The 40,581-nt window shown below is 66.1% G+C and carries 28 protein-coding genes, 1 tRNA gene and 2 pseudogenes; 14 read left to right on the forward strand and 17 right to left on the reverse strand.

Annotated features, from left to right (window positions below):
• Positions 1-125: 125 nt before the first annotated feature.
• Positions 126-665: pseudogene (locus tag TSO221_RS31940) on the forward strand (recombinase family protein).
• 71 nt (positions 666-736) lie between these two features.
• On the opposite strand, the pseudogene TSO221_RS31945 reads toward TSO221_RS31940, so the two are convergent.
• Positions 737-1,150 (reverse strand): annotated as a pseudogene (locus TSO221_RS31945) (recombinase family protein); the annotation flags it as partial.
• Positions 1,151-1,660: 510 nt separating this feature from the next.
• On the opposite strand from TSO221_RS31945, the gene TSO221_RS31950 reads away from it, so the two are divergent.
• From TSO221_RS31950 to TSO221_RS31975, 6 genes are all read left to right on the forward strand, one after another.
• Positions 1,661-3,328: an N-6 DNA methylase gene (locus TSO221_RS31950; RefSeq protein WP_109122523.1), complete on the forward strand. Its 1,668-nt coding sequence runs from the start codon at positions 1,661-1,663 to the stop codon at positions 3,326-3,328.
• Between the two features lie 119 nt (positions 3,329-3,447).
• Positions 3,448-6,222 carry a hypothetical protein gene (locus tag TSO221_RS31955; RefSeq protein ID WP_158284272.1) on the forward strand — a complete coding sequence of 925 codons (2,775 nt, stop codon included), beginning with the start codon at positions 3,448-3,450 and terminating at the stop codon, positions 6,220-6,222.
• The gene (locus tag TSO221_RS31960) at positions 6,219-10,553 is read left to right on the forward strand and encodes a helicase-related protein (protein ID WP_109122525.1); all 4,335 of its coding nucleotides are present in this window, start codon (positions 6,219-6,221) and stop codon (positions 10,551-10,553) included. Before TSO221_RS31955 ends, TSO221_RS31960 begins: the two co-directional genes overlap by 4 nt.
• Positions 10,554-10,558: 5 nt before the next feature.
• On the forward strand, positions 10,559-12,823 hold the full coding sequence (locus TSO221_RS31965) for a hypothetical protein (protein ID WP_146208975.1): 2,265 nt from the start codon (positions 10,559-10,561) through the stop codon (positions 12,821-12,823).
• Positions 12,820-13,668: a hypothetical protein gene (locus TSO221_RS31970; protein WP_109122527.1), complete on the forward strand. Its 849-nt coding sequence runs from the start codon at positions 12,820-12,822 to the stop codon at positions 13,666-13,668. The genes TSO221_RS31965 and TSO221_RS31970 overlap by 4 nt, the downstream gene beginning before the upstream one ends.
• Before the next feature lie 77 nt (positions 13,669-13,745).
• Positions 13,746-14,852 carry an HNH endonuclease gene (locus TSO221_RS31975; protein WP_109122528.1) on the forward strand — a complete coding sequence of 369 codons (1,107 nt, stop codon included), beginning with the start codon at positions 13,746-13,748 and terminating at the stop codon, positions 14,850-14,852.
• A 285-nt stretch (positions 14,853-15,137) separates the two neighbouring features.
• On the opposite strand, the gene TSO221_RS31980 is transcribed toward TSO221_RS31975, so the two are convergent.
• The 3 genes from TSO221_RS31980 to recJ all read right to left on the reverse strand — a co-directional run bounded on the left by TSO221_RS31980 (position 15,138) and on the right by recJ (position 18,726).
• Positions 15,138-16,691 carry a DUF6538 domain-containing protein gene (locus TSO221_RS31980; RefSeq protein WP_348770300.1) on the reverse strand — a complete coding sequence of 518 codons (1,554 nt, stop codon included), beginning with the start codon at positions 16,689-16,691 and terminating at the stop codon, positions 15,138-15,140.
• Between the two features lie 91 nt (positions 16,692-16,782).
• Positions 16,783-16,858: transfer RNA gene (locus TSO221_RS31985), tRNA-Glu, on the reverse strand.
• A gap of 65 nt (positions 16,859-16,923) precedes the next feature.
• Positions 16,924-18,726 carry a single-stranded-DNA-specific exonuclease RecJ gene (gene recJ, locus TSO221_RS31990; protein ID WP_109122530.1) on the reverse strand — a complete coding sequence of 601 codons (1,803 nt, stop codon included), beginning with the start codon at positions 18,724-18,726 and terminating at the stop codon, positions 16,924-16,926.
• Between the two features lie 236 nt (positions 18,727-18,962).
• Here recJ and TSO221_RS31995 point away from each other — a divergent pair, with 236 nt between their 5' ends.
• From TSO221_RS31995 to TSO221_RS32020, 6 genes are all read left to right on the forward strand, one after another.
• A complete protein-coding gene (locus TSO221_RS31995; protein ID WP_109122547.1) occupies positions 18,963-19,496 on the forward strand; it encodes an RNA polymerase sigma factor in 534 nt (177 codons plus the stop codon).
• The gene (locus tag TSO221_RS32000; protein ID WP_109122531.1) at positions 19,496-19,933 is read left to right on the forward strand and encodes a hypothetical protein; all 438 of its coding nucleotides are present in this window, start codon (positions 19,496-19,498) and stop codon (positions 19,931-19,933) included. The genes TSO221_RS31995 and TSO221_RS32000 overlap by 1 nt, the downstream gene beginning before the upstream one ends.
• Entirely contained in the window at positions 19,930-20,412 is a 483-nt protein-coding gene (locus tag TSO221_RS32005; protein WP_109122532.1) for a periplasmic heavy metal sensor, read from the forward strand. The genes TSO221_RS32000 and TSO221_RS32005 overlap by 4 nt, the downstream gene beginning before the upstream one ends.
• 119 nt (positions 20,413-20,531) lie before the next feature.
• Positions 20,532-21,335, forward strand: coding sequence for a hypothetical protein (locus TSO221_RS36165; RefSeq protein WP_199229719.1), 804 nt, complete (start codon positions 20,532-20,534; stop codon positions 21,333-21,335).
• Between the two features lie 93 nt (positions 21,336-21,428).
• Positions 21,429-22,193 carry a hypothetical protein gene (locus tag TSO221_RS32015; protein WP_247878368.1) on the forward strand — a complete coding sequence of 255 codons (765 nt, stop codon included), beginning with the start codon at positions 21,429-21,431 and terminating at the stop codon, positions 22,191-22,193.
• Positions 22,194-22,330: 137 nt separating this feature from the next.
• Entirely contained in the window at positions 22,331-24,481 is a 2,151-nt protein-coding gene (locus tag TSO221_RS32020; protein ID WP_109122534.1) for a TonB-dependent siderophore receptor, read from the forward strand.
• Positions 24,482-24,632: 151 nt separating this feature from the next.
• Here the strand turns inward: TSO221_RS32020 and TSO221_RS32025 are convergent, their stop codons facing one another.
• From TSO221_RS32025 to TSO221_RS32050, 6 genes are all read right to left on the reverse strand, one after another.
• Positions 24,633-25,328: a hypothetical protein gene (locus TSO221_RS32025; RefSeq protein WP_109122535.1), complete on the reverse strand. Its 696-nt coding sequence runs from the start codon at positions 25,326-25,328 to the stop codon at positions 24,633-24,635.
• A gap of 3 nt (positions 25,329-25,331) precedes the next feature.
• Positions 25,332-27,278 carry a discoidin domain-containing protein gene (locus TSO221_RS32030; RefSeq protein WP_109122536.1) on the reverse strand — a complete coding sequence of 649 codons (1,947 nt, stop codon included), beginning with the start codon at positions 27,276-27,278 and terminating at the stop codon, positions 25,332-25,334.
• Positions 27,279-27,553: 275 nt separating this feature from the next.
• Positions 27,554-28,549: a class II fructose-bisphosphatase gene (gene glpX, locus TSO221_RS32035; RefSeq protein ID WP_247878369.1), complete on the reverse strand. Its 996-nt coding sequence runs from the start codon at positions 28,547-28,549 to the stop codon at positions 27,554-27,556.
• Between the two features lie 43 nt (positions 28,550-28,592).
• Complete coding sequence (locus TSO221_RS32040) at positions 28,593-29,885, reverse strand: homoserine dehydrogenase (protein WP_109122537.1); 1,293 nt, start codon at positions 29,883-29,885, stop codon at positions 28,593-28,595.
• Entirely contained in the window at positions 29,882-31,159 is a 1,278-nt protein-coding gene (locus TSO221_RS32045; RefSeq protein ID WP_109122538.1) for an LL-diaminopimelate aminotransferase, read from the reverse strand. Before TSO221_RS32045 ends, TSO221_RS32040 begins: the two co-directional genes overlap by 4 nt.
• Positions 31,160-31,381: 222 nt before the next feature.
• Positions 31,382-31,732, reverse strand: coding sequence for a hypothetical protein (locus TSO221_RS32050; protein ID WP_109122539.1), 351 nt, complete (start codon positions 31,730-31,732; stop codon positions 31,382-31,384).
• Between the two features lie 207 nt (positions 31,733-31,939).
• Between TSO221_RS32050 and phaC the strand changes: the two genes are divergently transcribed.
• Positions 31,940-33,745, forward strand: coding sequence for a class I poly(R)-hydroxyalkanoic acid synthase (gene phaC, locus TSO221_RS32055; RefSeq protein ID WP_109122540.1), 1,806 nt, complete (start codon positions 31,940-31,942; stop codon positions 33,743-33,745).
• Between the two features lie 211 nt (positions 33,746-33,956).
• Here phaC and TSO221_RS32060 read toward each other — a convergent pair whose 3' ends face one another.
• The 7 genes from TSO221_RS32060 to TSO221_RS32090 all read right to left on the reverse strand — a co-directional run bounded on the left by TSO221_RS32060 (position 33,957) and on the right by TSO221_RS32090 (position 40,356).
• Positions 33,957-34,529 carry an OmpA family protein gene (locus TSO221_RS32060; protein WP_247878370.1) on the reverse strand — a complete coding sequence of 191 codons (573 nt, stop codon included), beginning with the start codon at positions 34,527-34,529 and terminating at the stop codon, positions 33,957-33,959.
• A 236-nt stretch (positions 34,530-34,765) separates the two neighbouring features.
• On the reverse strand, positions 34,766-35,284 hold the full coding sequence (locus TSO221_RS32065) for a gamma carbonic anhydrase family protein (protein ID WP_109122541.1): 519 nt from the start codon (positions 35,282-35,284) through the stop codon (positions 34,766-34,768).
• A 13-nt stretch (positions 35,285-35,297) separates the two neighbouring features.
• The gene (gene argC, locus TSO221_RS32070) at positions 35,298-36,350 is read right to left on the reverse strand and encodes an N-acetyl-gamma-glutamyl-phosphate reductase (RefSeq protein WP_109122542.1); all 1,053 of its coding nucleotides are present in this window, start codon (positions 36,348-36,350) and stop codon (positions 35,298-35,300) included.
• A 92-nt stretch (positions 36,351-36,442) separates the two neighbouring features.
• The gene (gene rpsI, locus TSO221_RS32075) at positions 36,443-36,937 is read right to left on the reverse strand and encodes a 30S ribosomal protein S9 (protein WP_109122543.1); all 495 of its coding nucleotides are present in this window, start codon (positions 36,935-36,937) and stop codon (positions 36,443-36,445) included.
• A 4-nt stretch (positions 36,938-36,941) separates the two neighbouring features.
• On the reverse strand, positions 36,942-37,406 hold the full coding sequence (rplM, locus tag TSO221_RS32080) for a 50S ribosomal protein L13 (RefSeq protein ID WP_109122544.1): 465 nt from the start codon (positions 37,404-37,406) through the stop codon (positions 36,942-36,944).
• Positions 37,407-37,594: 188 nt separating this feature from the next.
• Positions 37,595-38,071: a PaaI family thioesterase gene (locus TSO221_RS32085; RefSeq protein WP_109122545.1), complete on the reverse strand. Its 477-nt coding sequence runs from the start codon at positions 38,069-38,071 to the stop codon at positions 37,595-37,597.
• A 26-nt stretch (positions 38,072-38,097) separates the two neighbouring features.
• Positions 38,098-40,356 carry a PAS domain-containing protein gene (locus TSO221_RS32090; protein WP_109122546.1) on the reverse strand — a complete coding sequence of 753 codons (2,259 nt, stop codon included), beginning with the start codon at positions 40,354-40,356 and terminating at the stop codon, positions 38,098-38,100.
• Positions 40,357-40,581 lie beyond the last annotated feature (225 nt).

Below are 40,581 nucleotides of genomic sequence, written 5' to 3' on the forward strand. Positions count from 1 at the left end.
CAGCCGCCGATCCTTGACTCCGCCAACCATCTGGGGATTTTTCGCCCGCCCGTTTTGGGGAAACTTCATCCGGCCTTTACACGGTGCACGAGATCGGGCCGGGCGGCCGCGCCGTGCGCGGCGGCATGGCCGTCGTGCCCGAGGAGGCCGACGTGGTGCGCCGCATCTTCCGGGAGTTCGCCGCCGGCCACTCGCCGCGCGCCATCGCCCAGCACCTGAACGACGACGGCATCCCTGGCCCGTCGGGCAAGCCGTGACGCGACACGACGATCCGCGGCAACCATCGCCGTGCCACCGGCATCCTGCGCAACCGCCTGTACATCGGGCTGCGGCAGTGGGGCAAGCTGGAGTACGTCCTCGATCCCGACAGCCGCAAGCGTGTGTCGCGGGTGACCGACCAGGCGCCAGTGACGGAACGCCCGGTGCCGGAGTTGCGCATCGTCGACCAGGAGCTGTGGGAGGCGGTGCAGGCGCGCCTGGACGGCATCCGCCAGAGCGGCACCGTGGCCAAGATCGTGGAGAGCGAATTCTGGAAGCGCCGGCGGCCGCTGCACGTGCTGACCGGCAAAGTGCTCTGCGGCAGCTGCGGCGGCGTCTTCACCAACGTCGGACGCGACTACTTAGAACCTATTCCGGTAGGGAGTATGCAGCGCCTGATCTGTTGACCCTCCAGTGCATTCCGGCACGGAGGGTCAACAGAGCAGGCGAAACCTGATCCCTACTGGAATAGGCTCTTATAGACCCCGTCCGCTTTGGCCCTGGCGATCCCCTCCATCTGCCGCTCCTTCCGCAGGTTTGTCTCGAACTCGGCGAACACACCCAGCATGTCGAGGAACGCCTTGCCAGCCGCGGTGCCAGTGTCGATGGGCTGTTGCAGAGCCCGAAGGGCGGCGCCCTTGGCCCTTAACGTGCGCACCACGTCCTGCAAATCGGCAATGGATCGGGCCAGTCGGTCGATCCGCGTGACCACCAACTCATCACCGGCCTGGATGAAATCCAACACGGTCTTCAGCTCCGTGCGGCCCGCGGTGCTGGTGCCGGTCACCTTCTCGGAGCGGATCACAGTGCAACCCGCCGCCTCCAAGGCGGCGAACTGGATGGAAAGGTCTTGGTCGGTCGAGCTGACGCGAGCGTAGCCGATCTTCGCCATGATGCGCCCCTGTGTCTCGGATGGGCTTAGACCCGCATCATAAGTCGTCTCGAAATCCAGAAAAAACCCAAATAAGACACGCTTGGCGTCTCATCAGTACGTATCGCATGGGTAAACCCTCTCAAGACGAAGTGGCGGCGCCCCTCCAAGTCAGGATGCGGGCCACAGCGCCCGCGCAGGGCGGGTGCCGGAGCCAAGCACCCAAGGCAGCATGTCGGTGTCCGCAGTGCACGAAGAAGGTGATGGGCTCTGGTATGCGTTGGCTTCAGCCAGCACCGTGAGCGCCGAAATTTTAGAAATTTGCGGGACTTTTTCGCAACGACAGATTACCCTGGCTCAAAAAGGATCACAAGCCAGGCATTGACTCGGATGGTGATGGGGGACACTCGTACAGATCCTGTATTGCTTCCAGCGCCATTCCCTCCCTCCTTGCGTGTCCCATCATCGTCGACCGAGAGAATCGGCCACACAGATGCGGCATATATTGCGGTGCTTGCAGAGGTTCTTTGAATGAGTCGGCAGGCGATCAATGAATTCCTGGCTCATGAATACGCGCGCTTGGCGGATTCTGTTGAAAGCCCAGAGCGGATTTGCCTGGAAATCTTCGAGACGATGGCTCGAAGAGAGTATGTGTCCTGTAGTAGGCGCGTTGATGCGGCCTTAAGCGGCCTAAATGCGGACCAGGTTGAATACATTGTTTCCTCGCTCTACACAAAGATCATTGGCAAAGACCGCCAAAGTGAACTAGCGGCATTTTTCACGCCGCCGTGGCTTGCCAAGACTTTGCTGGATGTTGCAGAAGAATGCGGTGCTGATTGGTCGCGGCATCGCGTTCTTGATCCCGCCTCCGGAGGAGCGGCATTCGTGTCTCCGCTCGCCAGTCGCATGGCCGGCCTTCCAACTTCTGTGCTGGTAGAGCGGCTGCGAGGCGTCGAAATCGATACTGGGCTGGCCGCCCTGTCTCAGGCCTTTTTGCGTCACCGTCTCGTGAACAGGTTCGGAGTCTCAGACACTGAAGCATCTGAATTGTCTACTCGGATCGTTACGTGCGCCGACGCTCTTGCGATGGAGGTCTGCGAACCTTTTGACGTGATCGTCGGCAATCCGCCCTACGGCAAACTGTCCCGCCGGCGGGCGAGTGCGCTCTATGAACGCCATGCCGACATCGTGAGCGGTGCGCTGAACCTTTACACGGTGTTCGTGCGCGAATCGCTGGAGCGATTGCGCCCAGGCGGCCTGCTGGCGTTTGTAATTCCTTCCGGCTTCCTCGGAGGGCCGTACTTTGCGCGGTTCCGGGAACGGGTGCTCGAACTTGCGTGGGTCGAGCGCATCGATCGCGTTCAGGAGCGGCATGGTGTGTTCGTCGACGTGCAGCAGGACACCTGTCTGCTCATCCTGCGCAAGAAGGGGGCTTCCCGCGCGAGGGGTGCTTTTCCCGCATCGGCATGGCTATCGGAAACCGAGGGGCGACGCGAAGGATGGGAGGTTGCCATTCCTGATGCCGGAAATGCGCCTTGGATCTTCCGCGAGCGGACGACTGGCTACCGGGCCAAGGGCGACGGACTAGGGCTGCCGGGGAGTGCCTCTTCCTCCAACCTGATAACCTGGGGATGGAAGGTGGGCGTCGGCGCGCACGTTCCCCATCGCGGTCCCGGTGAGCCACACGAACGGCTGCGGAAGGGGCGTTTCCCGTTGGTTTGGGAGAAATGCATCCGTCATGACGGGTCCTTCGATTTCGATGCCTTGCGGGGCAGTGGGAGGGCGGCATTCCTTGAAATTGCCGACAATGCAGCAGCCATCGTACGGACCCCATGCGTGCTCGTTCAGCGCACCAGCAACAGCAAACAGAAGCGACGGCTGTTCGCCGCTGCGGTACCGCAGGCGTTCCTAGAGCGGTACGGCGGCTTTGTCGGCGAGAACCACGTTGTCCAGGTGGTTCCCGGTCCGATGGCCCGCTTTGATCCGGCGGTGATCGCGGCTGTGCTGAACTCGGCTGCCGTGAATGCAACGTTTGCCGCGATGTCCGGATCAGTGAACGTCTCCGCGCGCCTGCTGGCGCAAACGCCGCTACCCGATCCAGATGCTTTCGAAGAAGCCCTGCGCCGCGGCTGCGACGTGGAAGACGCGTTGGAGGAAAGCACGGCGAGCGGACGCACCTTCGCCGGGAGCCACCTTTGAAGCGATCTCGAACACGGCACGCCAGAGCCGCGCGTAGTCGGGGTGCCGAAGGATCCAAATCCAGTGGCACACTACTACAGGAGAGGAAGCGAGCGCCGATGACGTCACAAGGATCGTCTTTGATCGATCGCGCCGTCGGTCCGACCACGCAGGGTGGAACGGCAACGTCGAAGCCATCCTCTTCGATGGGAGGGCCGGCGACGCGTTGCGACGTCTTGCTGACACCGCTGTTCATGCGCGCTGGCGCTCCCGACGAACGCCTTGGCATAGGGATTGCCACCAGGGACATGCTGGACGTCCTGGCGAGTACCGCTGGCAGGAACCTGGATACGGTTTTGATTTCCTGGCCTGACCGTCCACAGAGCCAGTTCGCTCTGCACTGCCTAGAAGCGTTGCGCCGCCAGTTGCAGATCCCTACCCGTGAGAAAGGTAACGGGGGTAGTGGGGCATGCACCGTGCCGACCTTGACTACTCTCTACTTTCCGGGGCGTCCGTCCGTCGGTGCGGTCACGCGCAATCTGCTATTAGACCGCGAGGTGGTCGCCGACATATCCCGCCGCCGGTTGACGAGCCATGCGGAGGCCGAGCGCCTGAGCGGTCGATCGTGGGACAATCCCGACACGGTTTCCTTGTACGCATGGGATCTGATGATGGTTCGTCTGCGCGACGCCATCCGTCCGCCGTCCCGCCGCCACGGAACTCGGCGGCAATCGGTTCCTGTATCGGTGCGTCACCCGAGACTGTCGGAGTTGTTCCCCATCTTCGAACCGGATGAAGCCGGTACTGACTACCCGACCGCGGAAGCCCGCCTGCTGCATCGCATGCGTAACTGGACGGCCCTGTTTGAGGAAGGGGTTCCGGCCGATCGCCTCGCAGAAATGGCTGCTGACCCGGTCTTCTGCCCGTTCCGTCTCTTCACCATTCCAGGCGAATCTCCCAAACGTTGGCTGCCGCTGCTCAGGACTGAGGCCCTTCGCAAGCGTCCCATTGATGTCGTGATGATCGATCTTACCCGTCGGGGGCGTGATGCGCTGGGCGTGGATTGGGGGAAGCGCCTCACGACGTTCCTCGACCATTTGGATGCAAATGTGGTCGTCGCACCGCCGACGCTGGTGATAACCGAGAGCCCCTTCGTCGCCAAGACGGCCCGCGAGATCGTTTCAAACCGTCTGCGCGCCCGGCGGCGCGGTGCGACGGCAGCGGAACGTAGTCCTGCCCGTCTGATCGGTGTGCTGACTGAGGATGGTGCTACGCTGGGAGGCAGCGAGTCGCAAAGCACGTCGCCGCTGCACCCGCTGAACGTCTCCGTGTATCTGAAAGACGTTTCATTGATGGCACTACGCGACATGACGCTGGGCGCCGTCCGCGAACTGCAAGAGTATGGAAGCGATGGCCTGCAGGCCTCCTCCCATGTCCGTCGCGCCTACGGCTTCGTCCGCCGAGCCGTTGGGCTGCCGTGCGGGCTGCGCGCCGCTCAGATGGTTCTACGCCGTGATCGGGCGAACGAGGAAGGCGAGATACCGGAGACGTTGGCGTCCCAGTACTTTGAGGCGAAGGTCCTAGCGGACCTCTCGGACGCTGCAGCGCGCGTCCCCGCTTTCGCTCAGCAGATTCTGGCATACGGCGAACTGATTCGGCGTTTCCTTGCCGATCTACAGACCAGCACGCCAATCAGCCGGACGCTGGACAAACTGCTGGAAGAACTAACGCGCAAGTCCACCAAATCAATCATAGTTCTGCCAAGCGCCGAAGCCGTCGAATTCCTTGAGGCGCGGCTGGCTGCCGATCGCAACGGACAGGACCTCAGCCTGCGCATGGAGGACAAGGTACAGATTGTGAGCCGGCACCTGCTGGGCGACGCTTTGCGCCAAGCCGCCCAACGGTCTTCAGGCGTCAAGCGGGTCGCTCTGGTGCAGCCGCGGCTGGAGGAAGTCCGCAAGGTGCTGTTGATGCCGGATACCGATGCAACGTTCCTCCTTCTGGACGATGCGGCCGGCATTGGTCTTGTCGCCGCCGACCTAGCGGGCATTACGGGCGTTCCCGGTCTTGAACGCGTTGCCGAGCGTGTCCGGAGCCTGCTGGACCAGATCTCGGATCGGCAGGATCAGTTGCCTGATCCATCCCTGGAGATTGATGTTCCTCTTCCAATTTCCCGAACGCTGGACTTCACGCGGGACGAGGGACAGCGGTACGACGGGCCGATCGTTGAATTGACCGTCAGCAGTAGTTTCAAGGTGCGCTACCGTCCGAACAGCGACGCCCTGCTGCTGACGGACGACGACCTCCAGCCGTTCCGCCGCTGTCATGCGTCCGAGGTGGAGGTCGGCAGCCGCATGCTGGTGCTGAGCCCACCGCTGATGGAGCGGTTACGCAAGACCTTCGCGCGTCGGGGCAATACCTCAGCGGTTCTGCGCCTCTACCATGACGAAGTTGCAAGCGCGCGAGAACGGATACCCGGCAGGAGCCGAACCGAGAAGGCGCGGCATGTGCTGAACATGCTCTTGCGGGCTGACGGCGCTCGGTTCACGGATTCTGACCTCGACAACGTGCGGCGTTGGCTGGCCGTCGACCCGACTGCCGACGACGGCGTACCGAACGCGCCTCGCGATCTAACCCGCTACCGCGCCTTCGCCAAAGCGATCGGCATCCAGCCGGCCCTCATCGATACGCTGTGGCGCGATGGCATCCACATCTCGCGGCGCTTCAATATCTCGGAAGGTCTGGGGTTCCATCGCCGTTACGTCCACTTCCTCATGGACCCGGATACCACGCTGGCGAAGGCTGCCGGCCAGGAAGAGGAACTTGCCGCCCTGTGGCGGGACGTTCTCGATGACGTGTCGCTCGTCGTCGGTTCCCGCATCATCGAGCCGAAGAAAGGGGGGATTAAATCATGACGCCGCCCGCCTACCCGAACCGCGATGAAGCCATCGAACTGAAAGAGGCCGTGGTCGACGCCCTACTCGGTCTCACTTACGCCCGCTGCGCCGGCGAGGCGGAATTCGGCGAAGTGATCTATGGTGCGCTGCCGAGCCGCAAACTGGTGACCGGCTTCCTGCTGCCGCGCTTCAACGCCGCTGGTGTTGACGACACCACGGACATCCGCATCGCTGCCCACGGCATGGATTTCCAGGTCGATCGCGCGCTGGCCAAGTTCCTCGTGCGACCCCGCCTTTCGGTCTACGTACGCCTCCTGCCAACCGCCGACGATCTGTTCAGCCCCGATGCGGCCCGCCGCTGGGACCTGCTGCCGCGCACGCGTCTCAAGCCGGAGATCGAGCGCGCCATTGTGCGGCGGATCCGCGAACGTATGACGGCGACGAAACCGGCCGAGCGCGAGGGGTCTGCGGCTTACCGGGAGCGACGCAACGCGATCACGGTGGACGTGATGTGCAACGAATTCAATATACGTCTACGGGACGCCAACGACGGCAACGGGGATGCGTCTCCTGCGGATGATGTGGCGGTCGGCGACGGCGCTCTCGACGACGGCATTGTTGAAGGCGGTGAGGCAAATGCTGGCGCGGCGCAGAGCACGGACGCTCAGGAGGAGGCACCGGCACAGGAGAACGGCATCGCTGAGCGCACCGCACGCCTGACCATCGGCGGCAGCGGGCATGTGATTCCCGACGACTTGGCCGTCGGCGAACCCACGCCGTTCAAGTGGAAGCGTCTGGAGATCGCGACCGAGCCCTTCGAGGCCGACCTGACGGACCCGAACTTCGGCAGCCACCTTGACGCTTACAACGAGCGCCTAGTCGGGTGGGTGACGGCCGCAATCGCGAACTGGACACAGACTGAGGAGGGCCGTCTGTGGGGGTGGCGGAAGGGGCTGCTGAAGCCGAGCGACTACCGTGACCAGACGTCTTGGAACGGCTGGCTCGACCAGGTACGCCGCCGCCTACCCAACCCGGATCCGCTCGACCTTAATCCGGGGCTGGTGCCGTTCCTCGACGTGGATGCGGCTCCAGATCCCTTTGATCCGGACCGCCTGAACGTGCGTGTGGCGCTGGAAAACCAGACCAGCCTTCCAGATCCACGCCAAGCCGTCGACCGAGAGTTCGGCCTTTTCCAAACCGGCGTGCAGGTTGCCCTACCACCGGGTGTTCTCCTGCAGATGTCGATGGAACGTGTCAAGCCGTCCTACCACCTCGCCGGCTACTTGAGCCAGCCCGCGATCGGTGTGAATGGCGGCGTGATTCACGATGTTCGGACCGGTGACGGACTGGAGGTGCTGGACAGCACCTGGATGCCACGCTGGGTCCAACCGCGCATCGTTCCTAACGACGTTCCTGGTGTCGTCGTCGACTACGAGACCCTTTCCACGGATGCCGAGACCGGCCTTGATGGCCTGGACGTTCTGGTGTCGGCCATGGAGGACTGGATCGATGGTCCCCAGGGGATCGTTCATCTCGATCCAACTGAGGGAATCCCGCCGGAGGATGCTGCGGCACGCGACCGTGAGCGCAACCGCCTTGACCGCGACCTGAGGGCATGGCGAGACGAATGTGCCGCCATCCGCAGAGGCGCCTTGCTCCTGCGACGGTCGCGGGCAGTGTACGTCACGGATCCGGCTGCCCCGAGGGCATTTCCATTCCGCGCTTGGCTGGCGCTGAACCGTACTTTCGCGAACGCCGGCCGCAGCAAGGGGCACACCACATGGCGTCTGTTCCAGATGGCATTTGTGGTGGCCCATATCCCCTGTTTGGCCTCGCGCATGCCGGAATTCCAGGGCCCGGATCCCGAATGGAACTTCTACCACCCGGAGCATGAGGGGCGGGCGACGCTTCTCTATTTTTCTACGGGCGGCGGCAAATCGGAAGCCTTCTTCGGCGTCCTGATCTTCGCCCTGTTCCTCGACCGCCTGCGCGGCAAGCGGCGCGGCATCACGGCGCTGATCCGCTACCCACTGCGGCTTCTGACCCTTCAGCAATCGCAGCGCCTAGCCCGCACGCTGACGCACGCCGAATTGGTCCGCCGGTCGATCCCGGATATTGCGGGAACCGACTGCGCGCCATTCGAGATCGGCTTCTGGGTTGGGTCAAGCAACACGCCGAATCGCACTATGTCCGGCAGTTCGGTGATCGATGACCTGCGATCCATCCCGCCGGTCACGGACACCCGCAGCGAGGCTGCGCTTCGTACCGTCCCCGGATACGTTGAGCGCTCGCTCGCCTACAACAAACTCCCGGTCTGCCCGTTTTGCGGCAGTCAGACCGTGCTCCGCCTGTTTCCGGCACAGGCCAACCGTCTTGGCATCGTCTGCACGAACGCGGACGATTGCGCATGGAATGCCGCGCACGCGGCACCCGAGGCGCTGCCGTTCCTCCTGGTCGATTCCGACATCTACCGGAGGGCTCCGGCGGTGCTCCTTGGCACCGTGGACAAGTTGGCGATGATCGGCAATCACCAGAGCACGATCAACAAGATCACGGGGATGTTCGGCCTAGCGCGCTGGTACGATCCGACGTCCGGGCTGCTGGAAAGTCCCGATGACCCAGACACCCTCAGGGAACCGCCGCCGCGCGGATTGCGCCGGGTGCGCCCTGCTTACGATGTGGATGCAGACGAGATCTTCCACGACCCGTTCCCGAGCATTTGCATCCAGGACGAGGGACATCTGCTAGAGGAGTCGCTCGGCACGTTCTCGGCGCTGTTCGAGACGACCCTAACGACTTGGTTCCGTTACTTGGCGGGCCTGCTGGGGAACCGGGTCGCGCGGGTGCCGGGATCGGGCGAACCGCGCATGCCGAAGATCATCGCAGCCTCGGCGACGGTGTCCGATGCCGATCGCCAGATCGGCACGCTGTACCAGAAGGAGGTGGCGCAGTTTCCCCATCCTGGTCCGCGCCTCTACCGATCCTTCTATGCCCGCCTAGCCACCCTCGGGGACCCGGCGCGGGCGGCATTGTCTTCACGCCTCCTCGACCAGGAGGTGCTGGCGCCATGGATGCGCGTTTACGTTTCCCTAATGACGAATGGACGGCCGCACACCACGACAACGGTCGCGGTTTTGGCGAGGTTCCATTTGTGCATCACGACGCTGCTGCGGGATCTCCTAGATCCGGTCAGGGCTCCAGCGGTCTATGCGCTTATGGAGCGCTTCCAGAGCGAGGGCTTGCTACGCGACCGTCACGTGGCCGCGTTGCGGGGAGCGCAGGCCCACGGACGCATGGACCTGCTGGCAGAACTCGTCGACCTGCACCGCATTGCCTTGACATATGTCACCAACAAGAAGGGTGGCGATCAGTTGCTGGCGGCGATGGTTGGGGAAGTGCAGGCGGTCCATCGCGAGGCGGACAGCCCGATCTACGCCCTGCTGACCGAACTCATTTCGGGCGGTGTCGATGCCGCGACCATTCAGGCTATCATGAAGCGGGCCGAGAACTCGCCTCCGGTTGGCACGCGTCCGCTTGATGAACTGCTGCGTGGCATCGTCGCCACCTCGGCGATTTCGCACGGCGTGGACGTGGAGCAGTTCAATAGCATGTTCTTCGCCGGATTGCCGTCGGACATCGCCGAGTACATCCAAGCCTCCTCGCGCGTCGGGCGCACTCATGTCGGCTTTTCGATGCTGATCCCGACGCCGCAGGCCCGGCGTGACCGCTATGTGGTCGAAGTGCACGCTGCCTTCCACCGCTTCCTAGAACGCATGATCGCCCCACCGGCAGTGGAACGCTGGGCCGATCGCGCCATCCAGCGCGTCATCCCCAGCCTGTTCCAGAACTGGCTCGTCGGCTGTCTCTACCAACGTTCCTTTAAGGAGAAGCCGGAGGGCTCAAAGCACTTAGCGCGCCGCTTCTACCGGATCGAGGCGATCGTCAACGAGATGGCCGAACTCGGACGGGACGAATTCGTTCGTCGCGCGGTGGCGCATATCGTGGACGCTATCGCGGTGGACGGCCCCCAGTGGCCGGCGGGCGACCCCGGCTACTACCGGAACATCGTTGCTCGCGAGGTGCAGAACATCGTCAACGAGGTCGACAGCGGGAACTTCAACCAAGCCGAACTGCACCGCTTCTGGAAGGCCAGCCAAGCCCTGCCGTTCGCACCGATGACGTCGCTGCGCGACGTGGACCAAGGCGGGTTGATTGTTCCGGCCAGGCGCTCCGCCCGCGCCAGGCCGATCTCCAGCGATGAAATCAACGACATCATGGCGTTCATCCGCAACGGCGGCGATTCGGGTTCTGACGCCTCCGAGATGGACGATGACGAGGGGAGGGAGTAGCGGAAATGGCCAAAGGTCCTTCCATGTCGCGCTCGCGCGGCCAGATCGCTTCGGTCTATGCGCCGGGTTCCTTCTTCACGTTCGAGGGCGGGCGCGGAGCCTGCGTGGCTGTTCCCGAAAGTGCCGAGCCCGCCGGGCTGCCCGCACTTACCGAGACACAAATCTTCGAACAGATCCGCGAGTACGCCACGGTCTGGGAGACGCGCGCTCGGCGGCGCTCTGCCGACCGTGGTGGGCCGGGGCCCGACGTACCAATCCGGCTGGCAGTCGACCGATCGCTGGTTGGTGTTGGCGGGCAACTCGACCTCAGTCGCGACCAATTCGTGTTCCTGGCACCGTCACTGATGGGCTATGTCCCTGAGCCGATGTCGTTCGTCTGCAAGACCTGTGGTCTTCTGGCGACGATCCCCGATGCATCCCAGTTCACCCGCCAGCGCGAGCAGATGTGCCAGGGCTGTCCTGAGCGCGCCCAAGGGAGGCCATGCTACGGCGGCTGGGAGCAGTTGGACGTTGTGTGGGTGCACTGGTCTGGCGGCTGGGACCCAATCACACCGGCGCGACGCATCGTTACCCGAGAAGGACTAAAGACCGACGATCGCTGCCAAGTCTGCGATAGTCGTCGTTATCGATTGGTGCGTGGTGGACCGCAGTTCTCAGATTGGTACTTCGAATGTACCAATCCGGCGTGCCGGACCAGACGCGAGATGATTCAACAGGATCACGACACTCTCAAGGAAATCGGTGCTGACGTGGTCGCGAGCGCCAATGGGCACGTCCGCAAAGAGGTCAACATGGAGCCGACGTCCTACCGCGCGTCGGTGGCCTACTACGTTCACGGCGACCGTCTCTTGGTGTTTACGGAGAACCGGTGGATCGACCTGCTGCGGGCAGAGCAGCAGACGAACCTCTATGGCTTCCTGCTTGAGCAGTTCAACTACCCGGTCCGCCCACTCAGCGATGCAGAGAAGGTTGAGATCCTGCGCCAGAAGGGGCGCGAGCATGAGTGGACTTCCTACCAATCCATCGCTCGGGCCGTCGCAGATCTTGAGGGCAAGCCCGGCATGGAGGCGACCGTGGAAGGGCTGCGGAACGCCATGCGCACAAATGAGGAAAACTGGGCGGAGGACTTCGACGTCGCGCGCGCTGATGTGCCACTGCTGCGCAACCAAGTCATCGGTCGTATCGACGCGGTCCGCTTTATCAAGCGGTACGATCCGATGCGTCTGGCGGTCGAGCACAAGACTTTGGAATTCGAGCGCATTCTCACCACCGCCACCGGGCGGGGCGGCCGACGCATCAGCACGCGCGTCGACGCCCCCGACGAGCATCTGCTCCCGGACGGAATGACGGCGCCGCAGGTCGAGATCATGAACCGCGAAACCCGGCGCCGGCTCGACGCGATCGGCATCGAGGATATGCGGCTCGTGAGGGAATTCGAGATCTGCGAATACTCCTTCGGGTTCACGAGGACGTCGCCTTACCCGACGACCGAACGGATGCAGATCGAAATGCCGGTCCGACTCAACCTGTTCCAGAAGGTGCAGACGCCGGGGCCGGGCGGCGCGCGGCATCCGATCTACGCACAGCGCCAGTCGAACGAGGCGTTCTACGTGCGCCTCAAAGAACCCCTGGTTTGCGATTGGTTGGAGCGCAATGACGTCGGCGTGGCTTTGGCGCCGGGGCAACGCCTGGGCGGTCCGCTCATCGAGCGGTTCATCCCTGAGAACTTCACCCGCTTCGTCGATGCCTACCGCAAAGAGGATAGCGTCCCGCGTGATCCCTACGCCTACGTGTTCAGCCTGCTGCACACGCTGTCACATGCGATGATCGAGGTGATGGCGGAACTGAGCGGCCTGGACCAGGGATCGTTTGGTGAACACCTGTTCGTACCCGACCTCGCATTCGTCGTGTACCGACGCGGCATGACCATGGACCTTGGCAACCTTTCGGCCATGTGGCGAAACTACTCGTCGGTCACGGTCGGCAACCAAGTGATTGAGACACTTGTTCACCCCTCAGCCCTACGTTGCGGTACCGGGTCGCTCTGTAACAAGCGCGGCGGAGCATGTCCGGATTGCATCATGATCCCCGAGACCTCGTGCCTGTGCGGCAACAACCTGCTGAGTCGCTCCTTCCTGGGTGGGCGTGGCGTTCCGCACTGGGACCAGGACAAGACGACGCTGGCCGGTTACTACGAAGTTGCCCAAGCCGCTCTTGCCGCCGCGAGTCCGGCCTGCGGTTTGCCACCGGGCGGGGGAATGGGGCTGTGACCGCCGCCACACCGCCCGGCCTGCTGACTGCGCTCGGAGCGAACCTGCGCATCGCCTGGCTTGCTGCCACGGTGGTTGCCAGCCGTCCGGGGCGCTTCCTCGACCTGGAGGACTTTCGCGCTGGCGGCGTCGCAGTTCCCCTGCAGGGCGCGCTTCCCGACGTCCTGGCCATTTTCGTCCGCTATGGTTGGGTTGCGGCGACCGGCCCCTGGCAGTGGCGGTCACTCGGCTCCATGCCGGCAGAACTGCCATTGCTGCTCCGCGGAGCCGCCGACATGGCCGCTTTGCCCCGGCATGACGACGAGCCCGCTGTTGTCTTGACGCGGCCGGGCAGGGAGTCAGCGCTCGTTCGGGCACTCGATCAGTCCGGCCCAGTCGTGGCTCGCCTCCACGACACCGACAACGTATTCGGCGACATTGCCCGGAAGGCGGAACGATTCTTCGGGGTTGCCATGCCGTTCGTAAACGAGGCGGGGGCCGCGTGGATCGCCGAACTCTTCGCACTCACGGCGGGTATGGATCCGATGAAGGCGGCCCGCCTGCTTGTCGTCCGAGACTGGCCCGTAGTGTCCATCCGGTTCGCCGCAGTCCTCCCTGGACTGAAAGCGCTCGGGGTCGAGATCGTCGACTACATGCTGCACGACGCAGACGGTTCCGGATTCGAGACGTTCCACGCGAAGATCGTGCTTGCCGATGAGGACTATGCCTACGTCGGCAGCGCCAACACCTGGACAGGACCACGCCCATCCATGGAGACCGGTGTACGCATTGGTGGGCGGGCTGCCCGCGACGTGGCTGTGGTCTTGCGAGCCATGCAGCGGGTCTCAAAACCAATCACCCCTTAATTCGGAACAGTATCCGAACGGTACTGACACCAGACTTCGAGAGGCTCTACAATCACCGCGCGAGAAATCTTGGGGGAATGATGCCGGGCATCCACGATCTCACCGTTGCGGACATCAGGAAGGTCTTGACGCGGTTCAGGACGATCGGCCGCAAGCGTTTCCTCGCTGAATACAAAGAGGCGAGGGCTGATGGGGCATCCAGCCACTTCGTGCTCTGGTCAGGTCGTCTCTACGACCTAAAGGCCGTGGTGTACGCGGCTTACTTCGAGCGCTTTAATACACCGCTACGCGAAAGCCCGCATTCGCGAGTAATGCAGGATGCATTGTTGTCGCTCGCCGACGGCTCCGTGCAGACCTACTACGTTCCGCACCTGAAGACCGTCCAGATTCCCGAGGGAGACAACGGCTTCCGTACCGTTCTTCCGAACGAGTTGGTCAATAAGGAACACTTCCATCGTGTTCGTGACTTCGGACATGGGACGGCAGAGACTGACGACCAGAACGTATTCCTGGAACGGTTGGATGAGATCGTCGTTGCCACAGGAAATCCGCGTGTGCCGTGGATCTTTCGCGAAGCGAGTGGCGGTATCCGTAAGATCGACAAGGGCCGCGCGAGGTTCACACTCAATGGCTGGCGTGCGTGGACCCCGCTCGAACTCGAAGCCGACGACTACCTGACGAGCATCGTTGTGGGAGAGGCGGAGGGATCGGCCCTAGAAACCGGCGACGCCGCAGCCGATGGGCTGGGAACAGTCGAGCGGCAGAAGGCAACAGGATTGCGGAGACCTGAACAGGAGCGCTTCCGCAACATGATGCTCACACACTACCGGAACAGATGCGCCGTAACTGGTGCTGCCACAAGGTCTGCCCTCGACGCGGCGCATATCCGAAGCCTCGAAGGTCAGGACGACAACGGCTCCGACAATGGAATTCTGCTGCGCACGGACGTCCACCGGCTGTTCGACCAACACATGATCACGTTGTCGGTCGATGGGCTATGGATCGAGGTGAGTCCATCCTTGATTGACCCCCATTACGCCTTCTTGAGCGGTGCGTCGGTGTCACGCCCTTTCATCGGAGCGCCCCCCTCGCGAGAAAAGATCGCTGAACGTCGTCGGCAGTTTCACAAGGCGGAGCGGAAGCGCAAAACTAGTGCAGCGAAACTCCTCCACTCACCCAAATAGGCATGCTTTTCCCGCACGCGCGGGGGTGAACGCTGCTCCTCAACCACGGGGGCGGGGGCGGTGATCAGTGACGACCTGTCGCAGGTGGTGAGCCCCACACAAAGGCACCACACAATTCACGCGGCTGCATTCGCTAAGTTATTGAGAAATCTTGATGAACTGACGAGAATGCCCCCTCACCTAGGGGGCGACGCACCTTCAGGATGAGGCAGGGCCATCCGGAATCAAAAGAGCAACCGGCCTGTCTTTCCAGGGGGATGGATGCCCGAGGCCGGTTCGACGCGATTATCGAAAAAGGTAAAGGTGCGTCAGGTCCACCGGCGATCTGACGCTCTCGGCCACAAGCCGGGCCTCGTCAGGAGCCAGATCGCGCCCATACCCGTCGCCGACGGCTTCGCCTTCGTGACCGAACACCTTGTTCATGATCTCGTCCCCCAACTTGGCAGCGCGGAGTTGCTGACGGAAGTTGTGACGTAGGCTGTAGGCGACAATTGCCGGATCATCCAGACCGATGTCGTCCATGTAGCGGTTGAGCCACTTCGACCAGTCTGCCGAGGCATTAGGCCCCTCGACCATCCCGCGCCCACGCCGCACCTGTTCGGCGGACCACCGCTCGATGCCGAGGCGCCGCAGTTCGGGCAGCACCGGCACCAGCCGGGCGCCAGCGCTCGTCTTGGTCGCGTGCCTAAAATCTAGGCATAACGTTCCGCCAACATCGGCCAGCGTGGACGGCATCGATGCGATCTCCTCGGTTCGCGCACCACTCAGAAGTGCGATCAGGAAAAACCAAAAGGGCTCATCCCGGTAGACTTCGCGACCGGGTGTCGAGCGGCGGGATCGAGTCTTGCAACCGACGAAGAGCGGTGAGTCGTAGAGCCGTGCCAGTTCCGCAGGCGTCAACGCTCGCCGTGCCGCGCGCCCGTCACGCTCTTCGCGAGTTTCGGAACGCGGTTGTACGCCGTCAGCCGGATTCGAGGGAATGAGCCCAGCACCTGCCGCCCAGCCGAAGAGCCCCTTCAGATGGCTCAGCATTTTGATGATGCTGGACCGCGCCATGTGTGTGCGACCGACCCTGTTGATGGGACGGTCCCGGAGGTGGTCCGCGAACGCCTTCATGTCGGCTTTCGTTACTTCTGCCAGGGGCTTCCGCCCGATCAACTGCTCACACTCCCGGAAAGCCTGCAGATGGCTCACCTTGGCCGATGCGCCGATGGACGGGCGGTCAGCGAAGAACCTATCGATGATGTCCGGCCACGGTTGCCCCGATTCCGCCGGCAGTGCCGGTACCACCGGTCCTGCGACCGTGGCCGGCGGTGCCGCTTCAAGGCGCGCCACGGCGTCCGCGAGGCGCCGATAGCGCGCATCATCCAGCACGATCCGGGCCGCCTCAGCGTCAGCGTCGCTGATCGCCGTTGCCGCCGCGCTCAGCCGCGCGCGCTCGGATTCGACGGCCATGGCCTCGACCCGCGTCGCCGCAACTTCCGATTGGGCCTCTGCGTTGAGCGTCTTCATCCGCCGCTGCAGCGCTGCCCTGACCTGCGGCGGCATCAGCGCGACGGCTTCGGGCGACACGTCGACGGTCCATACCTGCTCATCCAGCAGGGTGTTGAGATCGTCCAGGGTCGTGATCTGTAGCCGCTCCGTCACCGTCCGAATCTCCGCAAAAGCCCTCTGAATGGAGGATAGCCGTTCGCCGGCTATGACGCGCGCATCTTCCACGCGGCTCGTACCGAGCGTGCGGGTCACGTGTGTTTTGCCTAATACGGGGACGATTTCAGCCGGAACACGCGCGCGCACAAAGAATGCGCGCCGCCGCTGGATCACGAAAGAAGGTAACACGCTTGACCTCCGACGTGTGTATCACAGGCGTGCATCACACGGTTCGGAGCGGTCTGGATTTTCCTAGCAAGATCAATGACTTGCTGGGAAATGGCGTCCCCAAGGGGATTCGAACCCCTGTCGCCGCCGTGAAAGGGCGGTGTCCTAGGCCTCTAGACGATGGGGACCGCGTGGACGGGCAGAGAACTAACGGCCGACGGGCCGGAAATCAAGGAGAGAATTCACCTTTCCATCACACGCCCGACCCGCCCGGCCGCGCCGCGTCGTCGATCAGCAACTGCACGCCCTCTGCCCCGTTCCAGCGGTCCACCCGCAGCACGCCGGCCAAGTGCAGCGGTGCCCCCTGTGCGGTCAGCAGCGCCTTGCCCAGCTCGCTCTCCAGGCAGCGGAAGGCGATCGCCTTCAACCGCGCGCCGTCGCTCCCCGACAGGATGCAGCGCACGTGCGCCCCGCCCACCACGTCGGCGCGCACGATCCGCGCGTCGGCCAGCGCGAAGCGCGGCTCGGCGTTCCCGGTGCCGAACGGGCCCAGCTTGCACAGCGTCTCCACCAGCTGCGGCGTCGCCGCCCCCACCGCCAGGGCACCGTCCAGCTCCAGCGTCGGCACCAGCGGGACAGCCTGCACCTGCGCGGCGATCCGTGCGGTGAGGAACACCCGCAGTTCCGACAGCTTGTCGCCCGCCACCGTGAAGCCCGCCGCCATGCGGTGGCCGCCGCCGGCGATCAGCAGCCCCTCCTGCCGCGCCGCGATCACCGCCGCCCCAAGGTCCACCCCGCGCACCGAGCGGCCCGACGCCTTGCCGATCACCGTGCCGTCGTCGCGGGTCTCCAGCGCCACCACACAGGCCGGGCGGCTGTAGCGCTCCTTCAGGCGCGAGGCGACGATGCCGACCACGCCGGGGTGCCAGCCCTCGCCGGCCACGAACACCAGCTCCGCCTCCAGGTCGGCCAGCGCCTCGACGCGCGCGATGGCGTCCTGCAGCACCGCGGCCTCGATGGCGCGGCGCTCGCCGTTGTGTGAATCGAGGCGCTGGGCCAGCTGCATCGCCTCCACCGGATCGTCGGTGGACAGCAGCCGCGCCCCCAGGTCGGCCAAGCCGACGCGCCCGCCGGCGTTCACGCGCGGGCCGAGGACGTAGCCGGCGTGGTAGGCGTCCGGCCGCTCCTTCACCCCGGCGATGTCGGCCAGCGCCGCCAGCCCGGTGTTGGTGCGCCGCGCCATCACCTTCAGCCCCTGCGCCACCAGCGCGCGGTTCAGCCCGGTCAGCGGCACCACGTCGCACACCGTGCCCAGCGCCACCAGGTCCAGCCATTCCAGAAGGTCCGGCGGGTTGCGCCCCTCGTAGAAGCCGGCCTCGCGCAGCGCACGGTTCACCGCCACCACCGCCAGGAACGTCACCCCCGCCGCGCACAGCGTGCGGTACGCCCCGTCCTCGTCCAGCCGGTTGGGGTTGACCACCGCCACCGCCGGCGGCAGCCGCGGCTCCGCCGCGTGATGGTCGAGCACGACGACGTCCAGCCCCGCCGCCGCCGCCGCCTCCAGCGGCGCGAAGGAGGCGACGCCGCAGTCCACCGTGACCACCAGCCGCACCCCCTCGGCGTGCAGGCGCAGCAGCGCCGGGGCGTTGGGGCCGTAGCCCTCGGCGATGCGGTCGGGCACGTAGATGCGCGCCCCGACGCCCAGCGCGCGCAGGAAGCGCACCAGCACCGCCGCCGAGGTGGCGCCGTCCACGTCGTAGTCGCCGAACACCGCGATGCTCTCCCCCTGCATCACCGCGCGGGCGATGCGCGCCGCCGCCGCGTCCATGTCGCGGAACCGCGACGGGTCGGGCATCAGCGCCTTCAGGGTCGGGTTGAGGAAGCCGTCGCAGGTCTCCTCCGTCACGCCGCGCGCCGCCAGCACCCGCCCGACGATCTCCGGCAGACCGCGGCCCTGCGCCAGCGCCCAGGCCAGCCGCTCGTCGAAGGCGCGCGCCTGCCAGCGCTTGCCGGTGATCGAGGCGCGGACGTCGAGAAAGCAGGGGGTGTCGGTCATCGCGCTATGCTGCCATGGCGGGGGCGCAAGCCATAGCAGATGGGAGAGGTACCGGGCCAGTGGGATGGCTCGGCAAAAAATGCCGGGTGACGGCGCAGGAGTCGCTCGCCCCCTGCGTCTAACGGGTCGTAGTCGATGGCGATGGTCCGTGTAGGATGCGGCGGCATGAGGGTTGGTGACGGTTGGCGGCGGTGAGCAACGGCGAGCACGACGGGGAACCCAGCGACGAGGCCTTGATGGCCGATGTCGCGGCGGGCGACCGCGCGGCCTTCGCCACCCTGACCCGGCGGCACCTGAAGCGCAGCCTGGCGCTGGCGCAACGCGTCGTCGGCAACGCGCAGGACGCCGAGGAGGTGGTGCAGGACGCCTTCCTGGGCGTCTGGCGCCACGCCGAGGGCTGGCGCGGCGGGGAGGCGAGCTTCAGCACCTGGCTGTACCGCATCGTCGTCAACCGCAGCCTCGACTACCGCCGCCGCCGTGGCTTCGCGCCGCTGGAGGAGGCCGACGACCTGCCCGCCCCCGCGCCCGACGCCTACGCGGCGGTGGCGGAACGGCAGCTGGCCGCCTCGGTGGACACGGCGATCGCCGCCCTGCCCGACCGGCAGCGGGCGGCGCTGAGCCTCTGCTATTATCAGGAACTGACCTGCGCCGAGGCGGCGGAGGTCATGCAGGTGTCGGTGTCGGCCATGGAAAGTCTCTTGGTGAGGGCGCGCCGCGTGCTGCGCGCCAAACTGCAACCGCTGATCGGACCGTCCGGGGAGGAGTCGTGATGAACATCGACCGGTTCCGCCATCTGGCCGAGGCCTGCGGCGCCGAGATCGAGCGCTGGCCCGCTTCCGAACGCGCCGCCGCCCGCGCGCTCCTCGCCGCGTCGGAGGACGCGCAGCGCGCGCTCGGCCAAGCCCGCGTGCTCGACGCCTGGCTGGACCTCGCCGCCCCCGCGGTGAACGATGCCGACGCCGAACGCGTGCTGGCCGCCATCGAACGCCGCCTCGCCCCGCCGACCACCGCCTGGATCCCGGGTGCTGCCGGCAGCACCCGCCGTTCGGTCTGGTCGGCCGCCGGCTTCCTGGCGCTGATGGGGGTCTGCGGCTTCGTGCTCGGCCAGTTCGAACTCGTCACCCTGTGGCGGAGCACGGCGCCCCAGGAGTCCGGCTTCACCGCCCTCGTCGCCTCGTCCTCCCCTTCCCTCGCGTGGGACCAATGACTCGAACAACCCTCCGGCGCTGGATGCCGGTCGCGCTGATGCTCTCGCTGGCGGTGAACTTCTTCTTCGCCGGCCTGGCCGTCTCGCACGTCGGCCGCCCGCCGCCGCCACCGCACGGCCCGCCGGGGCCGGAGGGCTTCCTGCAGCGCCTCGCCGAGACGCTGCCGCCCGACGACGCCGTCATCCTGCGCCGGGCGCTGGACGCCAACCGCGCCACCATGCAGGCCGAGCACGACGTGCGCGAGTCCTTCCCGCAGCGGATCCGCGCCGCCCTGCTGGCCGAACCGTTCGACCCCAAGGCGCTGCTGGCGGTGTTCGAGACCACCGACCAGCAGGAGCGCGCGCTGCGCCAGCGTGTGCAGGCCTCGCTCGCCGAGGCCGCCGCCGCCATGTCGCCGGAGGGCCGCCGCCGCATGGCCGAGTTCCGCCCGCCACGCCACGGCCCGCCCGGCCCTCCTCCGGGTCCCGGCTTCCGATAAAATTTTAGATATATTTTCGAACTGACCGCGCAGGAGGTACGGGGGCGGCGCGTATCACCGAATGAGCGCCGCCCCGGGACGGACGGCGCAACCGTCCGCGGAGACCGCAGGAGTTCGCCATGTCCATATCCGACGTATCCTCGTCCAGCGTATCCCAAGTCTACCAGTACCAGAACCGCCGCCCGCCCGGCCCGGGCAAGGAGATCCGCGAGGGCATCGACACGCTGAAGAAGGCGCTCGAGTCCAACGACCTGGAGGCCGCGCAAAAGGCCTACGACTCGCTGTCCGAGACGGCCAGCAAGCGCCAGGGCAGCAGTTTCACCAGCAGCACCAGCTCGACCAGCGGCACCGGCAAGGATCCGCTGTCCACCATGCTGTCCGAGGTCGGCACGGCGCTGAAGACCGGCGACGTCAGCCAGGTGCAGCAGGCCTTCGCCGAGTTCGGCCCGCCGCAGGGTGGCGCCGGCGGCGCCGGCCGGGGCGGCCCGCCTCCGGGACCGCCGCCGGGCGGCCAGGGCCCGTCCGACGAGGTGAAGGACGCCATGGGTCAGCTCGCCCAGTCGCTGAGCTCCGGTGACCTGTCGAGCGCGCAGTCGGCCTACGAGACCCTCAGCTCGCTGTTCGAGGACGACAGCGACAGCAGTTCCAGCACGTCGTCATCGTCATCGTCGTCCAGCACCTCCTCCACGACGTCCACGTCGTCCACGTCGTCCACGTCGTCCACGTCGTCCACGTCGTCCACGTCGTCCACGTCGTCCACGTCGTCCACGTCGTCCACCGCCGTAACCTCGCCCGCCGACCGCTTCAAGGAGCTGCTGGGCGACCTCGGCTCCGCGTTGCAGACCGGCCACATGGCCAGCGCGCAAAGCCTGTTCGCGGCCATGGCGCCGCGCGGATCGCAGGGCATCGACATCATGGCGTGATGCTCCGGCGACGGCGGGCCCTTCGTGTTTTGAGAGGCCCCGAGGGGCCTGCCGCCTTCCTCTCCCCGACCACGCAAGCTTGGGGGTATGCGCGTGTTGTCTTCCGACACCCATCTGTTCGTCGCCACGCCCTGCTTCGGCGGCATGGTGACGACGCGCTACATGCAGTGCCTGATGGCGCTGTTCAACCACGGCCGCGACCACGGTTTCCTGGTGTCGGCCGAGTTCCTGAACCACGAATCGCTGATCACCCGCGGCCGCAACACGCTGCTGACGCGCTTCCTCGACACGCCGACGGCGACGCACCTGCTGTTCATCGACGCCGACATCGGCTTCAGCCCGGTGCAGGTCTGGCGGATGCTGGCCTTCGACCGCGACGTGGTGGCCGGCATGTACCCGCTGAAGCTGATCGAGTGGGACCGCCACGCGCTGGAGAACGTGCGCGCCGGCGAGGCGGCGCTGACCGCGCCGCAGCGCTACGTCGGCACCCCGTGCACCGGGGCGTCCCTGACGCGCGACGGCGCCTTCGTCACGGCGGAGTACGCCGGCACCGGCTTCATGATGATCCGGCGCGAGGCGGTGCTGCGCATGACCGCGGCCTACCCGCAGACGCGCTATCGCGCGGTGCACACCAGCGCCCGCCCGTCCACCAGCCCGAATCAGTTCGCCCTGTTCGACTGCATGATCGACCCGGACACCGGCGACTACCTCAGCGAGGACTACACCTTCTGCCACCGCTGGCGGGCGCTGGGCGGCGAGATCTGGCTCGACACCGAGGGCGAGCTGCTGCACATCGGCCCGTACGAGTTCTACGGCAACCCGGCCGCCCGCTTCGGCGAATCCGGCGCCGCGGCGTAGCACCCTCCTTAAGTCGCAATTGCGACGCATTTGCAAATAACTGTTGCCTTGCCCTGTCTCCAGCCGGTATGCGTCCGCACGCCATGCAAATGCTTATCAATCGCATGGTTTGGTCACGATACGGCGAGAGGCAGGATATGACGGGATTGATCAGCGGGATCGGGGCGTCTGGCGGGCGCACCCGGCGCGGAGGGTTGCTGCGGACGACGGCGCTGGCCGTGGTCTGCCTGTCCGGCGCGGCGGCGGCGGAGACGGCGCAGGCGCCGGTCGTGCTCGACCCGGTGAAGGTGGAGGACGCGACGCTGAAGGGCCGCGCGTCGGAGGGCTACGTCGCCAAGCGCACGACGACCGCAACCAAGACCGACACGCCGCTGCGCGACGTGCCGCAGTCGATCAGCGTGATCACCGCGCCGGCGATCAAGGACCAGGCGATGCAGGGCATGGCCGACGTGGTGCGCTACGTTCCCGGCATCACTGCGGCGCAGGGCGAGGGCAACCGCGACCAGTTGGTGATCCGCGGCCAGAGCACCACGGCCGACTTCTTCACCGACGGGGTGCGCGACGACGCGCAGTATTTCCGCGACCTCTACAACGTCGAGCGGGTCGAGGCGCTGAAGGGCCCGAACGCCATGATCTTCGGCCGCGGCGGCGGCGGCGGCGTGATCAACCGCGTGCTGAAGGAGGCCGACGGCCGCCCGGTGCACGAGATCGGCCTGCAGGGCGGCTCCTTCGGCAACAAGCGCGCCACCGCCGACTTCGGCCAAGCATTGACCGAGACCTTCGCGGCACGGCTCAACGGGGTGATCGAGAAGTCCGGCACCTACCGCGACTACGGCCGCATCGACCGCTGGGGCGTCAACCCGACGGTGACCTTCACGCCCACCGACCGCACCAAGCTGAAGCTGAGCTACGAGTACGTGCACGACGAGCGCACGGCGGACCGCGGCGTGCCGTCCTACCGCGGGGTGCCGCTGGACACCGACGTGAAGACCTTCTTCGGCAATCCGGAGCTGAGCGTCGCCGAGACCAACGTGCACACGGTGGACGCGCTGATCGAGCACGAGATCACCGACGCGCTGACCATCCGCAACCGCAGCCGCTTCGCCGACTACGACAAGTTCTACCAGAACGTCTTCCCCGGTGCGGTCAACGCGGCGGGCACCCAGGTGGCGCTGTCGGCCTACAACCACGCCATCCAGCGGCAGAACCTGCTCAACCAGACCGACCTGCTGTTCGACCTGACCACCGGGCCGGTGAAGCACAAGCTGCTGGCCGGCGTCGAGCTGGGCCGCCAGCGCACCGACCAGTTCCGCAACACCGGCTTCTTCCCCGGCAACGTCACCTCGTTCAACATCCCGCTGCGCACGCCGACGGTGTTCGTCCCGGTGGTCTGGCGCCAGTCGGCCACCGACGCCGACAGCCGCACGGTGGCCACGGTGGCGGCAGGCTACGTTCAGGACCAGATCGAGCTGACCGAGCAGATCCAGGTGATCGCCGGCCTGCGCTACGACCGCTTCAACGTGGACTACCACAACAACCGCAACGGCCAGAACCTGGAGCGCACCGACGGCCTGTGGTCGCCGCGCCTGGGCGTGGTGTTCAAGCCGGTCGAGCCGGTGTCGCTGTACGCCAGCTACAGCGTGTCGTACCTGCCGGGGTCGGGCGACCAGTTCACGACGCTGACCGGCGTGACGGCGGGCCTGGAGCCGGAGAAGTTCCGCAACCTGGAGGTCGGCGGCAAGTGGGACGTCCGGCCGAACCTGTCGCTGACGGCGGCGGTGTTCCAACTCGACCGCACCAACACCAGCGCTCCCGCCCCGAACAACCCGGCGCTGACCGTGCAGACCGGCAGCCAGCGCTCGCGCGGCTTCGAGGTGGGGGTGACCGGCAACATCACCGAGGCGTGGAGCGTGATGGGCGGCTACGCGTTGCAGAAGGCGGAGATCACCAGCCGCACGGCAAGCGCCTTCGCCGGCTCCGAGGTGGCGCTGGTGCCGCGGCACACGGTGTCGCTGTGGAACAAGTACCAGTTCACGAAGATGTTCGGCGCCGGTGTCGGCGTGATCCACCAGAGCAGCATGTATGCCGCCGCCGACAACGCGGTGACGCTGCCGGGCTTCACGCGCTTCGACGCCGCCGCCTACGCGCAGGTGACCGAGGGGGTGAAGCTGCAGCTGAACGTGCAGAACCTGTTCGACCGCAAGTACTACCCGACCTCGAACGGCAACAACAACATCACCCCGGGCGCGCCGCGCACCTTCCTGGTGTCGCTGACGAGCAGCTTCTGACGGAGGCGCGCGGGCAGGGAACGGGAAAGACCGATACGGTATTTCCAACGAACCAACACACCTCCATACCGTCATGCCCGGGCTTGTCCCGGGCATAACGATGAGGGGAGGTTCGCGCTTTTCAGTGCGTCAGCGCTTTCGCCCGACGATGCTATTCCGCCTTGTTGCTTTTGCGTTCCAGGACATATTTCCCGTTATCGTAGATTTGCATCGGCATGCGAAAAGCCGCATCGTCGGTCTTCTTCAAGACGGCGATGATGTAGCTGAAATTTGGGAAGTTTCCTTCATTTTCGTAACTGGCTATGGCCTTGAAATCGGTCAGATAGAAATGAACGGTCTCGTACGCGTTGGCCACCGCCAAACACTGAAAGAACAGTGGGCTGTACCGTAGAAATCCATGATTGACGTCGCCGGTGCAAGGAAGCGTGTGCATCATGAAGCCGCCCACCGCCGTCAGATCGTGCATCAGCCGAAAGGCGTTGTGCTGCCCGAGAAGATGCTCCGTGGTGCCGTGGTTGGTCACCAGGGTGAATTGCCCTTTGAAGTCATCGGGGCACGTCGCATCGTTCAGATCCCAGTCCAAAGTGTCCGCACGCCCGTCGAGATCGATGCAATGATACCGGAAGCCGAGGGCTTGGAACAAAGCGCGCGACGAGTCGCCATACTTGAAGCGTCCCTCCTCGTATGGAGCGACGCCGAACGCGTCAAACAGGCCCCTGTACAGGGACTGGTCCTGGCAATGAACATCCTGCGATCCCAGTTCGATGACCGACAAATCGTGCCCGTCGAACAGTTTGCCGAAGGCCATGTTGGCGATGATGCGCAGAGCCGGATTCGTTACACCCATGATTCAGCACCGGACATTCGATGATGCGGATTGCTCCGGGGATGCCTGATGAGCATTCCTGACGAGGTTGGCCACCCAATGCCCTGCGACCCATGACTCGAAGTCTTCCACACGATCCCACAGAGATTCCCGGAGGCTTTCCAGCATCATTTTCTTGTTCAGGATGCTGAAGACCGACTGGTCGTGGCGGTGTTTGACGAACGTCTCCGCCTCCTCGCCGTCACTGCTTGGGATATCCGTGGCAAAGACGGGGTCCTGCATGAGCCGCAGCCATTCGGCGGCGAATTCCCTCGTCTCATCGCACACCCTCCACACCGAAGCCGTCGCCGCGATCTGGTCGCTGTCGGCGATGTCCGGGGCGGTGGCGTTCATGGCACGCAACACCTGCCCTTTTGTCCATGCACGCTCGATACAGGGGAACCCCGGTGTGGTTGCGGAAGCGAAAACAAGCATCCTTGCGCCCGACGAACGCAGCGCGTCGATGGCTTCGCCCAGATCTTTCTGAAGGATTGAACCGCTGTCGCAATAGACGAGGAACTCGGCGTCCGTCGCCGCCAACATGGACGCGATGATATAAGGCTTCCACAGCCAGTACCCGCCGCCGGACGGGTGACGCAGGATCGGCGCGTTCTTCTCGACGAAATCGGTATCCAGAGTGTCGGGGCCGAAGCATACGAGGTCCGCCCGTTCTCCCGATCGGGCGAGCCAATTCTTCGCCCAGGCGATGTGGGCCTGCTGCAACGCCTGATGATGCCCGTCCGCCGTCGCGTAGTTCATGACCACCACACCGCCGGGACGGGTGACGGGAACGGCCTCACGCAGGCCGCTGGACCGCCGCCGGAGCACGCAGGTCAGCGAGTCGCCGCTGCGGTAGACGCCGCTCCGCGAGAGATCGACGGTTTGATCGAGGAATTTCATATCCTCGTCGCTCATGTACCCGGACGTCCATCCCTGCCCGGCGAGAGCCCGGCCGATCATCTGCAGCGTGCCGTTGCCGCCGCCCTCCTCCACGTCGTATCCCTCGCTGATCGAGGTGTGAAGATCCTCAACGACGAAGTATCCCCCGGGCTTTACCAGGCAGAACAGGCTCGCGAGCGTGTACTGCTGGTCGCGCATCAAATGGGATGCGTCGTCGATGATGATATCGAATGTCCCCTGGAGAAATTTCGCGCGGAATTGGTCGATGTACTCCCGCCGCGATTGATCCAGCGTGTGCAGGACGATGCGCGGATGCTGGCCGGCCGAGACCTCCCGAAGGAAGGCGTCCGCATCGGGAAAGACGTGGCCGTTCCCCTGGTGGCCGGTGAAATGATCGGCACCGTGGATGACGGCGTGCGGGAACCAGTCCCGCCACATCTTCAGGCTCGCGCCGAAGAAGACCCCGATCTCGAGCACTTTCGTGACGCGCAGCCTGATCGGCGAAAAGACCGCCTCGTAGATGTCGCAGAAGCCGTGCGGGACCTTGTCCGTTCCATATTTCCTGCCGAGGGCGGCCAGCGGCGCCGTCAGGAACGGGATCTCCTCGGCGTAGACCTCCACCTCGTCCAGATGCAGGACGGTCCGCCCCTGCAGTTGAAGGTGAACGAAGCGCGCCTTGTGCCCCGAACATTCCACAACGAGCGGCCTGCCGTCCTCGACCCCTCCGAAGGAGGCCTCACCAGCGTGAATCGACTCCCACGCCACGCCATCCGCGGACACCCGCACCATCAGGCTCCTGGCGCGCTCGGCCGATGCGGTTCCGGCAGCGCCGTGATTGTACACGACGATGGTCGTCAGGAAAAAAACCTGCCCGAGATCGGCTTGCCACCACGGATTGCTTTCGAGATCCGTCTGAAAACTGAAGCCGCCCGTCTTTTTGCCGTTCACGGCACCTGCCGCGTCATGGGGGCCCAAGGCCGGGCTCCAGGAACTCTGACTGGCGCGCTTGTTGATGGCGACGTTCACAGGCATCGTCTTTTGCTCCTGGCAACATCTCGAATTCTTGACGGCAAGGAAAAGGCGTCGGCCTGCTTTACGGACATCCTAGCCGATATGATGTTTGATCAATGCGCCTCTCAAGGTATCGGTCTTATTCCGTCCGCTGCAAGGTCGTTTTTGACGCTACGCGGCGTCGCCCGCGCGATGCGGCTGCGACGCGCCGGCCGACCAGGATCCAAGGGCCGCCGGCCCTTGGCGGAGGGAGCGCGAGGGAGGCGGCGCCTCCCTCGCATGACCCCACGGGCGCCTTACTTGGCGACGCCCGGCTTCTGCTTGAAGTTGTGGTGCGCCTCGATGTAGCGCACCGTGCCCGACTTCGAGCGCATGATCACCGAGTGGGTGATCGCCCCACCGGGGAAGCGGCGGACGCCGCGCAGCATGGCGCCGGTGGTGACGCCGGTAGCGGCGAACATCACGTTGCCGCTGGCCAGCTCGGTCAGGCTGTACTTCTTGGTCAGGTCCTTGACGCCCCAGCGGGCGGCGCGGGCCTTCTCGTCGTCGTTGCGGAACAGCAGCCGGCCCTGGAACTGGCCGCCGATGCAGCGCAGCGCCGCGGCGGCCAGCACGCCTTCCGGCGCACCGCCGGAGCCGACGTACATGTCCACGCCGGCGTCCGGCTGGCTGGTGGCGATCACGCCCGACACGTCACCGTCGGAGATCAGCATGATGCGCGCACCCGCCTCGCGGACGCGGGCGATCAGCTCGGCGTGGCGCGGGCGGTCGAGGATGCAGACCACCAACTCCTCCACCTCGGTGCCCTTGGCCCGGGCCAGCGCCTTGAGGTTGTTGGCCGGCGTCTCGTCCAGGTCGACCAGCCCCTCGGGCAGGCCGGCGCCGATGGCGATCTTGTCCATGTAGACGTCGGGGGCGTTGAGGAAGCCGCCCTCGTCGGCCATCGCCACCACGGCCAGCGCGTTCGGGCCGCCCTTGGCGGTGATGGTGGTGCCCTCCAGCGGGTCGAGTGCGATGTCGACCTTCGGGCCGCGGCCCTGGCCGGCACCGACCTTCTCGCCGATGTAGAGCATCGGCGCCTCGTCGCGCTCACCCTCGCCGATCACGACGGTGCCGTCGATGTAGAGGGTGTTGAGCGCCTGGCGCATGGCGTCGACGGCGGCCTGGTCGGCGAGCTTCTCGTCGCCGCGGCCCATCAGCAGCGACGCGGACAGCGCCGCCGCCTCGGTGACGCGCACGGCCTCGAGCGCCAGGTTCCGGTCCATGCCGGACAGGTCGACAGTTTGTGGCATGTTGGTCGTTCTCCCGAACTCTCGGTCTTGTTGTGTCGTGTTCTTAGAACTGCTCGATGCGGATCATGCGCGGCGGCTCCAGCACGGCCGCCTGCGCGGCGATCTGCGCCAGCGCCTTCTGCATGGACGCCTCGTTGGTGTCGTGGGTGGTGAGCACCACCGGCACCGCCTCGCCAGGCGACCGGCCGCGCTGCAGGAAGCTCTCCATCGACACGTTGTTGTCCCGCAGCACCGCCGCCACCTCCGCTATCACGCCGGGGCGGTCGACGACCATCAGGCGGACGTAGTACGCCCCCTGCCGGCCTTCCATCGGCGAGGGGTCGAGCGCCGCCAGCTGCGACGCCGGAACCCCGAAGGTCGGCGTGCTGCGCCCGCGCGCCACGTCCACCAGGTCGGCGACCACGGCCGACGCGGTCGGGCCGGCGCCGGCGCCGCGGCCGACCAGCCAGACGCGGTCGACGAAGTCGCCCTGCGCCACCACGGCGTTGAACACGCCGTCCACCGCGGCGATGGGGGCGTCCTTCGGCACCATGCAGGGGTGCACGCGCTGCTCGACGCCGTTGCGGGTCAGCCGCGCGATGCCCAGCAGCTTGATCCGGTAGCCCAGCTCCTCGGCGTACTTCAGGTCGACCGCCGAGACGTGGCGAATGCCCTCGATGTAGACGTTCTGGAAATCCACCGGCACACCGAATGCCACCGAGGTGAGGATCGCCAGCTTGTGCGCCGCGTCGATGCCGTCGATGTCGAAGCTCGGGTCCGCCTCGGCGTAGCCCAGCGCCTGCGCCTCGGCCAGCACGTCGGCGAACTCGCGGCCCGTGGTCCGCATCTCGGTGAGGATGTAGTTGCAGGTGCCGTTGAGGATGCCGTGCACCTCGCTCACCCGGTTGGCGGCGAGGCCCTCGCGCAGCGCCTTGATCACCGGGATGCCGCCGGCCACCGACGCCTCGAACGCCAGCGCCAGCCCGCGCCCCTCGGCGAGGCCGGCCAGCGCCGGGCCGTGGTTGGCGAGCAGCGCCTTGTTGGCGGTCACCACGGAGCGCCCCTGCTCCAGCGCCGTCTCGACGGTGGCCTTGGCCGGCCCGTCGGAGCCGCCGATCAGCTCGACCACCACGTCCACGTCGGGTGCCGCCGCCATGGCGACCGGATCCTCGAACCAGCGGACGTGGCTGAGATCAACGCCACGCTCCTTCGAGCGGTCGCGGGCGCTGACCGCCGTCACCTGGATGCGGCGGCCGCAGCGCTGCTCGATGAGCCCGCCGTGCTCGGCCAGCACCTTGAGTACACCGGCGCCGACCGTGCCCAGGCCGGCGACCGCGATCTTGAGGGGAGCCGTCACGGGAGACCTGCCTCTTTGTAAAGCTGCTTGCGCACCTCGGGGTCCTCGCTCGCGGCACCACCGGCGGCGTTGGAGCGGAAGAACTCCTTGATGTTGCGGGTGGCCTGGCGGATGCGGTGGACGTTCTCCACGAGGCCGAGGCGGACGTGGCCGTCGCCGTACTCGCCGAAGCCGATGCCCGGCGACACCGCCACCTTGGCCTCCTGCATCAGCAGCTTGGAGAACTCCAGCGAGCCCATGTGGGCGAACTGCGGCGGGATCGGCGCCCAGGCGAACATGGAGGCGGCCGGGCTCGGCACGGTCCAGCCGGCCTGCGCCAGCCCCTCGATCAGCACGTCGCGGCGCTGCTTGTACATCTGGCGGATCTGATCGACGCAGTCCTGCGGGCCGTTCAGCGCGTGCGCGGCGGCGACCTGGATCGGCGTGAAGGCGCCGTAGTCGAGGTACGACTTGATGCGCGCCAGCGCCGCGACGAGCTTTTTGTTGCCCGACGCGAAGCCGATGCGCCAGCCGGCCATGCTGTAGGTCTTGGACATCGAGGTGAACTCGATGGAGACCTCGCGCGCCTCCGGGATCTCCAGGATCGACGGCGGCGGCTCGCCCTCGAAATAGATCTCCGAATAGGCGAGGTCGGACAGGATGTAGATCTGGTGCTTGCGGCAGAACTCGACGATCGGCCGGTAGAAGTCCAGGCCGACCACCTGCGCCGTCGGGTTCGACGGGTAGTTCAGCACCAGCGCCAGCGGCTTCGGCACGGAATGCCGCGTCGCGCGCTCCAGCTGGTTCATGAAGGCGTCGAGGTCGGGCGACTTGCCGCCCTCGGTGCCCACCGGCAGGTGGCGGATCGAGGCGCCGGCCAGCACGAAGCCGAAGGGGTGGATCGGGTAGCTGGGGTTCGGCACCAGGATGGTGTCGCCGGGGCTGGTGATGGCGTTGGCGAGGTTGGCCAGGCCTTCCTTGGACCCGATGGTGACGATGGTCTCGGTCTCGGGGTCGAGGTCGACGTTGAAGCGCCGCTTGTAGTAGGCGGCGTGCGCCCGGCGCAGGCCGGGGATGCCGCGGGAGTTGGAGTAGCGGTGCGTCTTCGGGTTCTGGACGGTCTCGACCAGCTTATCGACGATGTGCTGCGGGGTGGGCTGGTCGGGATTGCCCATGCCGAGGTCGATGATGTCCTCGCCGGCGGCGCGGGCGCGCGCCTTCATGGCGTTGACTTCCGCGAAGACGTAGGGCGGCAGGCGCTTGATGCGGTGGAACTCTGACGAATCGCTGCTCATGGACGCTCCGAGACCTTCGCCGGCCGCGGGCTGGACCAGGAAAAGGCAAGCGGACCGGGACCACCTATCTACCGCCCCGCCCACGGATTAGCGAGGCAAATTTCGCACAGCCGCGTTGTGCAGGTTGCGTTTGGCAAGGGTGCGGTGCGGTGGAATGCGAGGGGCCCCGCCCCTCGCGCTCCCCGCCAAAGGCCGGGGGCCTTGGGGAACCAACTTCTGGACTCACCCCTTCGGCTTCGGCGGAACCGGCACCGGCTTGTACTTCTCCTCCAGCTCCTTCGCCGCGGCGCGCGCCTGGGCGCGCTCCTGCTCCAGCGCGGTCATGTCCTTCTGCCGCTGCTCGACGCTCGGCACGTCGGTCGGGCGCGGCGGCACCGTGGCCAGGTTCGGGTACGCCTTGTTCTCGCCGCTCATGCCGCGGATCGGCGTCGCCGCGTCGGGCGGCGGGCCGCCGCCGAACACCGATCCGACCAGGCCGGTGTCCAGCACCCGCTCGCCGCACCCGCCCAGCGCCAGCAGGGCCGCGAGGCCGCCAACCGCCATGAACCCCTTGCCCGCCCTGCTCTTCGCCATTCTGTTCACTCCACGAACCTGTCCTTTGGTTCGGCCTTGTCTTCGGCCAAAGGACATAAAATCTTCATACCGAAGGTGTATGAGTGCAAGATGCGTCCTTCGCGGATGCAGCAATCCCACACGATCCCCGTTTCAAATTCCGTACGGCACTGTATAAACCTCTGAACAGCGTCCCTGAAGCCGAAACGATACGATAAGGACTGCGCCATGGCCGACAACCAGGCCCCGGATGTGAAGCTCCCCGATCCCGTCGAGCTGTCGCGGGCGATGACCCGCATCGCCGAGCAGAGCCAGAAGCTGGTCACCGATTTCCTGGCCCGCCAGACCGCCGATGGCGGTGTCGGCGGCGTCGCCAATCCGGATCCGATGGGCGTCGGCAACGCCTTCCTGGAGATGACCAAGCGCATGATGGCCGATCCGGCCAAGCTGATGAAGGCGCAGATGACCCTGTGGCAGGATTACCTGACCCTGTGGCAGCGCACCACGCAGCGCCTGCTGGGCCAGGAGGCCGAGCCGGTCATCACCCCGGCCAAGGACGACCGCCGCTTCAAGGACTCGGCCTGGGACGAGAACACGCTGTTCGACTTCATCAAGCAGTCGTACCTGCTCAGCGCCCGCTGGATGCAGTCGACGGTCAACGACGTCCAGGGCCTGGACGACCACACCGCCAAGAAGGTCGATTTCTACACCCGCCAGTTCGTCGATGCGATGGCGCCCTCCAACTTCGTCATGACGAATCCGGAGGTGCTGCGCACCACCGTGGAGACCGGCGGCGAGAACCTGGTCAAGGGCCTGGAGCACCTGCTGAAGGACCTGGAGCGCGGCAAGGGTGAGTTGCGCATCTCGATGACCGACTACGACGCCTTCCAGGTCGGCAAGAACATCGCCTCGACCCCGGGCAAGGTGGTCTTCCAGACCGACCTGATGCAGCTGGTCCAGTACACGCCGACGACGCCGGACGTCGCCAAGCGTCCGCTGATGATCGTGCCGCCCTGGATCAACAAGTTCTACATCCTCGATCTGCGCGAGAAGAACAGCTTCGTGAAGTGGGCGGTGGACCAGGGCCACACCGTCTTCGTCCTGTCCTGGGTCAACCCGGACGAGAAGCTGGCGCAGAAGACCTTCGAAGACTACATGACCGAGGGCGTGCTGGCCGCGCTCGACGCCATCGAGAAGCAGACCGGCGAGAAGGACGTCAACGCCGTCGGCTACTGCCTGGGCGGCACCCTGCTCGGCTCGACGCTGGCCTACATGGCGGCCAAGAAGGACGACCGCATCAAGTCGGCGACCTTCTTCACCACCATGCTGGACTTCGCCGAGGCCGGCGAGCTCTCCGTCTTCATCGACGAGGAGCAGCTGAACTTCATCGAAGGCCAGATGGCCGAGAAGGGCTATCTGGACGGCGCCAAGATGGCGACCACCTTCAACATGCTGCGCGCCAACGACCTGATCTGGTCGTTCGTGGTGAACAACTACCTGCTCGGCAAGGACCCGTTCCCGTTCGACCTGCTGTACTGGAACAGCGACTCGACGCGCATGCCGGCGGCGATGCACAGCTTCTACCTGCGCTCGATGTACCAGAAGAACCTGCTGTGCCAGCCGGGCGGCGTGACGCTGAAGGGCGAGAAGATCGACCTGCGCAAGGTCAAGACCCCGGCCTTCTTCCTCTCCACCCGCGAGGACCACATCGCGCCGTGGAAGTCGACCTACCAGGGCACGCAGCTGTTCACCGGCCCGATCAAGTTCGTGCTGGCGGCGTCGGGCCACATTGCCGGCGTCGTCAACCCGCCGGCGGCCGAGAAGTACTGCTACTGGACGAACGAGAAGCTGCCGAAGGACTCCGAGGCTTGGCTGAAGGACTCCAAACAGAACCCCGGCTCCTGGTGGCCGGCCTGGCAGGAGTGGGTGACCGGCTTCGCCAACGGCAAGGTCCCGGCCCGCGACCCCGCCAAGGGCAAGCTGAAGGCCCTGGACGAGGCGCCGGGGTCGTACGTCAAGACCAAGGTGTCGTAAGTCTCTGCCTCCCCTCCCCCACCTCCGGTGGGGGCGCGGAACCGATGCCGAAGGCAACAAGCGCCGGAGGCGATTGTAGGTGAAGCGCGGCCGCCCGACTTGCGGGCGGCCGTGGTCAGGGTGGGGGCAACGCCCTTCACGAAAAGCGCCCAAAACAAAAGGCCCCGGGAAACTCCCGGGGCCTTTGTCTTTGCGGCGGACCGCAGGTGCCTTACGACGTCGGGGAGACGGTCGGCAGGACCTGGGCGCGGCGGTTCGACGGCTCGCGGACGTTGTCGCCGGTCTTGACCAGCAGCTCGGTCTCGCCCTTGCCCTCGGTGGTGATGGCGTTCGCCGGGATGCCCTTGGCGACCAGCGCGCGCTTCACCGACTCGGCGCGGCGCACCGAGAGCTTCTGGTTGTAGCTCGGCTTGCCCGAGGTGTCGGTGTGGCCGACGACGCGGACGCGGACGGCCTGGCCCTTGGCGGCGGTGACCATGTCGCTCAGGACGCGGTCGGCGGCCGGGGTGATGTTCGACTTATCCCAGTCGAAGAACACCAGGTACTCGCGCTGCAGACCGCCGACCGGGGTGGCCGTGGTCGTGGCGACGGTCGGCTTGCACTTGTAGCTGTCCTGATGGATGACGTAGCCGCCATCGGCCGTACGGGCCGCGACGTTGCCCCAGCCGATGACCGGGTTGCACCACTCCGTGGCCTCGGCCTGGGCCAGGGCCGGGGAGGCCATCAGGCCGCCGGCGACGATCATGGCCGGAACCGCGGCCAGACCCAAAGTAAACTTCATCATTGCTCCCCTCACTCTCTCGTTTCGAGAACGCATCCCGTGGTGGTGCATACCGTCCGGAATTCCGCCCGGTACACCGAGGTAAAACCAGTGCGCCTGGGCGGCGCTTCCCAAACACAGTAATGGAACAGGACGTTCCGTCCTATTCCTCCGGAAGCCCTAGCCGCCGCTGTTCAACACCGCGGAATGGCTGAGACACCGGCGCCACACTACACCGAACGGCAAGGGCCAAGCCAGCCTCAACCGTCCCGGTACTCTTTCGCAAGCTCGGAGTATTGCATCGCGGACACAGGGAAGTAGGCCAGTTCCGCCTCGGACAGCGCGCGCACCGGCCTCGCGGGGGCTCCGGCCCACAGCCAGCCGCTTTTCACGCGCTTTCCGGGGGTTACCAGGGCTCCCGCCGCCACCATGGCGCGCGACTCGACGACCGCGCCGTCCATCACGCAGGCCTTCATGCCGACGAAGCAGCCACTGTCCAGAGTGCAGGCGTGCAACAGTGCCATGTGCCCGACCGTGACATCGTCGCCGATGTAGGTCCCCTGCCCGCGGCGGGCGACGTGGATGATCGTGCCGTCCTGGATGTTGGTGCGCGCGCCGATTCGGATCTCGTTGACATCGCCGCGCAGCACGCAGCCGTACCAGATTCCACTCTCCGGCCCGATCACCACGTCACCGCTGACGACGGCCGTCTCGGCCACGAAGGCCGTCGGGTCGATCGTCGGCAGCACGTTGCGATAGGGTCGGATGAGCGCGGGCATGCGGGTCGGTTCCTTACGGGAACATCGGCGCTTGGTCGATGCCGGTGGTCTCGCCCAGGCCCAGCATGACGTTCATGTTCTGGATCGCCTGGCCCGAGGCCCCCTTCACCAGGTTGTCGATGACCGACACGATGATGGCGCCGCGCGGCGTGCGGTCAGCGAAGACGCCGATCAGCGCGTGGTTCGAGCCGCGCACGTGCCGCGTCGCCGGCGCGATGCCCGGCGCGGTCACGCCGACGAAGGCCTCGCCCTCGTACTTCTTCTTGAGAGTCTCGCGCAGGTCGTCGGCGTTGACGCCCTCGGCCATGCGGACATAGATCGTGCTCATCATGCCGCGGTTCATCGGCACGAGGTGCGGCGTGAATGACACGGTGACCGGCCGGCCGGCGGCGAGCCGCAGTTCCTGCTCGATCTCCGGCATGTGCCGGTGGTAGCCGACGCCGTAGGCGTTGAAGCCCTCGGACACCTCGGTGAAGAGGTTCTGCTGCTTGGCGTCGCGCCCGGCGCCCGACACCCCGGACTTGGCGTCGATAACGATCCCGCCCGGCTCGATCATCTCATCGAGCAGCAACGGCGCCAGCGGCAGCAACGAGGACGTCGGGTAGCAGCCGGGGTTGGCGACGACGCGCGCCTTGCGCACACCCTGCCGGTTCAGCTCGGTCAGGCCGTAGGCGACCTCCTTCTGCAACTCGACCGCCCGGTGCTCGTGGCCGTACCACTCGGCGTAACTGTGCGGGTCGGTCAGGCGGAAGTCGGCGGACAGGTCCACCACCTTGATCCCGTTGGGGATGCCGGCGACGATCTCCTGCGTGGTGCCGTGCGGCAGGGCGCAGAACACGACGTCGAGTTGGTCCCAGTTGACCTGCTCGATCTTCACCAGATCCGGCAGCGTGTAGTGCTGGAGGTGCGGGAACACCTCGGCCATCGGCTTGCCGGCCTGCCGCTCGGCGGTCAGCGCGCGGATCTCCGCCGCCGGGTGGCGCAGCAGCATGCGCACGAGGTCCGCGCCGGTGTAGCCGCTGGCGCCGAGGATGCCGATCCGGACGGGGGTGACGGTGGTGGCCATGGTGGTTCCCTGTCGTGTGGAGAGGAGCACAAACAGAAAGGGGGCGTCCCGCAGGACGCCCCCTTCTGTACCATAAACGCGGGGTCGCGGGCTTAACGCTTCGAGAACTGGAAGCTGCGGCGCGCCTTCGCGCGGCCGTACTTCTTGCGCTCGACGACGCGGGCGTCGCGGGTCAGGAAGCCGGCGGCCTTCAGCGGCGGGCGCAGGCCCGGCTCGAAGTAGGTCAGCGCCTTCGAGATGCCGTGACGGACCGCGCCGGCCTGGCCGGACAGGCCGCCGCCGGTCACGGTGACCAGCACGTCGAACTGGCCGGCGCGGTCGGTCACGCCGAACGGCTGGGCGATCATCATGCGCAGCACCGGACGGGCGAAGTAGACCTCCTGGTCGCGGCCGTTCACGGTGATCTTGCCGGAGCCCGGCTTGATCCACACGCGGGCGACGGCGTCCTTGCGCTTGCCGGTGGCGTAGGCACGGCCGAACTGGTCGAGCTTCGGCTGCGCGACCTCGGCGGAGGCGCCGGCCGGGGCGGCGGTGCCCGAGCCCTGCAGATCCTTCAGGCTGGAGAGGGTGGTGGTGACCTGAGCCATAGGATTACGCGCTCCGCTTGTTCTTCGGGTTCAGGGCGCCGACGTCGAGGACGGCCGGCTGCTGCGCCTCGTGCGGGTGGACAGCGCCCTTGTAGACCTTGAGGTGGGACATCTGCTTGCGGCCGAGCGGGCCGCGCGGGATCATGCGCTCCACGGCCTTCTCGATGACCCGCTCCGGGTACTTGCCGTCGAGGATCTGGCCCTTGGAACGGCCCTTGATGCCGCCCGGATAGCCGGTGTGCCAGTAGAAGATGTCGTCCTTGCGCTTGTTGCCGGTCAGCTTCACCTTCTCGGCGTTGATGACCACGATGTGGTCGCCACCGTCCATGTGAGGGGTGTAGGTCGGCTTGTGCTTGCCGCGCAGCATGTTCGCCAGGATGCTGGCGAGCCGGCCGAGCACCAGCCCGTCGGCGTCGACGACGTACCACTTCTTCTCGATGGTCGCCGGCGTCAGATTGAAGGTCTTCATCGCCACACTCGTTGAGTGAATCGTGGATCGGCAGGCCGCCGAATCCCGCGGCGCCGAAGCGGCCGGTTTTGTACGGGTTTCACACCCGCGCGTCAACGCAAAAAATATCGGCCGATATCAATGGCTTAACGTCGCGGTAATTACATACCGCAGACCAAAAGCCATTGATATCGCTTCACTTTTCCGCACTAGGCGTTATCTCGGTATCCAGATACCGCGAGCGTGACCGGGTCGTGCGGCGGGATGGAATAGGTGCCGGTGGCGTGCGCCACGGGCTCCTCCGAGCCGTCGTCGGAGAACAGCAGCACCTCGCCGTAGGCCAGCCGCTTGCCGAGCTTCAGCAGACGCCCCTCGGCGATCATCCCGACGGGCGGCGGACGCTTGAGGAAGTTGATGGTCATGCTGGTGGTGACGGCCAGTTCGACCCGGCCGATGGCGCTGAGCACCGCGGCGTACAGCGCCACATCGGCCAACCCGAACATCGCCGGCCCCATGACGGTCCCACCAGGGCGGACGAAGTCGGTCTTGTAGGGCATGCGCATGCGCACGCGGCCGGCGACCAGCTCGTCGATGCTGATGCCGAAGTTGCCGACCAGCGGCACGCCTTCACGGATCAGCTCCTCCAGTTCGGGAATCGGGATAACGGTGGGGGCGGGCTTGGTCATGCGGGGCTCTCGGTCGGCGGAACGGGTCACGCCACCGGCAACGGCAGGGCCTGCGGCTCCTCCTGATGCTCGCAGCGTGCGGCTGGAAAGGAGAGCGTGACCGCGGTGCCTTTGTAAAGCTCGCTGTGCAGACTGATGGTGCCGCCATGCGCCTCGATCAGCGCCTTGGTGATGCTGAGACCCAGCCCCACCCCGCCGGCCGGCCGCGTGTGCGCGGTGCCGGCCTGACCGAACGGCTCCCACACCTTGACAAGGTCCTCCGGCGCGATGCCGGTGCCGGTGTCGCGCACCGCCAGGTCGACGCCGCCGTCCGGGCGCCCGGCCGCGGCGATGGTGACGGTGCCGCCGCGCCGGGTGAACTTCAGGCTGTTGAAGGTGAGGTTCACCAGCATCTGGATCACGCGGCGCGCGTCGCAGCGCAGCCACGGCAACGGGCACGGCACGTCGAACTCCAGCGTCACCCCCGCCTCGGCGGCGCGGTTGGTGAGGATCTGCGCGGCGCGGCTGACCAGTTCGCCGACCGGCAGCACCTCCTCGCTCAGCTCCAGCACGCCCAGCTCGATTCGCGATACCTCCAGGATGTCGTCGATGATGCCCAGCAGGTGCCGGCCGGACAGGTGGATGGCGTCCACGTAGCCCTTGTAGCGCTCGCTGCCCACCGGGCCGAACAGTCCGGTCTGCATCACCTCGGAATAGCCGAGGATGGCGTTGAGCGGGGTGCGCAGCTCGTGGCTCATCACCGCCAGGAAGTTGGTCTTGGAGCGGTTGGCCGCCTCCGCCTCGCGCTTGGCGGCGAGCAGCGCCGCCTCGGTGTCCTTGAGGTGGGTGATGTCGCGCCCCTCGGGCAGCAGATAGATGACCGCGCCATCCCCGTCGTAGATTGGCCGCAGCGAGAAATCGACGTGCATCACCGCGCCGTCCGGCGCCGTGTGAGTTGTCTCGAAGCGCAGGAAGGCGCCGGCGGCGGCCCGGGCGACGGCGGCCTTCAGCCGCTCCTGGTCGGCCGGGGCATGCGCCCACCACGGCGTGTCCCAGAAGTACTTCCCACGCATCTGATCCTCGGTGGCGCCGATGAATCTCAGCGCCGTCTCGTTCACCTCGATCATCCGGCCGCCGGTGTCCAGCAGGCCGATGAACTCGAAGGTGTGATCGAAGATGGCGCGGAAGCGCCGCTCACGCTCGCGCAGTGCCATGCTGGCGGCGCGCTGCGCGGTGATGTCGAGCAGCACCGCCTCCATCCGCCCGGGGCCGGAGCGCCAGCCGCTGGCCGACACCCAGCGCGTCTCGCCGTCGTCATTGACGATGCGCACCGGCATCTGCCATGGCGCGCCGACCTCCGGGCAGGCGGCCACCCATCCCGCCAGCGCGGCGCGGTCGTCGGGATGGACGACGTCGAGAAAACCGCCGGAGTCAGCCGCCAGCCGTGCGCCGGCGATGCGCAACCGGCGGCCGGCGTTGTCGGTGACGAACTCAACCGGCAGGCGCCCTTCGGTGCGCCACACCACGCCCACCACCGGGCTGCGGTTGATCATGGCGGCGAGGCGGATGCGCTCCTGCTCGGCCAGCCGGCGGTGCGTGGTGTCGCGACCCACCGTCTGGATCGCGGTCAGCCGTCCCCCGGCATCGAACACCGCGAGACGGCGCCAAGTGATCCAGCGCGTGGTTCCGTCGGGGTTCGGCCAGGGCTCCTCGCTGCTCTCCGGGGCGGAGCCGGGCGCCGCCTCGGCGATGAAGCGCTCGGCCGCCGCCACGGTGGCCGGCGGCAGGTGGTCGCGCAGCGTGCCGGCAACGAACTCGCGCGGCGTGGTGCCGCACAGCGCCGCCAGTTCGCGGTTGACCACGGTGACCGTCAGGTCGGGCTGGAAGCGGCAGACCAGCTCCGTCTGGTCATCGACGGTGGTGCGGAACTTGTCGCGGCTGGAAAAGATCTTGCAAACGAAGCACTTGTCCTCGGTCACGTCGGACAGCGTGACCAGCCGCGATCCATCCGGCAGCGCCCGCGCGGCGAAGGTGACGTCGCGGCACTCCCCGTCGCTGCGCACCAGGAAGGCGGTGCCGCGGTCCGCACCGAACGCCGGCGCGCCCTCGATCCCATGCAGCGGGGTCAGCTGGTCGAACGGCAGCCCGGCCAGCGCCTCGGCCGCGTCACGGCCGATCAGCGCGGCGAAGGCCGCGTTGGCGACGACGATGCGCTCGTCCACCCCGACAATGCAGGTGGCGGTAGGGCTGTCCATGAAGATGGCGCGCCAGTCGATGGCCCCCGGCACGGTGTCCTTCACCTGCACGACCGGTCCCCGGACGATGGATGCTCAAAAGGATAAGCATCATGGCCGAAAGGACGGCGGCGAGTCACGGAATTCCCCAAATGGCCGCACCCGCAATTTTCACATTCTAATATGCGTGAATATACGCAGCATTTCACAACTTTCCCGTTGAATCCACCGCCCGCCTGCGCTCTCATGGCAGCCACCGCAACGCACCCGTTCCGTTCCGCCGCATCGGCGGGGAAG

The organism is Azospirillum sp. TSO22-1 (genome assembly GCF_003116015.1).
Lineage (GTDB): Bacteria > Pseudomonadota > Alphaproteobacteria > Azospirillales > Azospirillaceae > Azospirillum.

Bases quoted from the DNA above. Each gene is read 5' to 3' on its own strand.
- TSO221_RS31950 (WP_109122523.1), top strand. From the start codon at position 1,661: ATGAGTCGGCAGGCGATCAATGAATTCCTGGCTCATGAATACGCGCGC.
- TSO221_RS31960 (WP_109122525.1), top strand. From the start codon at position 6,219: ATGACGCCGCCCGCCTACCCGAACCGCGATGAAGCCATCGAACTGAAA.
- TSO221_RS31965 (WP_146208975.1), top strand. From the start codon at position 10,559: ATGGCCAAAGGTCCTTCCATGTCGCGCTCGCGCGGCCAGATCGCTTCG.
- TSO221_RS31975 (WP_109122528.1), top strand. From the start codon at position 13,746: ATGATGCCGGGCATCCACGATCTCACCGTTGCGGACATCAGGAAGGTC.
- recJ (WP_109122530.1), bottom strand. From the start codon at position 18,726: ATGACCGACACCCCCTGCTTTCTCGACGTCCGCGCCTCGATCACCGGC.
- TSO221_RS31995 (WP_109122547.1), top strand. From the start codon at position 18,963: ATGGCCGATGTCGCGGCGGGCGACCGCGCGGCCTTCGCCACCCTGACC.
- TSO221_RS32000 (WP_109122531.1), top strand. From the start codon at position 19,496: ATGAACATCGACCGGTTCCGCCATCTGGCCGAGGCCTGCGGCGCCGAG.
- TSO221_RS32005 (WP_109122532.1), top strand. From the start codon at position 19,930: ATGACTCGAACAACCCTCCGGCGCTGGATGCCGGTCGCGCTGATGCTC.
- TSO221_RS36165 (WP_199229719.1), top strand. From the start codon at position 20,532: ATGTCCATATCCGACGTATCCTCGTCCAGCGTATCCCAAGTCTACCAG.
- TSO221_RS32020 (WP_109122534.1), top strand. From the start codon at position 22,331: ATGACGGGATTGATCAGCGGGATCGGGGCGTCTGGCGGGCGCACCCGG.
- TSO221_RS32025 (WP_109122535.1), bottom strand. From the start codon at position 25,328: ATGGGTGTAACGAATCCGGCTCTGCGCATCATCGCCAACATGGCCTTC.
- TSO221_RS32030 (WP_109122536.1), bottom strand. From the start codon at position 27,278: ATGCCTGTGAACGTCGCCATCAACAAGCGCGCCAGTCAGAGTTCCTGG.
- glpX (WP_247878369.1), bottom strand. From the start codon at position 28,549: ATGCCACAAACTGTCGACCTGTCCGGCATGGACCGGAACCTGGCGCTC.
- TSO221_RS32045 (WP_109122538.1), bottom strand. From the start codon at position 31,159: ATGAGCAGCGATTCGTCAGAGTTCCACCGCATCAAGCGCCTGCCGCCC.
- TSO221_RS32050 (WP_109122539.1), bottom strand. From the start codon at position 31,732: ATGGCGAAGAGCAGGGCGGGCAAGGGGTTCATGGCGGTTGGCGGCCTC.
- phaC (WP_109122540.1), top strand. From the start codon at position 31,940: ATGGCCGACAACCAGGCCCCGGATGTGAAGCTCCCCGATCCCGTCGAG.
- TSO221_RS32060 (WP_247878370.1), bottom strand. From the start codon at position 34,529: ATGATGAAGTTTACTTTGGGTCTGGCCGCGGTTCCGGCCATGATCGTC.
- TSO221_RS32065 (WP_109122541.1), bottom strand. From the start codon at position 35,284: ATGCCCGCGCTCATCCGACCCTATCGCAACGTGCTGCCGACGATCGAC.
- argC (WP_109122542.1), bottom strand. From the start codon at position 36,350: ATGGCCACCACCGTCACCCCCGTCCGGATCGGCATCCTCGGCGCCAGC.
- rpsI (WP_109122543.1), bottom strand. From the start codon at position 36,937: ATGGCTCAGGTCACCACCACCCTCTCCAGCCTGAAGGATCTGCAGGGC.
- rplM (WP_109122544.1), bottom strand. From the start codon at position 37,406: ATGAAGACCTTCAATCTGACGCCGGCGACCATCGAGAAGAAGTGGTAC.
- TSO221_RS32085 (WP_109122545.1), bottom strand. From the start codon at position 38,071: ATGACCAAGCCCGCCCCCACCGTTATCCCGATTCCCGAACTGGAGGAG.